Source organism: Janthinobacterium sp. 78 (assembly GCF_003096775.1).
GTDB lineage: Bacteria > Pseudomonadota > Gammaproteobacteria > Burkholderiales > Burkholderiaceae_D > Janthinobacterium > Janthinobacterium tructae.
In genome coordinates this window covers 2817003-2874673 of the sequence record NZ_QENT01000001.1, presented here as the reverse complement: position 1 = coordinate 2874673, position 57671 = coordinate 2817003, and the positions used below count along the sequence as shown (strand labels likewise).

Below are 57671 nucleotides of genomic sequence, written 5' to 3'. Positions count from 1 at the left end.
GTGATTACCCCCATGAAGTCCGCATTTGCGCGCTGGCGCCTTGGCGCCCAGCCCGCCATCCCGCCCGCCCTGCTGAAAAACCTGGTTCCCATCGTCGTGCTGGCCATCGGCATCACCGCCATGGTGACCATGTATGCCTGGCGCGACCAGGCCAACTACAAGCCGGTGTTTGGCGCACGCGAAAAAGTGGCCGTGACGGACATGATGGCCACGCTGGACGCCGAGCACATCCCCTACCGTTTGCATCCGGACAGCGGCCAGGTGCTGGTGCCCGATGCCATGCTGGGCAAGGTGCGCATGCTGCTGGCCTCGAAGGGCGTGACGGCGCAGCTGCCGGCCGGCCTGGAACTGATGGACAAGAATGACCCGCTGGGTGTATCGCAATTCGTGCAGGATGTGCGTTTCCGCCGCGGCCTGGAAGGTGAATTGGCGCAAAGCATCATGACGATGGACGCGATCGCTTCGGCGCGCGTCCATCTGTCGATTGCCAAGTCGACCTCGTTTGTCGCCAGCGACGGCGACAAATCGTCGGCCTCCGTGGTGGTGGCGCTGAAACCGGGCCGCACCCTGGCGCCGGAACAGATCGCCGCCGTCATCAACATGGTAGCCGGCAGCGTCGCCAGCCTGGCGCCTACGCGCGTGAGCCTGGTCGACCAGGGCGGCAACCTGCTGTCTTCGCACATCGACTTGACGGACGGCTTCGACGCCTCGGCTGCTGGCAATGAAGGCGCGAAACGCTTCCAGGATGAAATCCGCCGCAACGTCACGGGCCTGCTTGGCCCCGTTATCGGCGAAGACAACTTCAAGCTCAGCGTGACGGCCGCCGTGAACAACGACCGCGTGGACGAAACGCTGGAAAAATACGGCGAAGCCCCGAAAGTGACCAGCGAAGCGATGCGCGAAGAGCAGGAACGCAACCGCACCGTGGCCGGCGTCCCCGGCAGCCTGTCGAACCGCCCACCGGCGGCGGCCGTGCCGGCACCGGCCGACGCCGCGGGCGCCGCACCGGCCAATGGCGCGCCGAAAGCGGCCGACGACGGCACTGCGCGCAAGAACGCCACCACGCGCCAGTACGCGTATGACCGCAGCATCACGCAGATCAAGCGCAGCCGTGGCCGCCTGGAAAAACTCAGCGTGGCCGTCGTGCTCAACAGCGCCGCCGCGCCGAATCCGAAAACCGGCTGGACCCCTGCCGAACTGGGCAATATTGAAAAAATGCTCAACAGCGGCCTGGGCATCAGCGCCCAGCGCGGCGACAGCCTGAGCCTGACTGCGCTGGCCTTCCCTGCCAAGCCGCCCGTGGCGCAGTGGTGGGAAGAGCGCGATACCGTCGTCGATTTCAGCAGTTGGCTGCTGTACGCCCTGGGCGCCGTGCTCGGCTACTTCCTGATCCTGCGTCCGCTGATGCGTTTGCTGACCACGCGCATGACGCCGCCGGCACTGAAACAGCTCGATCCTGCCCTGGCACTGGGCGGCAGCAGCGCCGCCGGCACACCTGGCGTGGCCGCCGCTGGCGCGCCAGCCCTGAGCGTGAATGGCACCCCGCTGGCGCTCGAAGGTGAAGCGACCGGCACTGACAGCATGCCGGTCGTGCCGCTGCTGGAAAACTATAATTTGCCGCCACCTGGCTCGGCGGTCGACGTGATGGTCGATCACCTGAAAGTGCTGGCTGAAAAAGAACCCGAGCGTGTCGCCGAAGTCGTCAAACAATGGATGCAGAAAAATGGCCGAACTCAACAACAACAATAATCCCTCCGACGGCGCCGAGTACGAAAGCGCCAGCCTGAATCCCGTGGAGCAGGCCGCCATTGTGCTGCTGAGCATAGGCGAGGAACAGGCAGCCAACGTGCTGCGCTGCCTGTCGCGCGAAGAATTGCTGGAAGTCACGCAAGTGATGTCGCGCATGAGCGGCATCAAGGTCGAATCGGTCAAAACGGCCATGCAGACCTTCTTCGACGACTACCGCCAGCAGAGCGGCGTGCACGGCGCCTCGCGCAGCTACCTGAAGCGCTCGCTGGACCTGGCGCTGGGCAGCGATATCGCAAATAGCGTGCTGAACAACATTTATGGCGACGCCATCCGTCCAAAAATGGCGCGCCTGCAGTGGGCCTCGCCAAAATGGCTTGCCGAATACATCGTCAACGAGCACGTGCAGATGCAAGCCGTGTTCCTGGCCTTTTTGCCGCCCGCGCTGGCCGGCCAGATCCTTGACGCCCTGCCCGTCGAAGGCCGCGACCTGGTCTTGCTGAACCTGGCGCGCCTGGACGAGATCGACCGCGATCTGCTGGTCGAGCTCGACGAACTGGTGGGCCGCTGCCTGGGCACGCTCGACACGCAAAGCACCAGCGTCGAAGGCATACGCCAGGCCGCCGAAATCCTCAACCGCATGCCGGGCAACCGCGCCGCGCTGGTCGAATTGCTGCGCGCGCACGACCCGGACGTGGTCTCGGAAATCGAACTGAGCATGTACGACTTCCTGATCCTGTCCACGCAAAGCGATGTCACGCTCACGCGCATCCTGGAAGACGTGCCGATGGAACAGTGGGCCATCGCGCTGAAGGGCGCGGAACCGGCGATCCGCGACGCCGTGCTGAAAACCATGCCGCGTCGCCAGGCACAGAGCTTCGAAGACATGATGCGTCGCTCCGGCCCCGTGCCACTGTCGCGTATCGAACAGACGCGCCAGGAAATCATGGCCACCGTCAAGGGTCTCGCCGATGCGGGCGAGATCGAAGTGCAATTATTTGCCGAAGCGGTGATCGAATGAAACACTTCCGCTCGTATCGTTTCCCGCCCCTGTCGCAATTCATCGCCGCCGGCCAGCGTGCCTCCAACGAGGATACGGATGGCCAGTGGCAGGCGTCCGTCTCGGAAGGCTTCGAGCAGGGCCAGCGCGATGGCTACGAAGTGGGCCTGGTGCAAGGCCAGCAGGACGGCTACGACACCGGACGCAGCGATGGCATGGTGCAAGGCCGCGAAGAAGGCCGCAATGAAACCCTGGTGGCGCTGGACCGCTTGGCGCGCCCCGTCGACGCCATCTTGCGCGACCTGAAAAAAGTGCGCGCCGATTACCGCGAAGCACAGCGCAAGGAAGTGGTCGACCTGGTGGCCAAGGTGGCGCGCCAGGTGATCCGCGCGGAACTGGCGCTGCAGCCGGTGCAATTGCTGGCCCTGGTCGACGAGACCCTGGCCTCGATGCCGCCCACGCGCGAGGAAATCGACGTCTTCCTCAATCCGGAAGAACTCAAACGCATCAGCGAACTCGATCCGAAGCGCGCCAAGCGCTGGAACCTGATCGCCGACGCGCGCCTCGACGCGGGCGAATGCCGCATCAAAGCCGGCGACAATGAAGTCGACGCCGGCTGTCACCAGCGCCTGTCGGCCTGCATGGAACAGGTCAGCAGCCATCTGGCGCTGGCCGCCGAACATGCGGACCAGGGCGCGCCTGCATGATCGCCGACACGCTGCGCAGCTTCGAGATCGGCGATATTCCGGTCGCGACACCCACCGGCCGCCTGGTCGGCGCCTCCGGCCTGCTGCTGGAAAGCGCCGGCTGCCGCCTGCACACGGGCCAGCGTTGTCAAATTGAAACTGTGAGCGGCGAGTGGCTCGATGCGCAAGTCGTCGGTTTTCGCGAAAAACTGTCCTACCTGATGCCCTTCAAGAAGGCCACGGGCCTGACCACCGGCGCGCGCGTGCTGCCCCTGCCCGACAAGGCCAGCCTGCAGATCGGCCCCTCGTGGCTGGGCCGCATGGTGAACGGCCTGGGCGAACCGATCGACGACCTGGGCCGCCTCGGCGGCGAACACATCCTGGAAGTGACGCCGCCGAAAATCAACCCCCTGAAGAAACAGCCCGTGATCGAACCGCTGGACGTGGGCGTGCGGGCGATCAACAGCATGCTGACCCTGGGCAAGGGACAGCGCGTGGGCCTGATGGCCGGTTCCGGCGTCGGCAAGAGCGTGCTGCTGGGCCTGATCACGCGCCAGACGGTGGCCGATGTCGTCGTCGTCGGCCTGATCGGCGAACGGGGCCGCGAAGTGCGCGAATTCGTCGAAAAGTCGCTCGGTGCCGAAGGTTTGAAGAAAGCCGTGCTGGTGATCGCGCCGGCTGACGAATCGCCGTTGATGCGCATCATGGCCACTGAGCTGTGCCACTCGATTGCCGCGCATTACCGCGACCAGGGCAAGCACGTGCTGCTGCTGGTCGACTCGCTGACGCGCTATGCCATGGCCTTGCGCGAAGTGGCGCTGGCCCTGGGCGAGCCGCCCGCCACGCGCGGCTATCCGCCCTCCGTCTTTTCCAATTTGCCGCAACTGGTGGAGAGCGCCGGCAACGGCGCCCACCAGGATGGCAGCATGAGCGCCATCTACACGGTGCTGGCCGAAGGCGACGACCAGCAAGACCCGGTGGTCGACACGGCACGCGCGATTCTCGACGGCCACATCGTGCTCACGCGCGAACTGGCCGAGCGGGGCCACTACCCCGCCATCGACATCGCCGCCTCGATCAGCCGCTGCATGGCGCAGGTGATCACGCCCGAGCACATGCAGGCGGCGCGCGCGCTGAAAGCGTCGATGGCGCGCCATGCACGCGTGCGCGACCTGATCCCGCTGGGCGCCTACGTGCCCGGCGCCGACCCGATCACCGACCGCGCGGTGCAGTTGCACGCCCCCATCGAATCCTTCCTGTGCCAGGGCACCAAGGAAGAAGCGCCAATGGGGCCGTGCATCGCCCAACTTGAACAGATCATGGCCTAGGAGCATATGTGAGCGACGCGCATACCATCCGCAACCTGACCACCCTGGTCGGCCTGCGCAGCACGGAAGTGGAACGCCTGCAAGGCGAAATGGCGGCGCAGACGGCCGTGCGCGAACGCTACCAGAAAAACCTGGAGCGCCTGACGGGTCTGTACACGGATAGCGGCCCCAGCGGCGCCCTGCCCCTGGCCCTGTCGGTCAATTGCGGCAACTTCAAGCAAGCGGTCATGCAGATGGCCGACCAGCACCGTACCGATTTGCACCTGCACGAAGCCAACATGGCCGTCTCGCAGCGCGCCCTGAATACGGCCTGGGCCAAACGCGAGGTACTCGACCAGGTGTTGACGCAAAAACAAAAGCATGTTGCAAATGAGCAACAACGTGTCGATGCCAAGCGGCAAGATGAGCTGGCGACGCAGTTCTGGTTCCGCGGGCAGGTAAAATAATGTTTTACAGAAATAATTTCAGAAAAGTGAATATTTGGTCGCCTTGTCATTGGGTATATCCTGCATGCTAATTTTAGGAGTTTGACATGGCCTTTTCCACTTCCGCTTCGAATACCTACGACCCGACGGCGTCGGCCCAGGCATTGACCGACAAATACACGGCCGATCTGCAGGCGCGCATCACTGCCCAGACCAAGGCCGCCACTGCCACTTCGAGCGGCCTGGTGAACCTGAAAATGGCCTTGACCTCCTTCAGCTCCAGCTTGCTGAGCCTGACGAGCGGCAAGACCATGCTGGTGCAAGGTGCCACCTTCAGCAATACGGCACTGGGCAGCGCCACGGCGTCGGAATCGGCTGCCGCCGGCACGTATTCGCTATTCGTGGAAAAGGTTGCCACAAACAACCAGGTTTCGCTGGGAGGGCTGAGCAACATGGCCATGCCGGCTGCCGACAAAGGCACGCTGAAAATCAAGCTGGCCAACAATACCGATTTCACGGTGGACTTGAGCAAGGCCAATACGGATGCCGACGGTGCCACCCTGTCAGCCAAGGATATCGCCGCCGCCATCAATGCGGAACCCAAGAACAACTCGCGCGTGACGGCGTCCGTCATCACCATCGGCGGTATCGCCCAGCTGGTGCTGACGTCGAATGTCAGCGGCGAGGAAGGCGCGCTGTCGCTCGATACAAGCGCGATGGACCCGGGCGCGCTGAAAGATGCGCTCGCTGCCACGCCCAAGCAGCTGGTCGAAGCCCAGGATGCCGTCATCTGGGTCGGCGGCAAGCCTGCCGATCCGCTCGACACCAGCAACCGCGTCAAACAATCGTCGAATACCTTCAGCAATATCGATGGCGTGAAGATGACCTTCACCAAGGCGCAGGCGAGCGGCGACGCGCCGATGACCCTGACCGTGGCGCTCGATTCGTCCGCCACGACGACCAATGCGCAAAGCTTTGTGACTGCCTACAACAAGCTCAAGGCCGTGCTGGACGGTTTGACCGACCCGGGCGATCCGGCATCGGCCAAGGCTGCCGGCGTCTTTTCCACCGACAGCGGCGTGCGCGTGCTGCGTGACCAGCTGGTGCGTACCTTGCGCGAAACGGCGACGGGCGCCCTCGCCAATTTCGGCATCACCGCTCAGCGCAACGGCACGCTGGCCCTCGATGCCACCAAGCTGACGGCAGCGCTGAAGACGAATCCGGGCGGCCTGGACAAGGCAATCGGCAACAGTTCCGCCAGCGCGCCTAGCGGCATCGCCGGCAAGCTCGATAAATTCATCGAAACCTGGACCTCGACCAATGGCCAGTTGTCGCAGCGCGAGACATCGGTGGCCAAGCTGCAAAAATCGCTGGGCGAACGCCAGACCAAGTTCGAGGCCGACTACACGGCGATGTACAACCGCTACAAGGCGCAGTTCACCCAACTGCAAGCCTTGCAGGCACGCATGGCGCAAACGACCGATATGTTCGATGCCCTGTTCAGCAGCGACAAGACTAAATAGAGGCCGGCGCCGTCTGCATGACGGCGGCGCCGGCCTTCCAGCCGCACCAAGCTTTTACAGTGAGAAAAAATAATGAATCACGATGCATACAGTAACTACCACGCCGTCAACCTGGATGCGCAGACGTCGCGCGCCACCCCGGTCGAACTGGTCTTGCTGCTCACCGACGGCTTGCTGGAAGAACTGGCGCGCGCGCGCGGACATATCGTCGGCAAGCGCTATGAACAAAAGGCCATCAGCCTGAACAAATGTACGGAAATCATCAACGGACTGTCGAGCTCGCTCGATTTCGAGAATGGCGGCGAAGTCGTCGCCAATCTGGGCCGTCTGTACGAGTACTGCACCGGCCGCCTGTATTCGGCCGGCATCACGCTCGATCCTGCCCTGATCGACGAGGTGACCACGCTGTTGACGACGATCAAACAAGGCTGGCTCGGCGTCCAGGCCAAGAATGGATAGCACCCCCTTGTCGCTCCAGCTGACGCGCGAAGTGCTGGCAGCCAGTACCAGCCAGAACTGGGACGCGCTGGAGTTACTCGACAGAAAACTGGCGCAGCACCTTGCCAGCCTGGGCATATTGAGCGAACGTGAAAAAGCCGCCCTGCTCGCCTTGCGCAAGGCGCATGCGCAGGCATACCAGGCGTGTTCCGACGAAAAACATCGGCTGGGCATGCAGTTGGGCGAAATCCATTCGAAACAAGAAGGCTGGGTCGCGTATGCGATTGAAAATGCCATGTATCAAGATGAGAATCCAGCATGAAAATGAGCGTCAACACAACAACGAGCAGCGCGACCGCGCCACCGAGGAGCGCCCAGGCGGGCGTTAACGCGTCCGTGAGCAAGGGCGCGCCCGAGAGTGGCACCGCGCGCAACCTCCTGTTCTCACTGCCCACGCCAGCGCAGAGAACGGTCGCCAGCGATGCCGGCCAGGCGCAAGACCTTGCCGCGGACCTGACGGACGATGGCGCCCCCGCCACCGACGTAGCTGCCGACATCACTCAGGCTGCGACAACGCAGGACGCGGGCCTGCCCGCCATGACGCCACCGCTGATGGCGCCCATGCTGCCCGTCTCGCCGCAAGCCGACGCTACCGCTGCCAAGGGAAACGCTGGCGTAGCGGCTACGCAACAAGGCAATGCACAGCAGACCCTGGACCTGAATAGCCGCCTGCATCCCGATGGCCTGGCTTTCAATGTGCAGACCGCCAGGATGGCGCCTGCGCGCGATCTGGGCGAACCGGTGGCGGCAGCCCAGCCAACACCCGCCACTGCGGCCGGCAGCAAAAGCGCGCTGCCAGCCGCCGGCTTCGATGCGGCGCCGGCCATGACAGCCACGCCCGCGGCAACAGCGCCCGCCGCCACGCGCGATGGCGAGCGCGGTGCTGCCACGCCCATCAGCCCGGGTCCGGCAGGCGGCGTGCACAATGGCGCCGCTGCAACGCCGGGCGCAGAGACGATCAAACTCAACGGCCCTGCCCAGCAATGGCAGGAACCGTTGCGCGAAGCGCTGGGCGAGCGCCTGCAGACACAGATCGGCCGCAACAGCGAACACGCGACGATCCGCCTCGATCCGCCCATGCTGGGCCGCATTGAAATTTCCATCCGCCACACGGCCGGCGCGCTGCAAGTGAACGTCACGGCGTCGAACTCGGAAGTGTTGCGCCAGTTGCAAGGCATCGGCGAAAACATGCGCAGCGACCTGGCACAGCGCCAGTACACCGACGTGGCCGTGAATATCAGCGCCACCCCGCGCAGCCCTGCCGCCCAGGCGTTTGCCGAAGGCGATGCACGTGGCCAGCGTCAGCCCGGCCGCCAGAACGACGACGCCGAGCCGGGGCGCGCCCTGTCCGACGGCAGCACTGCCGCTACCACTTACGCCATGCATGAGCGAGATACTGCCTGATGAATACGAAAATGAAATTGATAGCCGGCTTCATCGCCGTGGCCGTGCTGGCTGCCGGCGCGGCCGGTGGCGCCATGTGGTACCTGTCCAAGCCGGTCGCCGGCCATGCCGAGGCTGCCGACGCCAAAGCCCCGCCACCGCCCGCCACCGGCAAGAAGGCGCGCAAGTTCATCACCCTGGACAAGGTCATCGTGATGCTGCGCCGCAGCCCCGGCGACAGTGATACGCATTACCTGTCGGCCGACCTGGTGATCGCCACCACCGAGGAAAAGGAAAAGCTGACCAAGGACCACTTGCCGCTGATGCGCTCGATCGCCGTGAGTACCTTGTCGAGCTTTCCGGTGGACAAGGCACAGTCCATGACGGTGGAGCAATTTGCCGAACAGATCAACAAGGCCTTCAATGTCAGCTATGAACGCGAACAGATGGAAAAGCCCTACACCGAAGTCATGGTCGGCAAGCTGATCATTGAATAAGCCAACACGCCAGCCGACCTAGTGGGAGACCCCGTGGCCTATGCAGAGCAATACCAGGAAGCGTATGGCGCCGGCGAATACGCCGCCGCCAGCGCTTGCGCGGCCGTGCTCAGCGTTACTGAAGAGCAACAACATCTGGTGGCGTACGCCCCTTTGGTGAAACGCATCGTGCGCCAGCTCAATTCGCAGGTGTCGGGCGCCATCGACCGCGACGACATGGAACAGATCGGCCTGATGGGTTTGCTCGAGGCGCTGCGCCGCTACGGCGTGCCGGACCAGTCTTTCGGCAGCTATGCCAGCCTGCGCATTCGCGGCGCCATCCTCGATGAGCTGCGGCGCCAGGACTGGCGCCCGCGCGCCGTGCGCCAGGAAAGCCATCGCTTGCGCGACAGCGTGCGCGCCCTGACCCGGCGCCTGGGGCGCGAACCGCTGGACGCGGAAATCATGGCCGCCCTGAAGCTGACGCCGGAAGCCTTCCAGGAATACCAACTGGCGGAAAACGCCGAGCTGATCGTCAGTTTCGACGAAGTGCTGCAAGAAAGCCTGGGACAGGCCGACAGCGCACCGAGTCCGGAAGAGCAATTGATGGTGCGGCGCAGCCTGGAACAGGCGCTGCGTACGCTCGACGAGCGCGAGCAGCGCGTGATCCAGATGTACTACGAATTCGAACTGAGCTATAAAGAAATTGCCGCCGTGCTGGACCTGAGCGACGCCCGCGTCTGCCAGCTGAACAAGACGGCACTGGGCAAGATGAAAGCCATGCTGCAAGATACATAAAAGTGAAGCAGTAGTTTCAGCAAGACCCATCAAATTGATGTAGCACAATGACGCAGAAAGGCAGTTGACATGGTAATTATCGGTATCTTAATCGTGATGGGGTGTGTATTCGGAGGCTTCGCCCTGATGGGCGGCACCGTCCACGCGATCTGGCAACCGGTCGAGTTGATCATCATCATCGGCGCCGCCGTCGGCGCCCTGGTGCTGGGCAACCCGAAGCATGTACTCGGGGAAATGCTGCACCAGATGCGCAAGATCGTCACGCACAAGAAGCAAGGCTCGGAATTCCAGCGCCAGTTGCTGCTGCTGATGTATGAACTGCTGCAAACGGCCGCCGGTGGCCTGAAGGCGCTCGACGCGCACGTCGAGGCGCCGCGCGAAAGCGCCCTGTTCCAGCGCTATCCGCTGGTGCTGGAAGAGCCGAAGCTGCTGGCCTTCATCGTCGACAACTTCCGTTTGATGGCGATGGGCAAGATCAACGCGCATGAGCTCGAAGGCGTGCTGGAACAGGAACTCGAAGCCATCCACGACGAGCTGCTGCAACCGTCGAAGTCCCTGCACAAGATCGCCGAAGCCATGCCGGGCTTCGGCATTCTGGCGGCCGTTCTGGGTATCGTGATGGCCATGAATTCCGTGGCCGACGGCGCCGATGCGGCGGAAATTTCGGAAAAAGTGGGCGCCGCCATGGTCGGTACCTTCATCGGCATCTTCTTTTGCTACGGCGTGCTCGATCCGATGTGCAACATGATGAAACAGCTGGTGGGTGAGGAAGGTTCGACCATGGAATGCGTGAAGGTCGTGCTGGTCACGCACGTGGCGGGCAAGCCGCCCCTGCTGGCCATCGATGCGGGACGCCGCCTGGTGCAACTGAACATCAAGCCGAGCTTTGCCCAACTGGAAAGCTGGATCACTGCGCTCGAAGGTGGCGGCGCCGAACAAGAGCAGGGCCAAGGCCGGGGAGGCCGCCGTGCTAAAGCCGCATGAGAAACATGAACAGGCCATCATCAAGCGTGCCGGTCGCAAGCATGACGACGATGGCCATGGCGGCGCCTGGAAAGTGGCGTTCGCCGACTTTTGCCTGGCCCTGCTGTCGCTCTTCCTCGTGCTGTGGCTGATGGCCGCGCGCGAGCAGCAGGCGATGAAGGAAATCATGATGGACGCGTCGGCCAGCAGCCGCCAGGGCGAAGGCCAGGGCGTCATGCCGGAACAGAGCGGCGGTCCGCGCGGCAGCCTGATCGAGCGCTTCCCCATGCCCCGCAAGGGCTCGGGCGACACGCGCACGGAAGGCAAGCAGACGCAGGAAGGCAAGGCCGGCGCGGCGCCGCAAAACCAGACCAAGGTCAGCTACCAGTCGCCGGAAGACCTGCTGTCGCTGTCGCGCGCGCTCGACAAGCTCAGCGACGAAGCGGGATTGAAGAGCAATCTGCAATCGGTGATCACGCCGTACGGCTTGCGCGTCATGCTGCACGATACGGACAAGCAAGGCATGTTCGTGCGTGGCAGCGCCGTGCCGACCGATCGTTTCCGCAAGCTGCTGCGCCAGATGGGCCCAGTCTTCGCGCAGATGGACAACCAGATGCTGATCGTCGGCCACACCGACTCGCTGCAATACGCCAATAACGGCTATGAAGGCTATTCGAACTGGACCCTGTCGGCCAACCGCGCCATGTCGGCGCGCGCCCAACTGTTGATCGGCAGCATGAATCCGGAAAGCGTGCTGCAAGTGGTGGGCATGGCCGACCGCGCGCCGCTGGACGTAAAAAATGCCAGCGCCGGCATCAACCGCCGCATCGAACTGTTAATATTGACGCGTGGCCAGGCCGACAGCATCGCCGCCATGTTCGGCATGGCCGGGCAAAAGGCGCAAGGCGAAGAGCTGCAAGTGGGTGAACCGGACTCGGGAACCTTGCAGCGCCTGCGCGACAAACTGGGCCTGCCCGCAAAGAAGGAGCGCGATGAGCATGCAAATTAAGGGCAAGGGACAACGTATGAAAATCTCCTCCGGCAATACCGGTGCTGCCGTACGCAGCAGCGCCATCGCGCCGGCCGAGGCGATCGCCGAGAACGCGGGCGCCGCCGGCGCCATGGGTGGCTCGTCGGCCGGGGCGGAACTGCAATCGGCCGTGCTGCAACCGGCCATGGCCGCCCTGCGCGCCATGCCCGAGATCGACCACGAGCGCGTGGCCATGCTGCGCGATGCGCTGGCCAAGGGCGAATTGCCATTCGATCCAGCAAAACTGGCAGGGCTGATCCAGCGTTTCCACGGCGGTGAATCGTGACCGCAGCGCGCAAGGGCATCACGCGCCAGGAAGCCGTGCGCCGCGTGCTGCAAGGCATGAAAGACGACAGCGTCGGCTACGCCGCCTTGCAAACCTTGCTGGAAGAGCAATTTCAGGCCACCTTGCAGCACCAGAGCACCCGGCTGACGGCACTGGCCGACCAGGTCATCGCCGCCGTCGAGCCCCTCGATGCGCGCCGCCGCCAGCGCGTCAGTCTGGTCACTGCCCTGCTGGGCCCGCAAGGCGATATGCCGCAATTGTTTGCATTGTTGCAAGAAGACGCGCGCGCCACCGCCGTACGCGACTGGGTCGCGCTGGAGCAGATGGTGCTGGAATGCAAGCGCCTGAATGCCCGCAACAGCGATTTATTAACAGAGCAGTACAGCATCATGCAGCGCGTGCTGCATGGCGAGGAAGATACGTATGCGCCAAGCTGATTTCGCCACACCCCGCGCCATGGCGGCGACGCCATCGACGGCGGCCACATCCGCCGTGCAGAGCAATATGCGCGCCACCGACGCCACCGGCGCCGGCGGCAACTTCAGCAGCGTATTCCGGCAAGTGCAGGGCGAAGTGGCCCGCTTCATCGAACAGGGCGGCGGCAACGCCACCAGCCTGAGCCCGCAAGGACGCGCCTACCTGGAGCAGAGCCAGCCCGTAAATGTGCTGGGCAGCATCAACCAGGGCGGCGAGATCGGCGAAGTGCAGCAGCAGTTCCTCGCCTCGATCAAGCCGTGGACGGAAGAAACGGGCGCGCGCCTGGGCGTGGCGCCGGAAATTGTCGCCGCCCACGCCGCGCTGGAATCGGGCTGGGGCCAGCGTCCGTTGCGCCAGAGCACGGGCGCGGACACGAATAATCTGTTCGGCATCAAGGCCGGAGGCAAATGGCAGGGTGACGTGGCCAGCAATGTCACCACCGAATACGCGGCCGGCAGCGGCACGGCGCTGAAGAAAACCGAGCGTTTCCGCAGCTATCCGGACCAGGCCAGCGCCTTCCGCGACTACGCGCAAGTGTTGCTCGACAATCCACGCTACCGCGCCGCCCTGAACACGGGCGCCAACGCGGGCGCCTTCGCACAAGGCCTGGCGCGCGGCGGCTATGCCACCGACCCCGACTACGCCACCAAGCTGACCCAACTGGCGACGCGCCTGCAGCGCACGGCCGCAGACTGACCTCCTTAACGGCCGGCAAGATCGGCCGGTTCCACCACGCCCGCATCGACCACCCTGGCACGTATCACCGTGCCGCTGGTGGCGTTGCGCACGCGGATCACCTCTCCCAGCGCGCCCGGATCCAGCGCTTCGCCGGCCATGCTCACTTCCACCTGCTCCTTGCGCGCCACGATATTCACCGCACTGCCCCGCTTGATCAGCATGGGTGCGGCCAGCTGCCCCTGGCGCAGCACTTCGCCGGCACGCAAGCTGCGCCGGCTCGACAGGCCGATGGCGCCGAGCAAGGAGGAAATACTGTCCGGCACCATCGTCACGTCGCGCCGCGCCAGCGCCACGTCGCCAGATTGCAACGGCGTATTGGCCGTGACGGGTGCGCTGGTGACGGCCACCTGGGCCGTGATGCTACCGCGCGCCAACATTTCATAACGCCAACCGTTGCTTCCAGGACACACTGCTACAAAGCGCATGCGCTGCGCCGAACGGCTGTCCGCCGTTTCCAGCGTGACAGGCGCCGCGCAAGCGGGCACGGGGCGCGTGCTTTTCACCACGGCCACCTGAAACTGCGGTTCCAGCAATCCTGCCGTGGCTGCCTGCTGCGCCAATTGCTCTCGCGCCAGCTGTTCCACACGCGAAAATATATTGTCGGCTGGCAATTCTGCGCGACCTGCACTACTATATAGGCTGGTCAGTAAAAATAGGCCAGGAACTAGTATATAAGGACGTGGCACCTTGTTTCGGAGCATCGTAATGCTGTTGAAATGAATCATTGCTAACCTTAATCAAAGATACTGAAGCGGCATGACCTTACCATGCGTCAACATGACCAGGCTGGGATTTTACCTCTGCACCACCTATTTTCTAGCCCGAACCGCAAAAAGCACGATCGAATTCAATACAAAGGATGACCATGGGGATTAATTTCAAGGATGCGCTGGGCGTGCATGCCGATGCACTCGCGCTGCGTGCCGACCGTACCCGCGTGCTGGCGGCCAATATTGCCAATGAAAATACGCCCGGCTTCCAGGCCATGGACATGGATTTCGGCAGCGCCCTGCAGCAGTTGCAGGACAACGAAGCGGGCCTGCTGTCGACCGATGACGATGCCAGCGCCCTGTACCGCGTGCCCTACCACCCTAGCCGCGACGGCAATACCGTCGAAATCGGCGTCGAGCAGGCGGCGTTCTCGCAAAATGCCACCGACTTCCAGACTAGCCTGACTTTCGTCAACATGAAACTGAAGGGTCTGTCCAAGGCCATTTCCGGACAATAAGGATCAGCATGAGCTTCCAGGATATTTCCAAGATCGCCGGTTCGGCGATGGCTGCGCAGACCGTGCGCCTCAATACCATCGCCAGCAATCTGGCCAATGCCGATTCCGTTGCCGGTTCCGAAGGCGAAGCCTACCGTGCACGCAAGCCCGTGTTTGCCGCCGTGATGGATGGTTCCGGTGCCAGCGGCGCCGGCGGACGCGTTCAAGTGCTCGACGTGGTGGAAAGCGATGAGCCGCTGCGCAAGGTGTATGAACCGGGCCACCCGATGGCCAATGCCGATGGCATGGTGTTCTACCCCAACGTCAATCAGGTCGCCGAGATGACCGACATGATGTCGGCTTCGCGCGCGTTTGAAACCAATGTCGAAGTTCTAGGCCGCATCAAGTCGATGCAGCAATCGCTCCTCAAATTAGGTGAAGCATAATCCATGGAAACCAATCTCTTTACAAACAACACCAGCGGCAACAATAGCAGCAGCAATGCCGTCAAGTCGCAGAGCAATGCCACCCAGGATATGTTCACCAAATTGCTGGTCGCGCAGATCAAGAACCAGGATCCGCTCGCGCCCACCGATCCGAGCCAGTTCGTCAATCAATTGACGCAGCAGGCGCAAACGGAAGCGATGCAGAACCTGTCCTCGCTGACCAGCGCCAATGCCAGCGTACTGCAATCGATGCAAGTGCTGGCCCTGGGCGCGCAAGTGGGCTCCGAAGTGATGGTCAACAGCGAAACGGTGCAGCTCGACAAAAGCAAAGTCAGCGGCAGCATCGCGCTGGCCGCCGGCACCACCAAGACCACCGTGACCCTGAAAGGCGCGGACGACAAGGAATACAAGATCGAACTGGGCGCCAAGGGGGCCGGTACCGTTCCCTTCACCATCGACCCCGTCGCGCTGGGCTTGCCTGCTGGCACGTATAGCATGGCAGTCACCACCAACGGTGCCGAAAAGCCATCGGTCGACATCGCAGGCAAGCTCAACAGCGTGCGCCTGTCGTCCGGCGGCAGCATGATTCTGAGCGTGTCGAACCTGGGCGAAGTCAACCCCGGCGCGATCACCGGCTTTAACGGTAAGACGGCCTGATCCGCTCGCGCCTTCGTTTCCTGAACACTAATCTCGTCCTTCACTAAAGGAAGTCAACATGAGTTTCGACATCGCCCTGTCCGGCATCCAGTCCATCAACCAACAGTTGAACAGCACCAGTAACAATATCGCCAACGCCGGCACCTACGGCTTCAAGAGCAGCCGCGCCAATTTTTCGGCCATGTACGCCGGTTCGCGCGCCACGGGCACGGAAATCGGCTCGCTGACGCAAAGCATGTCGCTCAACGGCGGCGTGCTGAACACGGGCCGCGCGCTCGACGCGGCCATCGATGGCCGTGGCTACTTCGTCTCGCGCGACGCGCAAAACACCATGAGCTACAGCCGCGTCGGCATCTTTTCGGCCAGCAATGAAGGCAAGCTGATCGATGCAAACGGCCGCCTGGTACAGGGCTATGCCGCCGTCAAGGACAGTACCGCTCTGGGCACCATGGGAGACATGCTGATTCCAACGGGCCAGATTCCCGCCGTGGCGTCGACCAAGCTGGCGTATGCCGCCAACATGTCGTCCGAATGGCCCATCAAGGCCGCGACCTTCGACAAGACCAACGAACTGAGCTACAACAGCGGCAAGTCCTCGATCCTCTACGATTCGCTGGGCGCCAAGCACTCGCTGGGCCAGTACTTCGTCAAGACGGCGGCGGGCGTGGACGTGCATTACACCTTCGACAACGCCGATGTATTGCCGGTGACGAAGATGACCTTCGACACGAACGGCAAACTGGTGACGGGCACGTCTGCCTCGCCGGTCCTGCCGACGCCGCCTGGCGCGGCACCGATGTCGGTTGCCATCGACTACACGGGCACGACCCAGTTCGCCGGCGAATCGACGACCTCGACCGACCGCGCCGACGGCTATGCCTCGGGCACCTACACGGGCGTGGAACTGGCCGCTGACGGCTCCGTCGTGGCGAAATACACAAATGGCCAAAAACAAAGCATCGGCGTGATCGCCCTGGCCACCTTCCCCGACGAAGGCGCCTTGACGGCCGTCAACGATACCAGCTGGATTGCCTCGACCACCTCCGGCACCGCCATGTATGACCGTCCGGGCGTCGGCATGGTCGGCAAACTGGTGACGAGCTCGCTGGAACAGTCGAACGTCGACATCACCTCCGAACTGGTGGGTCTGATGACGTCGCAGCGCAATTACCAGGCGAACTCGAAGGTCATCTCGACCGAGAACGCCATGCTGCAATCGCTGATGCAAGCGCTGTAATCCACGATACGCAAAGGTAAAGAGCAATGGATGCGCTGATTTATACCGCCATGAGCGGGGCCGACCGTGCCCTGCGGGCACAGCAGGTACACGCCAACAACCTGGCCAATATCGAGACGGGCGGCTTTCGCGCCAACCTGGAAGTGTCCACTGCCCAGCCGCTGCAAAACGGCTATGGCTACGACGACCGCCACATGACGCAGACGCAGTCGAGCGCCGTCGGCACGCGCACGGGCGCCATCAAGGAAACGGGACGCGAGCTCGACGTTGCCGTCACGGGACCCGGCTTTCTCGCGGTGCAATGGCAAAACGGCGAAGCCTACACGCGCGCCGGCGCCATGGACCTCGATGAAACGGGCGCGCTGACCATCAACGGCCGGCCCGTGCTGGGCGAAGGCGGCCCCATCACGATTCCCGAGCACACCAGCCTGTCGATCGGCGCCGATGGCACGATTTCCATCCAGGTGCCAGGCACCGCACAGATGCAGACCGTCGACAAGCTCAAGCTGGTCAACGCCGAGGGCGGAGAGCTGACCAAGAACGAGGCGGGCCTGATCGTGGCGCGCAGCGGCGAAGACTTGCAGGCTGATCCGACGGTGCGCCTGCGCGACCGCCACTTGGAAGGCAGCAACGTCTCGGCGGTCGAGGAAATGGTCGCCACCATGAGCCTGAACCGCAGTTTCGAGATGCAAATGAAAGTATTCAAGGCCAGCGATTCCATGACGGAATCAGGCAACCGCCTGCTGGGCGCCTAAGAATGCCGGACATAAGCTACTGCGCGTTGCGATTTGCGGCCTGCGATGCTCACTGTGCTCAAGCACAGTTGCGCTTCTCGACCACAACTCGCGGCCGCTCGCTACGCTTCTGTCAAGCATTCTTCACCCAACAAAAACAAACGAATTCAAGGAGCAAACCATGAATCCAGCAATGTGGATCAGCAAGACCGGCGTGCAGGCACAAGATGCCAAACTGCAAGCCATCGCAAATAACCTGGCCAACGTCAACACGGTAGGCTTCAAGCGCGACCGCGTCGTCTTCGAAGACCTGTTTTACCAGGTCGAGCAACAGCCGGGCACGCAGCGCGCCGACAATACCCTGTCGCCATCGGGCGTACAGCTGGGTAACGGCACCCACATGGTGGGCACGCAAAAGGTGTTTACCACCGGCAGCCTGCAAACGACCAGCCGCGAATTTGACGTCGCCATCACCGGCAACGGCTTTTTGCAAGTACTGCGCCCGAACGGCGAAGCGGCCTACACGCGCGCTGGCCAGCTGGGCATCAATGAAAACGGCGTGATGGTCAACGCCCAGGGCTTGCCGCTGGTGCCGCAGATCACCGTGCCGAACAATGCCACGGCGATCACCATCGGCGAAAACGGCATGGTCACGGCCAGCGTGCCAGGCAATGTCAACGGCACCCAGCTGGGCCAGCTGAACCTCTCCAGCTTCATCAACCCGACGGGCTTGCTGGCACTCGGTGAAAACCTGTTCCAGGAAACGGCATCGAGCGGCACACCGACGGAAGGCCGTCCCGGCGAAGGCGCACTGGGCAAGCTGAAGCAGTTTGCCCTGGAAGGCTCGAACGTGCAGGTGGTCGAAGAGATGGTCGACATGATCGCGGCCCAGCGCACCTATGAAATGAACACCAAGGTGCTGTCGGCCGCCGACAATATGCTGCAATACCTGGCGCAAGCGGCACGCTGATGACGGTCGCCATGAAAGCCACGGCGGCCCTGCTGCTGGTGTTGATGGCCGGTTGCGCCAGCCATCCAGCCGCGCCGGTGGCGCCCAGCTTTTCCGATACGCCGCTGCCCGTGGCGCCGCGCAGCGCAGCGCGCGGCGGCGTGGGCGGCGGCGTGTTCAATCCAGATGCGGGCCTGGACCTGATCTCCGACAGCCGCGCCTTCCGCGTCGGCGACGTCGTCACGGTAGCCCTGCAGGAAACCACGCAGGCCAGCAAGAAGGCCGGCACTTCGTTCAACAAGGGCTCGTCCGTCGGCGTGAATGCGGCCAACATCCTCGGCAAGACCTTCCCCAAGACGGGCATCGACCTGTCGGCCGACCGCAACTTCGCCGGCGACTCGACCAGCACGCAGCAAAATGCCTTGTCCGGCGCCATCACCGTAATCGTGCAGGAAGTGCTGCCGAACGGCTTGCTGCGCGTGCAGGGCGAGAAAACGCTGACCCTGAACCAGGGCGAGGAATTCGTGCGCCTGCGCGGCTACCTGCGCGCGGCCGACATCGATTCGAACAATCAGGTATCGTCCTTGCGCATCGCCAATGCACAGATCGCCTATTCCGGCCAGGGCACCCTGGCCGAAGCCAATACACCGGGCTGGCTGACGCGCTTCTTCGTCGGCCCGTGGATGCCGTTTTAAGGTGACCTCATGAAATTTCGTTCCGCCCTGCCCCTGGCAGCCATGCTGGCCGTGCTCTCCGGCCTTGCCCTGCCCGCCAGCGCTGCGCAAGTGCTGCGCAACCTGGTCAGCATCGAGGGTGTGCGTGACAACCCGCTGATCGGCTACGGCCTCGTCGTCGGCCTGAACGGCAGCGGCGACACCACCCAGGTGAAGTTCTCCAGCCAGTCCGTGGTCAACATGCTCAAGCAGTTCGGCGTGAAGATGCCGGACGGCGCCGAAGCGAAAAGCAAGAACGTCGCCACCGTCATGGTCAGCGCCGTGTTTCCACCAGGATACCGCCGTGGCCAGGCCATCGACGTCACCGTCTCCTCGCTGGGCGATGCGAAAAGCTTGCGCGGCGGCACCTTGCTGCTGACGCAACTGCGCGCGGCCGACAATGAAACATATGCGCTGGCGCAAGGCAACGTGGTCGTCGGCGGCTTGAACGCCACCGGCAAGAGCGGCTCGTCCGTCACCGTCAACACGCCCACCTCGGGCCGCATTCCCAACGGCGCCAACATCGAGCGCGAGATTCTCAGCGACTTTTCCACCAGGCCTTCCGTCACCCTGAACTTGCGCCACCCGCATTTCGAGACCGCCATCAATATCGTCGAAGCCGTGAACCGCCGCTTCGGCGCCGTCGCCACCACGCGCGACGGCACCAGCGTGGACGTGCTGGCGCCGGAAAACCCGACCCAGCGCGTGGCGTTCATGGCCAAGCTGGAAGCCTTGAGCGTCGATGTGGGCGTCGACACGCCGAAAGTGGTCTTCAATTCGCGCACCGGCACCGTGGTCATCGCCGAAGGCTTGCGCGTGAAGGCGGCCGCCGTCACGCACGGCTCGCTGAAAGTGGTCATTTCCGAAAGTTCCAACGTCAGCCAGCCGGCGCCGTTCGGCCGCGGCCAGACCACCGTCACGCCGCAGTCGAAGGTCTCCGTCGACCAGGGCAATGGCAATATGTTCAAATGGCCGGCCGGCGCCAAGCTGCAGTCCATCATCGACGTGGTCAACAGCCTGGGCGCTTCACCCGATGACATCATGGCAATTTTACAAGCCCTCGACCAGGCCGGGGCCATCGAAGGCGAACTGGTGGTAATTTGATGCTGAATATCAATGACAGCAGCAGCGCCCTGCCCTCGGCGCTCGACGACCGCTCTCCTGCCGCCGCCACGCCGGCCGATCCGCGCTATGCGGCCAAGGCCACCGAGGCGGCCGTCAAGTTCGAAGCCTTCTTCATCTCGCACATGCTGCGCCAGATGCGTTCGGGCACGCGCGAGATGGCGGGCGAGGACAGCGTCTTCAAGGACCCCGTCAACAGCGACATGCTGGAAATGGCCGACAACCTGGTGGCCGACAAAATGGCCGGCCAGCGTGCCTTCGGCATCGCCGACGCCATCCTGCGCCAGCTGCTGCCGGCGGCCAGCGCGCCCGTTGCGGCCAAAAGCACTGTCCAGACCGACAATATTGCGGCGCCGCTTAATAAACCTGTCTGAAACGTCGCCTGTACAAGGTAGTAACGATTCACTGCCTGCCCACCCGCACGCGCCACACTCTTCACGAAAGAAAATTGCCCAATGAGCATCATCAGCAATGCATTGTCAGGCAGCATCGCCGCCCAGGCCGCACTGAATGCGGCCAGCCAGAACATCGCCAACCTGCAAACGGCGGGCTATACGCGCCAGGGCGTGCTGTTGTCCTCGCTTGGCGCCGGCGCGGGCGTGCGCTCGGCCGGCAATGGCGTGGAAGTGTCGGCCCTGCTGCGCTTTGCCGATGCGTATAAAAGCCAGCAAATGTGGCGTGCCGCGTCCGACCAGGGCGCCCGTGCGCAGACCCAGCCTTACCTGACGCAGCTCGAGCGCGTGATGGGTGACAATGCATCGAGCATCAGTAATGGCATCGACGGCTTTTTCGCCTCCCTCAACGCGGCCGCCGTCGACCCGACGTCGACGCCGCTGCGCCAGCAGATCATCACCTCGGCCGACGCCTTGGCGCAGCGCTTCAACAGCATCAGCACCGTCATGGGCAACCAGTTGCTGTCGGTGCAGCAGCAACGCGCAGCGATCGTGCCGCAAGCTAACACCACCCTGGCCAACATCGCCGTGCTGAACCAGCGCATCAGCGCCTCCGCCGCCTCGGGCACGAATGTATCGTCGCTGATGGATGCGCGCGACCAGCTGATCGATGGCCTGGCCTCGCAGATGGGCATCGACGTGCTTGACCAGCCGGACGGCTCGCGCAATATCGCACTGAAATCGGGACAGCCGCTGGTCATCGGCAACCTGGCCGCTACCCTCAGCAGCAACATGACGAGCACGGGCGACCAAACCCTGACCCTCGATTTCGCCAAATCGTCGTACACCCTCGATCCGGTCGCCATCGGCGGCCAGATGGGTGGCCTGGGCGACTTCGAACAAAATACCCTGAAACCGCTGCAGCAGTCGCTGCAAGACATGGCCACCCAGTTAACCAGCAAGATCAACACGCAACTGGCCCTGGGCAAAACCATGGCAGGCGCCGCCGGTGGCCCCCTGCTGGCCTACGCAAATGGCAAGCTGGGCATTACTCCCGCTTTCAACGCGAAGGACCTGGCGCTGTCGCTGACGGGCGCCGCTGGCGACAGCGGCAACTTGCAGAAATTAATCGACATCAAGAATCAACCGATCAGCGTCAGCTGGGTGGGTGATGTCCTGATGAGCGATGCGGACACGCAGCTCGTCGGCAAACTGGGCATCTACAGCCAGCAGAACCAGGCCTTGCTGAAGACATCCAACACCGTGCGCGCGCAAGCCGTCGACGACTGGAAATCCACCAGCGGCGTGAACAAGGACGAGGAAGCGATGAACCTGGTTGAATTCCAGAATATGTACCAGGCAAACATGAAAGTCATTTCCGTGGCGAATACCTTGTTTGATGCCACTTTGCAAATGATGGGTTAAGGAGAAAAGCATGCGTGTCGCCAGCAGCCAGTACCAAACGCTGATTAATATTTCTCTTCAGGAAAATCAGGAACGCATCAATTACTTGACCCAGCAGATGTCCTCGGGTTTGCGCATCCAGCTGCCATCGGACGATCCGATCGGCAATGTGCGCGTCTCGCGCCTGACGCGCGAGCAAGCCATGGTGACCCAGTACCAGGACAATATCGCGACGGTGAAAGTGCGCCTGCTGAAAAACGAAAACTACCTGTCAAGCATGGTCACCGACATGGGCCAGGCGCGCGACCTGCTGGTATGGGCCGCGGACGGCAGCAATGCGCCGGACGACCTGAATGCGATGACGCAGTCGCTGCTCGCCATGCGCGACAGCGTACTGTACACGGCCAACCTGAAGGACCAGGAAGGCCGCTACATGTTTTCCGGCACCGCTACCGACCAACCCGCAATCAAATATGATCCGGCGGCAACGGCGGGTTCGCGCTACACCTACATCGGCAATACCGACACGCAGACCGTGGTGGTGGGCAATGGCGTGACGCAGGCGGCCAACGTCGATGTGGACAAGCTGCAAGCATGGCTGAACAAGATCGACCAGGCCATCGACACGCTGGGCAAGTCCGGCGTCAATCCTGCCGATCCGACCGTGCGCAGCGTGGTGGTCGCCGCGCTCGATGGCACCGATGATGGCATGGAATTGCTTTCGGGCAAGATTGCCATCTTCGGTGGCGCGCAAAACATCCTCACCACGCTGTCCGGCAACCTGGCCAACGTCTCGCTGTCGAACGACATGGCCTTGTCAGATCTGAAGAAAACCGACATGGGCGCGGCCGCCATTGACCTGAACGGCTACCAGACGGCGCTGCAGGCCACGTACAAGGCCTATGCCAAGGTGGGTAACATTTCCCTGTTTGATCTTCTCTGACCATCATGCAAATCGTTCAGACCTCCTCCTCTTCCGGCGTCAATGCCAAAGGCGCCGGCACAGCCCGCGTCGTCGATGACGCGTCCGCGACCATCAATGGCAACGCCAGCGCGCGCAGCGAGGCGCCGGCGGCGAAGAGTTCGACAGCGAGCCTGAAGCACAACCTGAGAAACTGGGATCACCAGTTGCAGGGAGAAATTTCCAACGCGCAGCAAACACTCGATTACCTGGAACGCAGCAGCAGCCAGCTGCAAGCGCTGAAAAGCGAGCTGGCGGCCAAGCTAGCCGCGCGCCAGGGCCGCGAGGGGCAAGTGGAAGCACGTGTGCGCCAGTTCAGCAATACCTGGCGCCAGCGCGCCAGCGCCTCGGCCGGCTCGCTCGACGCACAGCTCGGCTATACCAGCCCGCAGTCGGCACAGCAGCAGTTCAGCATCCGCGGCCTGACCATGGCCAGCCTGCAGGAAGGTCCGCAGGAAGTGCTGGCGTTCTCCGTCGGCGGCGCGAACCAGGCCTTGCGCTCGGTGAATATCGAACCTGGCCTGAGCGAGAGCGAAATCGTGTCCCGCTTCGACCGCGCACTCATGCCGTCAGGCATCGGCGTCAAGCTGGGCGAGAATGGCGAGCTGGTGTTCAGCACGTCAGAAGCGGCCTGGGCCAACGTGCGCGACAGCCTGTCCGTGCGCGGCAGCGGCATCCGCTATCCGACCGGCCAGATGAGCCGCGTGCGCACGGATGCGGAACCGGCCGCCATCGCCCCGGAAGAATGGCAGACCGGCGACGTGGAAGCCTTGCGCGCCACCTTGCAGCAAGTGGTGCAGGCGCTGGCGCAGTTGCAGGCGGCGCGCAGTTCCGTCAGCCTGGCCCTGGCGCAAGCGACGGGACGGGTGGCCAAGGCGCAGCCGGTGCAGGCCAGCGTCAGCATGGACACCCTGGCGGAAAACTTCACGCAAAAGGCCAGCCAGCCCGGCTATGAATCGCTGCTGGCCATCAGCTCGGCGCTGGTCGGCATCAGCCGCGAGCGCGTCGTCGCCCTGCTGGGCCTGAAGTAAGCCTGGTCCGGCAGCACAATTGCCAGGCGCATGCGGTATCAATAGTTGCGGCAAGAAATTTCATTTCACAAAAACAAGAAATTCAGTCAAGATAGCGCCACTTCCATTGCGCACCTATCCATGACCAACACCATCTCGCTGAGCCTCATTGTTCCCGCATACAATGTCCAAGACTACATTCGCGCCAGCATCCTGGCTATTGCCACGCAAATGCGGCCATGCCATGAGCTGATCGTGATTGATGATGGCTCCAGCGATAGCACGCTGACGGAACTGCGGCACTTGCAGCAAGAGTTTGAACACTTGCGCATCACTGTCTTGGAGCAAAGCAACCAGGGGGTCGCAGCGGCCCGCAATCAGGGCTTGGCCCTTGCACGCGGCGACTATATCGCCTTCGTCGACAGCGATGACATTCTGATGCCTGGTTCCCTTGATGCCCTCGATGAAGTAATACGCCAATCACGCCCCGATGTCATCGCCTGCGATCTGCAATTCTGGTATCCGCAACGCGAGTCGAAAAACAAGCGGATCACCACGGCCTTTGCGCCTCATGTCTTGACGACAAGCAAAGACGAGATACTCAATACCTATTTTGACGAATGTCATATGTTCGTCTGGTCAAAGATTTTCCGACGCGAAATCTACTTGCGGCAGACGACACCCGTCTTTCCGCTGGGAAGAGTCTATGAAGATGTGACCGCTTTGCCGCAACTGCTCGATAGCTGCGACAACCTGTATTACCTGCCGCATTGCATTATCAAGTACCGTCAGCGCGACGGCAGCATCAGCAAGAGCAGCAGCGCCAAGTCGTTCCGCGAGCTTTCCACCGCCCTGCTGCCAGCGCGCCGCCACTTTGCCGATAGCGGCCTGAATGCCGGCAGCCGCCTGTATTTCGACGTGGCGCTGTGCCATGTCTACATCGGGATCGTCAAGGATACCTACAATCTGCCATTGCTGCAGGGCCGCCGGCTGCGCAAGGAAATCCAGGCAACCTTGCTGGGGGCGCTCTTCCATCCGTGGCAGGACGTGTTGGCGGCCATGCCGCTCCCCCGTGACAGCCAGGGCGGGCGCGATGGCGCCGCGGCACAGGAACGCAGCGAGTTCCGCAGGAAGCAGGCAAGGCAATTGCGCCAGGTGCTGGGGGGCAGTATCGCCTTTGACGTCAAACAGACCATCAGCCGCACCGTGCGTGCCTGGCGCAACAAGCTGAGGATGGGCCTGGGCCGCGCCGCCGTGTCTTGACCACCAGCATCAGGCCACTATCAACGCTGCCAGTTGATGCGCCGGTAACGCGCGGGAAAAGAAATATCCCTGCGCATAGTCGCAGCCGGCGGCGCGCAGCAAATCGCGCTGCGACGCCGTTTCCACGCCTTCGGCCACGACTTTCAGCCCCAGCCGCTGTGCCAGCGCAATGATCGCCTCGCACAGGCCCAATCCGGCATCGTCGCGGCCCAACTCGCCGACCAGCGAACGGTCGATCTTGAGAATGTCGATATCGGCCGTTTTCAGGCATGCGAGCGATACCTGGCCGCTGCCGAAATCGCCGAGCGCCAGCGCCAGGCCCATGGCGCGAAACTGGCGCAGCCGGTCGACCACCTGGCACGCCTCGTCGAGCAGCACCGCTTCCGTTGTTTCGATGACGATGGCGCCCGGCGCCAGCCCCTGGCGCGCCAGGTGCCCGCCCCAGTCCTGGTACAGCGCGGCGTCGCAACGAAATTCCACGGCCGACTTGTTGATGCTGATCTGGAACGCGGCGCCATGCTCGTCTTGCCACTGCCGTGCCTGGCGCACCACCTGGCGAAACACCCACTCGCCGATATCGATGATCAGACCGTTCGCCTCGGCAAAGGCGATGAAATCGGCGGGCAGCAGCAGGCCGCGCAGCGGATGGCGCCAGCGCAGCAGCGCCTCGGCCCGCTCGACGACGCCATCGCACAGGCGGATGATGGGCTGGTAATGTACTTCGAACTGGTCCTGCGCCAGCGCCAGGCGCATCTCGCGCACCGTGTTGCGGCGCAATTCGGCCGCCTGCTGCACGGCCGGCGTGAAATAGCTGTAACCGTTGCGCCCCGCGCTCTTGGCCGCATACATGGCCTGGTCGGCATGCCGCAGCAAGCTGTCCGGCGCCTCGCCGTCAGCCGGATACAGCGCCACGCCCACGCTGGCCGACACGTGCGCGGTATCGCCATCGAGCAAGAAAGGCAGGGCCAGCGCGCCCGTCAACTCCTGCAGCACGCGCTCGATACCGCCCAATTGCCCCACGCCGGCCAGGATGACGGTGAATTCATCGCCGCCCAGGCGCGCTACCGTATCGGTGGCGCGCACGTGCTCGCTGATGCGCCGCGCCGCCTGGCGCAGCAGCATGTCGCCCTTCTCGTGGCCCAGGCGGTCATTCACCTGCTTGAAATGATCGAGGTCGATGAACAGCAGGGCCAGGCAAGCGCCTTCGCGCCTGGCGTGGTGCGCCTCGTGCTGCAGCCGCTCAAGAAACATATGGCGGTTCGGCAAGCCCGTCAACTGATCGAAATTGGCTTGCCGCCAGATGCGCTCGGACGCTGCACGCTGCAGCGTGATGTCACTGACCAGCGCCAGCGCACCCAGGTAGGTACCGCCGGAGTCGAAGATGGGATTGGTGGCCAGGGTGGCCCACAAAGTGCTGCCGTCACGCCGCAGGAACTTGAATTCATGGCGTTCGGCAATGCCATCCTGACGCCGCGCAATGTTGCGCTCCAGGATGGCGCGTCCCTCGTCATCCATGAAGGCCGCCAGCGGCTGGCCCAGCATCTCCTCGATCTGGCAGCCCAGCATATGCGCCATCTTCGGATTGACAAAGCTGGTCAGCGCCTGCGCATCGATTTCCCAGATGCCCTCCTCGGCACTGTGCACGATGCGCCGGAAGCGCTCTTCGCTGCGCTCAAGCGCGGCCAGCTTGCCCTCGGCCTGCTCCAGCACCAGGCGCAGCGCCTGGCCGTTAGGATCGGCGCTGCCCAGCAGGCTGACGGGCAAGCCGGCCGCGCGCGCCCCGGGACGGGAGCGCAACTGCAACTGGATGCGCTCGGGCTCGCTACTATTGAGCACGCGCTGCACGAACTGCTCGTAATCGTGACGGAACGCCTCGTGGATATAGGAACGGAACAGCACGTGGCCGGGCCGTTCCCGCGGCAGGCCGAGCAATTCGGCCGCCACCAGGTTCATCTGCACGATGACGCCATCGAGACCCAGCACGAAATAGGCGACGGGCGCCAGCAGGTATAAGTCGTTGAAATACGCTTGTTCGCGTTCAGCCTTCACCCGTTCCGGGCTGAAAACGCCATCGTCGAGCAGCGGCGCGGCATGCTGCGGCACGCCGTCGTGGCAGCGCGGGGAGGAATCCGGAGCAGGTACCGCTTGCGGTGGTGTGTCCATGGCTGTCCTTTGCACCGCCGCCCAGGCAAACAGGCAGGTGCAGTAGCGAGACTAGCACGCGCCATGCGCAGTGTCGAGCGATGCCTGCCGCAGATAACGTTTCTGCCACAAGGCCGATCAGCGGCCCTGCCGCATACTACGCCGGCGCAAGCCGAAATCATGGCCCACCACCAGCAAGGTGCTGGCCACCAGGCTCGATAGCCCCACGATCAGCTGGATCAGCTTATCGTCAGGCAAGATCCACAGGGACGAGTCCGGCGCCTCGCAGCCCGTCGCCGCGCTGATGAGGGGCGCAACCCAGGCCGCGTCCGGCGTCACGTCGAGCACGACGGCGCCGTCGGCGCTCGTCTGCATATAGATATCGCCCCCTTCGGCGAGGGTAAAGCAGATGCCCACGCCCGTTTCCGTGGCGCGGATATTGTCCTGCATGCTGCGGTTATGCTCCTCGATCCATACTTCCACATCGTACGGCGTTTCCAGGTGCTGCCACGGAACGGGGCGAAAACGGGGACGTTCATCCGGGCTGGCGGAGGTGTCGGGGGTATCGGGGATGTTGCTGTCTGCTGCGCCTTGCATGCTCGTTGACCTTTTCTGCGGTGATGTTCTGCGGTAATGCGCGGGACCGGTTGCCCGCCAGCCGCCATTATCCACCGTTCATGGCCAGCATGGTATTGCTGGCGCACATTCATCAGAAAAACTGACAGCTATCAACTTTTAACATCAGCATACCTGACTTAAAATACGCGCCATCTCTTCTTTACAGGCTTTACATGCAAGGCATCAAACGCAAAATCGTCTACGTCACCGCCTTTGAAATCATCGGCATGGCCATTTCCACGGCCTGGCTGACCCTGCTTTCGGGCGAGTCGCCCACCAGCACGGGCCCGCTGGCGCTCATGATCACGACCATCGCCGTGATCTGGAACCTGCTCTACAATACGGCCTTCGAATACTGGGAAATCCGCCAGGTGTCGCGCACGCGCACCGTCTGGCGCCGCATCCTGCACGCGATCGGCTTCCAGATCACGCTGGTGATTTACCTGATCCCGCTGATCGCCTGGTGGCTCGATATCAGCCTGTGGCAAGCCTTCGTGCTGGACTTCGCGCTGATGCTGATCATCCCATGCTACAGCTTCATCTTCAATTACTTCTTCGACGGCCTGTTCGGCGTGCCGCTGTCGGCGCAGCAGCCGAAGGAAGAGCCCGGCAACGTTCAGGCAGCGTCGTTGAGCAACTGAAGAAAGGACCGCGCCGCCATGCCCAGCGGCCGGTCCTTCATCCACACCAGGTGGATGGGCACGACCAGGCCATTGCCCGTATTCTTGAACGCCACGCGGCGCACGCGCCCCGCCGCCAGCGAATGGGCGATGGCCGAGGCGGCAAAATTGCCCCACCCCAGTCCCGCCTCCACCATCGCCAGCGCCATCGGCAAGCTGTCCGTGCGCCAGTAAGACAAGCCCACCACGGGACGCGCATCGGCCAGGTCGAGTTCGCGGCTGGCCACGATGATCTGGCGCAAATTCACCAATTCCTCGATATACAGGGGCCGGCCCGCCACGTCGGGCGGATGCTGGGTGGAAATAATCGCCAGCAAGGCATCGCTGCCCACCAGCTGGAACTGTTCCTCGTGATTGATGCGCCCGCCAGCGAAGGCCATGCAGGCACTGATGCGGCCCCGGTGCAGCATGTCGAGCACATCGTCCTGCGGCGCCGTCAGCACCTCGATGTCGAGCAGCGGATGGCGCTGCGACAGCGCGCGCACGGCGGCCAGGAAAGGCGTATGGTCGAGCTCGGCCGCGATGCCCAGCGAAATGCGGCTTTCCAGACCCTGCGACAATTCCTGCACGTGCAGGTGCAACTGCTTCAGCTGTTCGGCGATCAGGCGCGCATGCGGCAGCAGCGCCATCGCGGCCGGCGTGGGCACGGCTTCGCGCGCGCCGCGGTCGAACAGGGCGATGCCCAGTTCCGCCTCGATGTTGGCCATCGCCATGCTGACGGCAGACGGCGCCCGGCGCAAGGCGCGCGCAGCAGACGAAAACGAACCGCCGTCGACGACGGCCAGGAACAGTTCGATGTTATGGCTGGAGAGTTTCATGGAGTGGAAAAGGATGGCACTTTTTGACGCGCCGGCGGTCAAATCGGCACTGACCGAAGTCAACCTGCCTCATCCACTACCCTGCCGCGGCGGTGATATAGCGCCTGCCTGGCGTGGGCACTTAGCCCTTCCAGACGCGCTGCAATCCCGTATCGGCATGAATCCAGCCGCCACGCGGGCCGTTGCGGTAATAGAAACCCACGCCGCCCTGCTTGAAGCTGCGCACCAGTGAACCGAGCACTTCCGCATTCAGATTCGCCACGCGGATGTCGGCGGCGCGGCCCGAGATGTGCAGCGACTGGCGCGCGGCTGGCACACCCGCTTCGCGCAGCTTGCCGTTCGATTCGGCCGTGCGGTAGCCCGACAGGATCTCCAGCGGCTGCTCGATGCCGTAGCGGGCCACGAACGCTTGCGTGCCCCACAGGGTTTCCAGCAGTTTCGGGTCGATGGGCGCCGTCTTCTTGCCGTTCACGTCGCGCAGCAAATGGCACAGTTCCTGGTAAGCCGAATCGATGACTTCGCCATCTTTCCAGTACAGCAGCCTGGCCTTTTCATTGCTGGCCGGGCGCACCACTTCCAGGGTGCGCGGCTTGAGCCAGAATTCCAGGTCCAGCGCCTGCGCATCGAAGATGTCGGGAGGCGGTGCCATCTCGGTGATGGCCTGGCGCGACTGCGACGTGATCGAACGGTCGACGCTGGCCAGTTGCGTCGGCTGGGGCGGCACGCCCGTGCGCGGCGCGCGCGGCTTGGCGCTGGCCGAAGCCGAGGCGGGAGCGGCCGTGCGCGAGGCGCAGCCGATGAGCGGGGTGGCTACCAGGCCCAGCGCGGCCAGGCCCATACCGTGGTGTAGAAAATTTCTGCGCGATGCCATAGTCAGTCCAATTTAACGATGGGAATACTATAGCGTATTGTGCTGCGAAGAAAAACCCTCAATGCCTATCGTGCCGCCCTCATTTCAGCATTGGACGCCCTAAGCGGTGGCCGCGCTGGCCGCCACGTCGCGGTTTGCCTGCGCCAGCGCCGTCAACGGTTTATCCAATAAATAGCCCTGGGCGACGATGGGCAAGCCCGTGGCAGCGGCGACGCGCTGCAACGCGGCCAGCGCGGCCGGCGTGTCGAGGCGCTTGAAAATGACGCGGATTTTCGCCGCATGGCACACGGTGACGAAGCTGGCAACGGCTTGCTCGTCGCTGAGGTTGCCCGCGTCGAGCTTGAACGCATGCGGGTGCAGGCGCTCCAGCATGCCCGTGGCCTCTTGCACGCTGGCCACGTTGATGGCCAGGCGGAAACCGTTGCGCCGGTAATTGTCGGCCACGTAATTGAGCAGCCAGCCCTGGTTCGGCGTCACCGTCGGCAATTGCAGCACGATGCGCTCGATGGGCAAGCCCAGTGCGTCGAGGATGCGCTGGAACGCGTGGCCGTGATTGCTGCTGACGGCGCTCAGCAGGCGGTCATGCACGTTCAGGTACAGGTCGGACTGTTCCGCTTCGCCCTGGCGAAAGAAATTGATGGCGTGCAGCATGCGGCACAGCCGGTCCAGCTCGACCGATTCGTCGTCGCTGGCCGCGTGATCGAGCAAACGCCACAGCGACAAGCCCTCGTCCGCCTTCGACACGCTGCGCGCCAGGCCCTCGAACGCCACCAGCTTGCCGCTGTCCAGTTCGCGCAGCGGCTGGAAGGCGCTGGTCATGGTGCAATTGAAAAAGCGCCCCAGCGCCCTGCCCTCCCCGTCGAGCCAGACGCTGGTGCCGGCCTGGGTTTGATGCGACAAACGGGCCAGGTAATTTTTCAGGACGGGAAATGGCATACGTGCTCCTTCATCGGGCTGCACCGGCATCCCGCATGGGGAAGACGGCGCCAAAGTGTGCAGAGTAAGGCGGCGCCAGGCAAAGGAGAACGAATGGTTTCGCCATTTGATATGCGGCCAGCACATAAGGGAGGCGACAGCCAGCGCATATCGATAGTCGGAAACATTCCTTCCAGCACCCTGCCCCGGCCTTTACTGTGGGCGTGTACCGATACCATCAGGAAGGGCCGCCATGTGCCAGTTACTCGCAATGAACAGCAGCAAGCCGGCCGCGCTGGGATTTTCCTTTGCCGGCTTTGCCGAGCGGGGTGGACGCACGGACGAGCACCGCGACGGCTGGGGCATCGCCTATCATTCCAGTAGCGGCTGCACCTTGCTGACGGACCACCTGGCGGCCATCGATTCGCCGCTGGCGGCCACCGTGCAGCGGCATCCCGTGAAGGCGAAAAACATCGTCGCGCACATCCGCAAGGCCACGCAGGGCCGCATCGCGCCGGAAAACACCCACCCGTTCGCCCGCGAACTGTGGGGCAAGACCTGGTCCTTCGCCCACAATGGCGACCTCAAAACGTGGCGCCCTCCCGCCAATGCCTACTACCATGCCAGCGGCGACACGGACAGCGAACAGGCCTTCTGCCACCTGCTGGCCCGCTTGCGCACGCAGTTTCCCGCAGGTGAACCGGCGCGCGCCGCCTTGCGCGCCGCCATCGGCGAGGTGGCGCGCGAGCTTGCCGCGCACGGCAGCTTCAATTTCATCCTGTCGGACGGCGAACTGCTGTTTGCCCACTGTTCCACGCATTTGCACTACGTGATACGTGAATACCCGTTTTCCGTGGCGCAACTGATCGATTGCGAGCGCAGCATCGACTTTCGCCAGCACAACCACCTGGACGACCGCATCGCCGTCATCGCCACGCATCCGCTGACGCAAAACGAGGATTGGCTGGCGTTTGCACCCGGCGAACTGAAACTGTTTGCCGGCGGCACCTTGCTGCTGGCAGACGATGCCGCGCCGCAAGGCGTGTATATCCAGATCAGTTACTGAAGGGAAATATTCAAAGTGAGGGAAAAGCCCGCCGCCGGATGGGCGGGCTGAAGTGCAGGATAGCCGTCAGGCCGAATTGCAGTTGCAAAAGCGCTTGCGCTTGGGGTCGCCGGTGGCGATCCCTGCGGGGTCAATCTGTTTCCAGCAGAAAATCGTTTCCACGCCATACGGCGAGCGCACATTGCCCGCCTCAAGATAGCCCTGCCTGACGAAAAAGGCCTGGCTGCTGGCCGTGCTGTGCAATTGCAGAGCCTTGATGCCCCACTCGCGCGCCTGCGCTTCCAGCTGTTCCACCAGGGCCTTGCCGCCGCCCTGGCCTTGCGCCTCGGGCAGCAGGTAGCACAGGGCCAGCTTGCCGGCGCGCGTCAGCAAGCCGACGCCGACGACGGCGCCCTGCTCGACTGCGACCAGCGAAAAATTGGTAGGCGACGCAAACCAGCACGCCACCATCTGCGGTGTTTTATTGCCCAGCCAGGCTTCCAGGATGGCCGGATCGCCCCGATGATCGAGGCTGCAGCATTCGACGATGGAGCGTCGTAATACGTTGCACGCCTCGAAAGCGTCGGTCGATGTTGCAATACGAATTTCAAGACTCATGTACGCTCACAAAATATTCCAGTTGCCGATGCAGACGGTTTTACCCCTGTATCGCGCCATTCGACTATACACCAAGCAGCGCGATCGGGTTTTTTCGCGCCACGCCACAGGACCGATTTGCCTATGACGCGATGGCTGCAGACTAAGTGCTGATGCGCATCTTGCCCACGAATGTTTCCAGAAATCGATATCTGTTTTTTAGCGCAAACGGGAATCGGATCTAAGCATATTACGAAAAATTCGTTTCTTTTCCGGCCGGAATTTTAGACTATGACTGTCTATTCTCACAACAAGAGTTCAACATGCCCCATTCCAACGCCGTATCGACTGCCGCAGCGACATTCACCCAACGCTCGCGCCGCTGGTTCCTGGCCAGCGCCCTGGCCGCTTCCGCCGCCGCCATGAGCCTGCCCATGAGCGTGTCCGCCGCCGAACCCGTGGTCTTGCTGAACGCCTCGTACGATGTGATGCGCGAATTATTCAAGGATGTGAATCCCGCGTTTATTGCTGATTGGAAAGCCAAAACGGGCGAAACCATCACCATCAAGCAGTCGCACGGCGGCTCCAGCAAGCAGGCGCGCTCCGTCGCCGATGGCCTGGAAGCGTCCGTCGTGACCATGAACCAGGCGAATGACATCGATATCCTCGTCGACCGCGGCCTGGTGGTGGCCGACTGGGCCAAGAAATTCCCGAACAATGCGGCGCCGTTCTATTCCACCATGGTGTATCTGGTACGCAAAGGCAACCCGAAACACATCAAGGATTGGGACGACCTGGCCAAGCCCGGCATCAAGGTCATCGTGCCGAACCCGAAAACGTCGGGCAACGGCCGCTACACGTATCTGGCAGCCTGGGGCTATGCCGTGAAAAAAGGCGGCAGCGAAGCGCAGGCGCGCGACCTGGTGACCAAGCTGTTCAAGAACGTGCCCGTGCTCGACGGCGGCGGCCGCGGCGCCACCACCACTTTTACCCAGCGTGAAATCGGCGACGTGCTGGTGACGTTTGAAAATGAAGTGCAACTGGTGCGCGCCGAATTCGGCGACAACTTCGAAGTGGTGTATCCAAGCATCTCCATCCTGGCCGAGTCGCCGGTGGCCGTCGTCGACAAGGTGGTCGACCGCCGCGGCGTGCGCAAGGAAGCCACGGCCTACCTGCAATACCTGTACTCGGAAGCGGGACAGGAACTGGTCGCCAAGCACTACCTGCGTCCCCGTTCGGCGGCAGTCGCGAAGAAATACGCGGCCAGCTTCAAGCCGATCAGCCTGTTTACCATCGATGATGTGTTTGGCGGCTGGAAACAGGCGCAAAAGAAACATTTTGACGACGGTGGCGAGTTCGACAAGATTTATCAGAAGTAATCTGATCTGCATCAACCAACAACCGGGACTTGTCCCGGTTTTTTTATGGCGCTGCGCCAGCGTCCCACTCCAGTGCGCTGAACAGGCTGGCGATCTCGCTGCTGCGGCGCGTGCCCGTCTTGGCCAGGATCGCCTGTATCTGGCTACGAACGGTACTGATGCACACGCCCTTGCGCTGCGCGTACTCGGCAGGCTCCACGCCGTCCGCCAGCGCCAGCGCCAGCGTCCACTCGGCGCCCGTCAACCCGCAAGGACGCTCGGCCGTGCCCGGCCAGTGCTGCCGCCCCGCCCGGAACAACGGCCGCAGGGACAGCATGACCATCGTCGCCCCATCACCGGCACCGTCCGGTCCTATGCGCACGGGCAATGGCAGGACGCCAATTTCCAGCGCCGGCCGTCCATCCTCATCGCAGGCATACAAGGGAGCGGGACGGTGGCAGGCCAGCCCTGCGCACGCTTGCCGCACGCGTTGCGCCAGTTGCTGCTGCAGCAAACTGGCGCGCACGTCCACGCTGCCGCCGCGCAAGGCAATCAAGGTGTGCGTCTGAGGCGCGGCGGCCAGCAGCCGCTGCGCCGCCAGGTTCATGAAGACCAGCCGCAGGCAGGCGTCGACCAGCAAGATGGCGCGCGGCAAGGCATCAAGCGCTTCCCAGGCCAGCGCGCCATGCGCCTGGGCTTGCTGTGCCGTATCGCGCAGGCGAAACACATGCGGCAAATGATCGAGCACGCGCTGCAACTGGCCGCGCGTGTTCCGATCATAGGGACCTTGGCCGGCGGCGCGGTGCGCCGACAGGATGGTGAGCGCGCCGTTGTCGCGCACGACGCCGCTGCATGAATAGCGCACGCCCGCGCGCAAATAGAAATCCTGGAAATACTCGCTGCGCGCCACGGCCTGGTCGCTGAAGTAGTCTTGCATCAAGTGCATGTGCCCAGGCGGCCCCTGGGTGAGGACCGCATAGCCGGGATCGAGCGCGTGATAGTAGCGGCGGTAACCGTCCTCCCAGGCACTTTGGTCCAGCCCGGTCACATAGCCGCGCGACGGCACAGCACCCGTTTCCGCCTTCAGGAAACAGCAGGCGACTTCACCGCCCGCCAGCCGGGCGAACGCGCGCATCGCCACGCTCCACTGCAGCGGTTCCAATGCCGCCCGGTAAAAGGCGGCGATGACAGGATCGGCGCCTTCTGTATTCACGCCCCCCTCCCAATAGCACCACATCCTTCATATGAAGGATGTGTACGCGCACCAAGCCATGCACCATGTGGTCAATGGCGGCGGCCTGCGGCGCTGTCGCCAGCCGATCAATGTAACCATCAACGTTCAAGGAGTCAGATCATGCCCGCCATACACACCAGCGTTTCCGACAATACTGTGTCGGCTCACCTCACCCATACCTCTTGGCGCCTGGCAGTGAGCAGCGCGGTAATGCTGTCGCTCTCGGCCTGCGCCAATTTCAACACCATCGATCGCACTACGGCACTGCCCAGGCATGGCACTGCGATACATCTGGATGCGCCGCAACGCCTGGCATATGCCGATGCCGAAGGCGTGATCTGTGCCGAGCCTACCCCCGACGCCTTGCAAGCCTATATTTCATCGCTAGGCGCATCTGTCAGCACCGAAGGCAACGCAGCTTCGGTATCGAATGCGTTGCAGGCCAATTCGCAAAGTATCGGCCTGCATTCGCAATCGATCACCTTGATGCGCGAGCATCTATTCCGTATCTGCGCATACGCACAAAACAATTGGCTTTCCGACGGCGATGTAATGATGCTCATGGCGCGCTCGCAGGATCTCACATTAGGAGTATTGGCCATCGAGCAATTAACGGGCGTAATGACTCCGCGCAAGACAGCCAAATTGCCGCTTTCAGACATGGAGGCCACCAAGCAATTGCAAAACACACTCGAACAGGCAAAACTTGATCTCAACGACAAGAAAACAGCTCTGACACAATTGAACGACACGGCAGGCACGCAAAACGCGCGTACCGGCGATCACCCCGACAGAGCGGCGCTTCTTGAAGATCAGACCAAAGACGGCAAGAACAGTTCCGCGCCGACTGAGGTAGTAGCCGCGCGGCTGGCGGTGGTATCTGCCCTGGAAAAGGTATCGTTACTGGAACGACAAGTCGAAGCAAGCAAAGTACAAGCCGGGTTTATGACCTTGCCCGATGAGAGCGGTAATCAGCTTTCTCCAACAGCAGCAGAGCATATCGCTAAGGCCACGGCGCATATTGTTGAGCAGATTTTGCAGAAAAATCATCTGACTGACATGTGCATCAACATGCTCAACCGTTTCAGTCGCAACAAGCAACTGCCCGAAAAATATATGGACATGATGGCGCGATGTGACCTCGTCCTTAAGAACGCGGTCACGCACCTTGCTGCTACGCCCTGACGTACTTCCACATGAGCCTTTTCGCATATCGATATGCGCATCGATTCGTGGTCAAAACCGTGCGCGCGCCGTACTCTGGTCATGTCGCGCCGCACGGCGTTTTACGGGCACAAAGGAAATATCATGGCTATCTCGGAAGTGAATGTACGCAACCAGTTCAGCGGCAAGATCAAGGAAATCATCTTTGGCCCCGTGGTCTCGGAAGTGGACGTGGAAACGCCGCACGGCATCGTCACGTCGGTGATCACCTCGCGCTCGATCAAGGACCTGGACTTGAAAGTGGGCAGCGAAGTCATCGCCCTGGTGAAATCGACGGAAGTGTCGATCGCCAAGATCCAGTAAGCCTTGTCCACCCACTGACGCCGCGCCCCTTGCCATCCGGCAGCGGCGCGGCGTTTGCATTGCAGGCTAATCGCGAAACAGATACGTAAACGTGCGGCTGACGGGCAGCTTTTCCGTGCTGCCGCGCACCAGTACCTGCATACGCTCGGCGTCGATGCGCTCGGCCGCCTCGATGGCTTTCACGTTGACCATGGTGCCGCGGTGGATTTGCCAGAACTGTTCCGGATCGAGCCCGTCCAGCAAATCCTTCAGCGGCGTGCGCACCAGCGCTTCCGAGCCGGCCAGCACCACGCGCGTGTACTTGGTGTCGGCCTGAAAGAACAGCACGTCGTCGATGTCGATCAGGCGGATCTGCTTGCCCACGCTGGCCTTGATCCATTTCAACTTGTCGCGCGGCGGCGCCGGCAAGGCGGCGCGCAGCGACTGCAATAAATTGGCCATGTCGGCTGGCTGCGCACCGAGCTTGTCGCGCAGGCGGGCCAGCGCCCGCTGCAGTCGCTCGGCCTGCACGGGTTTCAACAGATAATCGACGGCGCCCGCGTCGAAGGCATCGACGGCGTACTGGTCGTAGGCCGTGACGAACACCACGTGGGCGCGCTTGCCGATGCGCTCGGCCACTTCCAGGCCCGACAGACCAGGCATGCGGATGTCGAGGAAGACCACGTCCGGCTCGTGCTCAAGGAAACCGTCCCAGGCGTCGTTGCCGTTTTCCGCCACCAGCACCACTTGCGCCTCGGGCCAGGCTTGCGCCAGCAGCATTTGCAGGCGCTCGCGCATCAAGGGTTCGTCTTCGGCGATCAGGATGGAGGTGTTCATGCGGCAGATTCTTTCAGGCTGGATGCAATGTTAATGGGCAACACTATTTCGGCGATCACGCCGCCCTCTTCGCCGTCGCGCTGGCTCAGGCTGGCAGACGGATCGGACAGCATCAGCCGGCTGCGCACGTTTTTCAGGCCCAGGCCACTTCCAGGCGCGCTGCCCGCGCCGCTGGCCGGCAAGCCCATGCCCGTGTCCTGCACGCGCAGGTGCAGCATGCCGTCCACCCGCAGCGCCGACAGGCGGATCTCGCCGCCGTGCAACGATGGTTCAATACCGTGCTTGATGGCATTTTCCGCCAGGGTCAGCAAGATCATGCTGGGTATCGTCGCGTGCGCACACTCGGCCGGCAAGTCCAGCGCATAGCGCAGGCGCGAGCCCATGCGCGCCTGCATCACGCGCAAATACGCGGCCACCATGTCGAACTCGCTTTGCAAGGGCACTTGCTCGCTGCGCATCTCGGCCAGGCTGGCGCGCAAGAACGCGATCAGGTCGGCCGTCAATGCCGCAGCCCTGCCCGCGCCTTGCGCGCCCTGCTCGGCCAGCTGCTGCACGGCGCCCAGGGTATTGAACAGGAAATGCGGCTCGATCTGCGCGCGCAGCAGGCGCAGCTGCGATTCGCTCAGTTCGCGCGCCAGCCGGTCGCGCTCGGCATCCTGCTGCAGCTGCACCGTCAGCGCTTCGTATTGGCGGTTGCGCCAGGTGGTGACGATCGCCAGCGGCACCATGTAAAACAAACCGGCCACCAGCAAGGCGATGCCGCCCACGCGCAGCAAGCGTTCGAAGGCCATGCCCATGGAACCGGTATCGCTCCAACCGGCCAGCAGCACGCCGACGGCTACCCCTGCCGCGCAGGTCGAGACGATCAGCAAGAGTCTCTTGAACTTGTTGCGCACGGAACTGCGGTAATTGAACCAGACGCCCACCAGACCCCACGCCAGCGCAAAACCCAGGCCATTGCTGAAGACCAGGGCCTTGAGCAATTCGAACCGGGCCGGCAGCAGCAGGTGCAGGGCGACGCCGATGGCGCTGAACAGCAGCATCAGCTTGAACGCGGCAATGTAAAAACCGGCGCCGCGGTACTTGAGCAGGAAAGCGTGCAACTGCTGGCGCTCGATCGGCGTCAGTTTCACCAGCTTCATGGCGACGTAGCGGCGCGCCCGTCCCTGGACCTGCTCCGCCAGCTCGGGATGTTGCAACACCCGCAGCGATTCTTCGTCGATGCTGCGATACCATTGCGTATATTTTCTTAACACGATGCGTTCTCCGTGGTCTGTGATTCAGGCATGAACGCAGTCTACGGCGCCCCTGTTGCGGGGCATAGCGCGGGGCGACGAAGCACGAAGTGGCAGGCATCAACGACGAAGCGCATGGCGCCTGCCTAACCCTCGCTGCCAATCTTGCTGAAATAATACGAAGTTTCCAGGATGAAATCAATAAATGCACAACAATTTTCACTACGGCAAGAATAGCCCCATTTATTTGCCAAATTGGCCGCAACGCCGCCTGTTGCGGGCTTGTACCGTAGACATCGCTTGATCTTTAATGGTATTGTTTAAGCTTGGCAAATATTGCCTCCGAGATACACGCCGCGTCCCCACGCGGCCCCGTTCCGGATTTGCGCGCAGCGCCCTTGATGGCGCCCCAAAACTGCTTTCCCACATACAAATCCCATGCTCAAAAAAATGTTCGCCGCGGTGCTGATGACGCTTTCGACAGCGGCCATCGCCGTGCCCTTCGGTTCCCAGTCGATCCTGGTAGTCGAAGACGGCACAGGCAAAATCTTGCTTGAAAAAAATTCCAACGTGGTAGTGCCCATCGCCTCGCTGACCAAGCTCATGACGGCCATGGTCGTGCTCGACTCCAAGGCGAATATGCAGGAAGAGATCAGCATCGACCGCGAGGATGTTGACACTTTGAAACACAGCACCTCGCGCGTGCCCGTGGGCGCCACCCTGAGCCGCCACGACGTGCTGCAACTGGCGCTGATGTCGTCCGACAACCGAGCCGCCGCCTCGCTGGCGCGTACCTTCCCCGGTGGTCCGACGGCGTTCGCCGTGGCCGTGAATGCCAAGATCAAGGCCCTGGGCATGCGCCAGACCGTCATCGAAGAGCCGACGGGCTTGTCGCCGAACAACCAGTCGACGGCAGCGGACCTGGTCAAGATGGCCGTGGCCGCCTCGCGCTACCCGGAAATCAGCCGCATCACCACCGATTCGAAGGACGTGATCCAGATCAAGGGCCGCGACGTGGAATACCACAACACGAACCGCCTGGTGGGCGCCAAGGGCTGGGATATCGGCCTGTCAAAGACCGGCTACACGAATGAAGCGGGGCGCTGCCTGATCATGCGCATCAAGTCGGCCGGCAAGTTTGCCACCATGATCCTGCTCAATGCGCGCGCCAATTCCGTGCGCGCCATGGACGCCGTCAACATCCGCCGCATGCTGGCGGCCGAGAACGGCATCGAAGAGCCGAAGGTGATGCGCGCCTCGGTCAGCCGGCACAAGAAGGCGCCGGCGAAACCATCGAAGCGCCGCCGCGCCAAATAATTATTTCGCTTGCCGGTTGGTCATGATGACGCCGGCAATCGTCACCGCGCCGCCCACCAGCATCGAGACGAGCACGGGCTCGCCCAGCAGCACCGCCGCCAGCACGATGCCGAACACGGGCACGAGGTTGTTGAACACGGCCGTGCGCGACGGTCCCAGCGCTTTGACGCCCTCGTAATACCAGACAAAGCCGATCACCGTGCCGAACACGCCCAGGTAGCCGATGGCAGCCCACACTTGCCAGCCAAAGCTGTGCCATGGCACCGTCGGGAATTCCACCACCGCCCCCACCAGCAAAAAGGCCAGGCCCCACATCGAGGCATACGTGGTGGCGGCGATCGGGCTCAGGCCCTTCAGCGCGACCCGGCCGATCAGGGTATAGGCGGCCCAGCTGGAGATGCCGCAAAACATGAACACCTCGCCCATGCCGATGCCGCCGCCCGTGCCGTGCAGCACGCCGCCGAGGTCACCGCGCGTGATGACGATGGCCGTGCCGCAAAACGCCAGCATGATGCCCAGCCACTTGAAGGAACCGAGCCGTTCGCGGAACAGCATGGCCGAGGCCAGCGCCGTGACGATGGGATTCAGGGCCACGAACAGGGCCGTGCGTCCGGCCGGCATGCGCGACAGGGCCGCCAGGAAGCACAGGTTGTACAGAAAGATGCCCGTCAGGCCCAGCGCGGCCGTCGTCATCAATTGCTTGCGGTCCAGGCGCGGCAAGCCGCCTTCGAGTTTCCATGCAAGTAGCACCAACAACAGCACGGCTACGCCGAAGCGCCCGCTGGCAGCCGTCATCGGTGGCATCTGCTGCGCCAGCACGCGGCCGGCGATAAAGGTGCCGCCCCAGAACAGGGCGACGAAAATCAGTTTCAGATAGACCAGCGGCGATTGCACGGCAGGCAAGGCGGCGGATGGTATGGCGGTAGTGCGCATGGAAAGTCCTATGATATCGCTTGTGCAGCGGACGCTGCAGATATATATTAATACTAATATCAATTCATGAAATAATGAGTAAATACTCATAGCGCAGGAAAGCCACAGCATGACCTTCACGCAACTGGAAATTTTTACCCTGGTGGCCGAACTGCATGGCTTTTCCGCCGCCGCCGCGCAGCTGGGCATCAGCCAGTCGGCCGTCTCGCATGCGTTAAAAGCGCTGGAAAAGGAAATGGGCGTGGACCTCATCGTGCGCCACCAGGCGTCGGCCGAGCTGACGGACGTGGGCCGCCAGCTGCTGCTGCGCGCGCGTGAAATCCTCGGCCTGTCGGAAGCCATGCGCCAGGAAGCGGCCGACGTGCTGGGCCAGCGCCAGGGCAGCCTGCGCATCGGCTCGTTCGGCCCCACCTCGTCGTTGAACCTGCTGCCGGCCATCACGGCGCAGTTCCGCCTGCGCTATCCGGGCATCACCCTGCGCATCGACGAGGGCGCCGACCATGAAGTGGTGCAGTGGATACACGAACGCCGCGTCGACGTCGGTTTCGTCGTGCTGCCCGACGAGCGCTTCGATACGGCGCCGCTGGTGGAAGACCAGATGATGGCGCTGGTGCCGCGCAGCCACCCGCTGGCCAGCGAAACGGCCATCACCCTGGCGCAGCTGTGCGAAGGACCGTTCATTATGTCCGAGGCGGGCTGCGCCTGCCTGATCGAACCGCTGTTCGCCAACGCGGGCTTGCAGCCCAATGTCCCCTACCGTATCAGCCAGGTGATCACCATCCTCGACATGGTCAGCCGCGGCGACGGCCTGTCCATCGTCGCCGAACTGGCCCTGCCGCAGCGCCTGCGCGAGCAGTATCCGGAACTGGTCGCCTTGCCGTTACATCCGCCCGTCAGCCGCAAGGTGGGCCTGGCCGTGCGCGACCGGCGCCAGAACACGCCGGCCACCAACGCTTTTTTTGCGGTGGCGAAGCAGATGGCGCCGACCCTGGCGCCCCGGCGCTCCTAGCAACTGCTAGAACGTTTCCCACTCGTCGCTGCGCTCGGGCTTGGCGACGGACGTTTTTGCGGGGCGGCTGGCGAGGCGCGGCGCGATGGCTGCCCGCGCCACGGGCCGGACTGGCTGCGGCTGCGGTTTCTGCTGCTGCTGCGCTGCTTGCCCCTCATCGAGCTTGAACACGCCCACCACCTGCGCCAGGGTGCCGGCCTGGTCTTGCAGGCTTTCCGCCGCAGCCGCAGCCTCTTCCACCAGGGCCGCGTTCTGCTGCGTCACCTGGTCCATTTGCGCAATCGCCTGGTTGACCTGCTCGATGCCGGAACTCTGCTCGACGCTGGCGGCCGTGATCTCGCCCATGATGTCGGTCACGCGGCGCACGCTGTCGACGATTTCCTGCATCGTCGTGCCGGCCTCGTCGACCAGGCGCGCGCCCGAATCGACCTTGCCCACCGAATCGTCGATCAGCAGCTTGATTTCCTTCGCTGCGCCAGCGGATCGTTGAGCCAGATTACGCACCTCAGTCGCCACCACGGCAAAGCCCCTTCCCTGTTCGCCCGCGCGCGCCGCTTCCACGGCCGCGTTCAAGGCCAGGATATTCGTCTGGAAGGCGATGCCATCGATGACGCTGATGATGTCGACGATCTTCTTCGACGAATCATTGATCGAGGCCATGGTCTCGACCACCTGCGCCACCACTTGCCCGCCCTTGCTGGCCACGCCGGACGCCGATTGCGCCATCTGGTTGGCCTGGCGCGCATTGTCGGCATTCTGTTTCACGGTGGAAGTCAGCTCCTCCATCGAAGCGGCCGTTTCTTCCAGCGAGCTCGCTTGCTGTTCCGTGCGCGACGACAGGTCCTGGTTGCCGGCAGCGATTTCCATTGATGACACCTTCACCGATTCGCTGGCCGTGCGGATTTTCACCAGCACGGCGGCGATCTTGTCGATGAAGCGGTTGAAGGCGTCCGCGATCTGCGCCAGTTCATCCACGCCGGAAGCGTCGAGGCGGAGAGTCAGGTCGCCTTCGCCCGAGGCGATATCGTCGAGCGCGTCGCGCACCAGTTCCAGGCGCTTGAGCATTTTAAAGACCAGCAGCGACAGCAGCACCGCCGCCGCGCCGGCCAGCAGCACGGCCGTGATGGTGGCCGTCGTCAGCATCGTCTGCAAGGCCTGCATGGCTTCCTGCTGGTCGAGCACCACGGCCAGCAGCCAGTCGGTACCGGCCACGCGCGTGACGTACAGCATGCCGTCGCGCTCGTTCAGGCGCACGGCCTCACTCGTGCGCGTGCTTTCCAGCCGGTTGACCTGCGCGGCCGACAGCGCCGCATCGATTTTGGACAGCGGCTGCAGGCTCAGTTCCTTGTCCGCGTGGGCGATGATGGTGCCGGCCTGGTCGACCAGGAAGGCAAAGCTGTGCGGCGTCGGCTTGATCGCCACCACATTGGCGATGACCGTATCGAGCAGCACGTCCGCCCCCGCCACGCCGACCAAGGCCTCTTTCGGCCCGACGGGCGCCGTAAACGACACCACCAGCTTATGGCTGGCCGCGTCCACGTACGGCGGCGTCAGCATCGGCACGCCCGCCTTGACGGTGTCCGTGTACCAGGCGCGCGCGGTGGGATCGAAATCGGCCGGGCGCCCGGGATGGGTAAATACGGAGCGCTTGTCCGCATAGCCGATGAACACTTCCGCAAAATCGCCGGCCTTTTCCGCGATCTGGAAGGCGCGCAGCGGATCGGGCGTCTCGGCCGACATGACGACGGACGCCATGACCTTTTTCTTGCCATCGACCCATTGCGCCAGCACGGCCGACTGGCTGTGCAGCAGTTGCTGCATCTGCTGGTCCGACGACGCCAGCATGCTGCTGCGCGTCGTCACGTAATTGGCAACCGACAAGGCCAGCATGGACAGTACGACAATGGCCACGCAAATGAGCACCAGCCGCGTGCGAAGGGAAGACAACATGATGGACTCCTCGTTTCGATTTTAATGGCGTGAAATAGTGGCAAAAAACAGTGCTTTTGCACCACTTTCTCTACGAAAGTATTTTCACACAAAAATCGGAACAATTATCATCAATATTCGGAATACAACACATATATTTCTATGTGGAAACCTGCAGAGCCCGGTCAAACCGTCAGCCGATCAGCCCCCTCAAGCCGCTGGCCCGCTGCGTGCGGCGCAGAATCGCGTCGAACAGCACGGCTTGCGTGGGCGAGACCAAGGTAAAGAAGTCGCGCGCGCGCGTGATGCCCGTGTAGACCAGTTCGCGCGCCAGCATGGCGCCGCCCTCCTGCGGCAGCACCAGCACCGTGTGGCGAAATTCCGAGCCCTGCGACTTGTGCACCGTCATGGCGAACGCCGTTTCCACGTGGCGCAGGCGCGTGGCCAGCACGCTGCGCACATGCTCGCCTTCCAAAAAATACACGCGCAATGACCCCGGCCGGGCAGGATCGCGCAAAGTCAGGCCGATGTCGCCATTGAACACGCCCGTGCCATAGTCGTTACGCGTGACCATCACGGGGCGCCCCACATACCATTCGCTGCGGCGTATCCAGCCTTCCTTTTCCAGCCGCAGTTCGATGGCCGTGTTCAGGCCCGCCACGCCCCACTCGCCTTCACGCACAGCGCACAGGATGCGGAACGCTTCAAATGCGTGCAGCACGGCGCGCACCCAGTCATCATGCTGCCCATACGCTGCTTCACCGGCATGCACCAGTGCCAGGTAAGGCTGATACCCGCCCGGTGCATCCGCACGTCCGCGCAAGGCCAGGCGCAGCACGTCTTCCTGCTGCGCCGGCACGCTCCACGCCAGCTGGCCGCCGCTGTCGCTGGCAAAACACGCCTTGGCCAGATCGGGCCTGCCGCCATTCACGGCCAGCGCCAGCTCGCCGATCGGGCCGCTGAAACGGTGGCTGTGGCGCAGCATCACCGTCTGCTGCGCCAGCGCGCCAGCCGCTCCCGCGAAGGCGGGCGGAATGGCCACGCCGCTGGCCGCCTGCGCATACGCGATGGTGGCCTCCGTGTAGCCGCCCGCCTGCGCATCGTGGCACAAGTCGCCCAGCACGGCGCCCGCTTCCACCGACGCCAGTTGATCCTTGTCGCCCAGCAGGATCAAGATGGCCGTCGGCGGCAAGGCGTCGAGCACCGAGGCCATCATCTCCAGGTGCACCATCGACGCTTCATCGACGATCAGCACATCGACGTCGAGCGGATTGCCCGCGTGGTGGGCAAAGGCGCGCGTGTCGGGCCGCGCGCCCAGCAAACTATGCAGCGTGCGCGCCGCGCCCATGCGCCGCGCCAGTTCCAGCAGCGGCAAGGCTTCCCCGACCTTTTCCGCCAGGCCGCTCAAGGCCTTGTCGATCGACTGCTTTAATCGCGCGGCCGCCTTGCCCGTCGGTGCGGCCAGCGCGATGCGCAACTGCTCCGGCTGCGGCGAGACGGCAAACAGCAGGGTCAACAGGCTCGCCACCGTGTAGGTCTTGCCCGTGCCGGGACCACCCGTGATGATGGCCACCTTGCCGCGCAGGGCGATGGCGCACGCCACTTTTTGCCAGTCCGGGCCAGCGTCTTTGGTCGGCTGGTCGAACAGGATGTCGAGCCATTGCCGCACCTGTGCCAGCGGCGGCGTGCCCAGATCCTGCGCGCGCACGGCGATCTTTTCACCGACCAGTGTCTCGTCACGCCAGTAGCGGCGCAGGTACAGACGATCGCCATCGAGCACCAGCGGCTGGCGCACATCGGCCGCACCCACCTGCCACACCTGCGGCGCGCCGGCCAGCAGCGCGCGCCAGCCAGCGACGCTGTCCGGTAGCGGCCCGGAAACGGCCAGCACGCCATGCCAAAGCTCCTCGCTCCAGCCCAGCAGCTGCGACGCTTCGCCAGCCAGGTCAGCCAGCATCAGACAGCTGTGCCCCCGCCCTTCCAGCTCGGACAGCACGACGCAGGCCACGGCCACGGCGGCGGCATCCGGCGCGTCCTCGTCCAGGCTGGCGATGAAGCGGGCAAAGGCGGCGCTCAGGCGGCGCAGATGGCCATCCCCGGCAACGCCGTCGACGTGGCTGAACAAGGCATTCATTTGCTCACTATGCTGCATGATGTTCCGCTTCTTCAGATAACAGTTGATCGAGTCCGTCCAGCAGTTCCAGCTGCGGCGCCAGCCAGTAGCAGCCGTGCGTATCCGCATTCGCGATGCCACGCAAGAACAGGAAGATGGCGCCGCCCAGGTGCTCGGCAGGATCGTACGCATCGCCGAGCCGGCTTTTCAGCAGCCGGTGCAGGGCCAGCATGTAGATGGCGCCCTGGATATCGTAGCGGTGCTGCGCCATGCCGGCCGCCAGCGCGGCCGTGTGGTAGGCGGCGTCGTTGGCGCCCAGCGCATTCGACTTGTAGTCGAGCACCCAATAGCGGCCATCGCGTTCGATAACCAGGTCGGCAAAGCCTTTCAGCATGCCGTGCAGCTGGCGCCGCGGCAGCACGGGACGCGGCGCGCCGTCGAGCAGCAAGCGCGTGCACAACTGGTCGAGCGCTGCGGTGGACAAATGCTCGCTGGGGAACCAGAACTCCATCTCGGACAGGGTGCTGTCCAACTGCGACAGCGACGCATCGAGCAGCGGCAGCGGCGTGATGGCGATTTCCCTGAGCCAGGCGATGGCGTCTTCCTGGCGGTGGCCCCAGCCCGCCCGCTCGCAGCGCGCCGCCAGGCGCGTGTCGAAATGGGCATCGTGGACGCTGTCAAAACCTTCGCCGCCCATCCACTCGAGCTGCTCGTGCAGGAAATTGCCGGGCACGGAACCGCGCGGGAAGCGGTGCCACGGCGCGTCGCCCATCTGCAGCGGCGAGACCACGGCCACCGCCGTGCCATCTTCCAGCAAGGTTTCTTCCAGCGCCCGCTGCGGCACGTGCGCGGCCGCCACGGCGCCGATCTGCCGCGTCAGTGAGGTAAAACTGCCCACCGACCAGTCGCGCTCGAACTCGCCCATGAACACGGGCGCGGGCCGCAAGGCGGGGCGCCGCTCGACCCGGTCCAGCACCGTGCAGGCATCGGGCTGCGCCAAAGAGCTCACGTAAATGGCCTCGCAATCGCCCGCCACCTGCTGCCAGCGCAGCAGCAGCTGCTCCGCCGGCAGCTTGTCGCCGCCCGTCAGCAGGTAACCGAGCGCCGATTCGTGCAAGGTATTCTCGCCCGCCTTGCGCGCCGCCTGGGCGGCCACGCCCAGCCACAAAAAGTGGCGCGCGCGCGTCAGGGCCACGTACAGCAGGCGCAAGTCTTCCTCGATGCGCGCCTCTTCGACCGCCGCCATGGCCTCGTCGGACAAGGACAGATCGAGGCGGCGTTCGCCTTTTTCATCCGCATAGTCGAAGAAGCTGCGGTTGCGTTTATCCACCTTGCGCGCCGTGACAGCAAACGGCAGGTACACGAGCGGGTATTCGAGGCCCTTGGATTTATGCACGGTGATGACCTTCACCAGTTCCGCATCGCTTTCCAGGCGCAGCACGCGCTCGTCGCCACCCTCGCCTTCGCCGGCAATCTGTTCTGCCAGCCAGCGTATCAGCGCTTGCTCGCCATCGAGCTGGCGGCTGGCCGATTGCAGCAGTTCGGCCAGGTGCAGCAGATTCGTCAGGCGCCGCTCGCCGCCCGTCTGCTGCAGCAGCATGGCCGGCAGCTGCAATTCGTGGATGAAGCGGCGCAGCATGGCCAGCACGCCCTGGCGCTGCCAGATCAAATGCAAGGTCTTCAGTTGCTCGACGCGGCGCTCCCATTCCAGCTCGTCGCTCGACAGACGCGCCAGCTCGCCCAGCGACAGGCCGATGGTGCGCGTGGCAAACGCGGCGCGCGCCAGCCCCCCGTCGAGCGGGTTGGCCAGCGCCGCCAGCCAGCGCAGCACGTCTTGCGCTTCCTCGCTGTCGACGACAGAATCCTTGTCGGACAGGTAGACGCTGGCGACCCGGCGGCGCGCCAGCGCGCGGCGGATGGCCGCCGCTTCCTTGCGGTCGCGCACGAGGATGGCGATATCGGCCGGTTCCAGGCGCGTAAAACCGTCGGGGCCAGTGAAACCGGCTTGCGCATCGCCCAGCATGGCGACGATGTGCTCCGCGCAATGCTGCGCGAAATACTCGCGGTAGCTGTCGCCGCGCAGCCCTTCATCGCTGGCGCAGGCGGCCAGCAGCGCCGGCAGCGGGCCGCCGGCGTTCACCAGCCATTCATCGCGGCCCTTGGCGTCGACCGCCTCGAACGGCAGCGGATTCTCGTCCCCTTTCCGGTAGCGGAAGGCCCCAAGCGGCACCTCATCGCGCTCGGCGTGCAGGAACAGCTGATTGACGGCCGCCACCAGCGGCGCCGTCGAGCGGTAATTGGTGCCCAGCTGATAATGGCGTCCCGTTGTCGCGCGGCGCGCCGCCAGGTAACTCTGGATGTCGGCGCCGCGAAAGCCGTAGATCGACTGCTTCGGGTCGCCGATCAGGAACAGGCCTTGCGCCGGATCGTTGTCGGCGATGCGGTACAGCAGGTTGAAAATCTGGTACTGGGCCGGTGCCGTATCCTGGAATTCATCGACCATCGCCAGCGGATACTGGTCGACGATGCGCTGGCGCAGGGCCGCGCCATTTTCGCCCGCCAGCGCGTCGTGCAATCGCTGCAGCATGTCGGCAAAGCCGAACTGGCGCGACTGGCGTTTTAACTGATCCATGCGCCGCGCGATGGCCGCCGCCGCATGCAGGTGCAGCGTGTGCCCCAGCGGTGTAATTCCCGCCAGGGCGCTCCCCAGCGCCTCGGTATGCTCGAAGCACTCGGGCACCTGGGCCGTGAAACTCTTGGCAAACGCATCCTCGATACCGAACGGCGTTAATCTCTCCCACGCCTTGGCCGTGATGGCTGGCTGCAGCAAGAGCGGATCCTGCGCCCAGCGGCGCAAGCCGTCGAACCACTTCGCCAAATTTTCCGGCTTCATCTTGACGCCGTTAAAACACTTGGGATTGGCGGCGCGATGGTCGTTGATCCACGCGGCCATCTGGTCGACGCGCTCGACCCAGCCCGCCTTCAGAGTGGCCAGCTGCGCGGCCAGCGCCCGCTGTTCGCGCGCGATCAGCATGGATAACGGTTCTTCGTGCGCCATGCCCATGATGTCCGCGCGGCGCGCCAGCTCGCGCGCGCCTTTCTTCAGGGCCCCCACGTCGGGCCAGCACGCCAGCAGCACCTCGAGCGCCTGCGGCGGCAAGGGATACACTTGCTGGCGCCAGTAATCGTGGGCCGCATCCTCGAACAGCGCTTGCTCGTCGCTGACCAGTTCTTCGTCGAACAGGCTGCCGCTGTCGAACGCGTGCTCGCGCAGCATGCGCTGGCACCACGCGTCGATGGTGAAAATCGCCGCTTCATCCATCGTCTCGGCGGCCAGCATCAGCCGGTGCGCGGCCTTTTGCCGTTCGCTCTCGTCGGGATAGGATACCAGCAAGGCGTCGAGAAACGGGTCGCTGCCACCGGATTCAATGCGGAACTCATTGCGAAAATACGCGGCCGCCTCGATCAGGCGCTCGCGCACGCGGTTCGACAATTCGCGCGTGGCGGCGCGCGTAAACGTCATCACCAAAATATCGGCCGGCAGCAGCGGACGCGTAAAGCGGCTGTCGTCGTCGCCGTGTCCCAGCACGAGCCGCACGTACAGCGCGGCGATGGTCCAGGTTTTACCCGTGCCGGCCGAGGCTTCGATCAGGCGCGAGCCGTGCAGCGGGAACGCCAGGGGGTTGAGCAGATGGCTCGTCATGGTTCTTCTCCCGCGCCATTATTGGGCGCGCTGATCGGGTCTATCGTGATGTGCTGCTGCAGCCAGTCGGCCAGCGGGCCATACAGCTCGCGCGTGCAGTCTTCCCAGGCTTCTTCCGCAGCCAGCGCGGAAAACTCGGGCCACAGGCGCGCCAGGCACAGTTCGTCGCGCTCGCCGGACAGTTCAAAACCGCCATCGTAGACGGCGCGCGGGTCGCCCTGCTGCACCAGCGCCAGGCCCGTCTTGCACGCCGTGGGCAGCGGATGGTTCATGCCTTCGCGCCACAGCGCCAGCAAGGTGGCCAGCGCATCGCGCGACGTGGCCGGGTCGAGCGGCGCCATGCTGACGATGGCGTCGCGCGCCACCAGATAGCCGGTGACGGGAAAGCCGAGGGCGGCGGCAGCCAGCTGGCGCAGCCACATCAGCATCAGCTTGTCGCCGCGCGCCAGGCCGCTCTTGTCCGTCACCTTCGAGGAAATCTGCATCAGCCAGGCCGTGTCCTGCCCGTTGCTGCACAATTTGTCGAGCCAGTCGTCGATCTGCAGTTCGCCGAACGGCAAGTTGATGGCGCGCTTGTCGGCCGCCAGCGGGAACGAGGCGCGCAGCGACAGCCACGCGCTGCGCACGGGCACCAGCGCCTCGACCAGCTGCGCCTGCACCTGCTGGCCGATCAGGCCGATGGGCAGCACGCCTTCGCGCGCCAGCTTCTGTGCGCGCGCTTGCAGGCTGGCGCGCACGTCGTCCAGCGCTTCGACGGCGCCGCCGTCGTCGAGCATCGTGTCTTCCAGCAGATAGCGTTCGAGCGCATTCAGGCCGAACGGCTCTTCATCCTCGCCCAGCATCGCCGCGTCGGCAAAATACACGCTCAGGCGGCGGCGGAAAAAGTACTTGACGGGCTGGCGCAAAAAGCTGGCCAGCTCGCCCAGTTTCAAGCGCGTGCCGGGATCGAGTTCGTAGGGACCCAGCGGCAGCACGGCAGCCTGCGCATCCGCATCGGCATGCGCGACGCGCCATTCGCGCGCGTAGGTCAGCAAGCCATCGGCCTCGAAATAGCGGCGGCTGAACGGCTGCAGCGCGTGCTCGGTCGTCAGGCTTGCCAAATGCCGGTCCAGCGACCAGCCGGCGGCCAGGTAATCGCGCAGCTGCGACACCAGCACGGACGGCGGCTGCTCGGAATTGTCGCGCACATTGCGCCCCACCCAGCTCACATACAGTTTGTCGCGCGCGGCCAGCAAGGCTTCGAGCATCAGGTAGCGGTCATCGTCGCGGCGCGAACGGTCGCCCGGACGCGCCATGCCGGGCAGCGCCAGCAAGTCGAAATCGGCCTTTTGCGCGCGGCGCGGGAAGTCGCCATCGTTCATGCCCAGCAGGCACACGACGCGGAACGGCACGGCGCGCATCGGCATCAAGGTGCAGAAGGTGACGCCGCCGGAGACGAATTGATGGTTCAGGGTCGGCTCGTCCAGCGCGCCCAGCCACGCCACGCGCAGCACGGACAGCGGCACCTGTTCGACAAAGCCCGCATGTTCGCAGGTTTCCAGCCAGCCCTGCAAGGCGCCTTCCAGCTGCGCCAGGGTCAGGCGGTCGCCTTCGTCGTCGGCATCAAAGAAGGCGGCCAGCAGCGCACGCGCCTGCACGCCCCATTCGGCTGGCGTGTGCGCGTTGGCCAGCACGCTGCGCCAGTGCAGCAGCGCCTCGACCAGCTGCGCCAGCGAGCCCGCCAGCGCCGCATCGAGGCCGCCCACTTCCGCATACGGTTCGATGCCGCCAAAGCTGGCGCCACTGCCGCTGGCATAGCCGAGCAGCATGCGCCGCACGCCGAAAATCCACGCATTCTGTTCCCCGGCCGCGCCCAGCCCCAGGCCGGCGCGGTGTGCCTGATCCAGGCCCCAGCGCACGCCCGCCCCTTCGATCCAGGCGCCCAGGGTGGCCAGATCGTCCGACTGCAGGCCGAAGCGCGCCGCCAGCGCCGGCACGTCGAGCAGGTCACGCACTTCGCTCTGGCGGCAGCGCTGCTGCGGCAGCTGCAGCAGCCACTCGAGCGCGACGAGCAGCGGATTGACGCTGCGGTCCTTCACGTCGCCGATTTCGAACGGGATGAAACGCTCGTCATTGCGCCGGTACTGGCCGAAGACGGCGTGGATGGCGGCCGTAAACGTGTCGATGTCGGGCACCATCACCACCACGTCGCGCGGACGCAGGCCCGTTTCGGCGCTGTGCGCGAACATGGCCAGCAGCTGGTCGTGCAGCACTTCCACTTCGCGCTGCACGCTGTGCGCCACGTGAAATTCGATCGAGCGGTCGCCGGCTTCGGGCGGCGTTTGTTCGTGCTCGGCCAGCGGGCGCAGTTCGCGGATGGCCACCTGCACCTGCTGCAGCAGGGTCTCGCCCGTTTCCTCGCCAAACAGGTCGATGCGCAGGCTGTCGTCGCGCCCTTCGGCTTGCGCGTGTTCGTCGAACTCGTCAAGCATGCGGATGAAGTCGCGCCCTTGCCTGCCCCAGCTGGCCAGCAGCGGATGGCTGTGCGCATGCAATGCTTCGAGCGGAATTTGCGCCAGGTCGGTGCCATTGCGCTGCCGCTGGCGCTTGTTTTGCGCGCGCAGCAAGTCGCGCCCGTCGATGATGTCGCCCCAGTAAAACTGGCACGGATTGGGCACGGCCAGCACCACCTGCGTGTGGCGCGCCAGCGCGGCCAGCGCCTGCAAGGTCTGGTATGGCAGGGCCGACACGCCAAACAGCACCACCCTGCGCGGCAGCTTGCCGGCAGGCGCATCGCCGGCGGCGATCGCCGCCAGGAAAGCGTCGTGGATGTCGGCGCGGCCCGTGTCGCGCTCGAAGGCTTCGACATCGGCCGCCACGGCGCGCCACAACTGCGCCTGCCAGCGCTGGTCTTCCTTCAAGACGATAGCTTCGCCGCGCGCCGTGCGCAACTGGTCGCGCCCGGCAGCCCAGTCAGCCAGCCAGTCGGCGCGGTAGACCTGGTACTGGTCGAACAAATCGGCCAGGCGCTCGGCCAGCTGCAGCCGGCGTTCGCTATCGCCATCGGCAAGGAAGTAGCGCAGCGGCGCAAACACCGGGTCGGCCAGCAGCGACGGCAACAGGCGCATCAAACGCCAGGTCAGCGGCGATTTATCAAATGGCGACACGCGCGGCACCCGTTCGCGCCCCAGCATGCCGCGGTAGCTTTCCCACAGCAGGCGCGCCGGCAGGGCGATGCGCGTGGCGGCGCACACGCCCATTTCCTCGGCCAGGGCGATCTTCAGCCATTCAGCCACGCCGTTCGACTGCACCAGGAAGATATCCGTTTCCAGCGGTGCCAGCGGATGCTGGCGCAGCCACTGGAAGACGGCGGCGCGCAGCTGTTCCAGCTGGTTGCCATGCAGGATGAGAAGGCCGGGCGTGACGGGAGTATGCATGCTGATCCGATGGGTTGCCGCGTCTCTGGCCGGGTGGCCAGAGACGTCAAAGGCATATTATCGCCGCTGCCTGCGTCAGGGGGCGTCGCTGACGGCAAATTCCAGTGAAATTTGTTCCGCCACCAGCGCCAGCGCCGGCCCCAGGGCCGTCAGCAAGGCGCGCGCCTGCTGCCGGTCGCCGCCCAGGCGCAAGCCTTCGATCGACACGCACAGGCTGGCGAAGGCATGCGCGCCCACGGCCAGCGCCGATGATTTGCTGCGGTGTCCCAGGTCGGCCAGGCGCCCCAGGTCTTCCAGCGCCATGGCCTGCTCCATTTCGGCGATGCCGTCACGCGCCGTATCGAGAAACAGCTGGGTGTATTTGCGCATCTTCACGGCGTCATTGCTGAACGTCAGCGCCAGGGTGGCCAGATCGAGGACGGCCATGTCGCGCAAGTCCGGTGCGGCGGCCGACGGCGGCGCTTTCGGCAGCGCCGCCAGCCTGTCGCCCACGCACGCATGAGCAAGGCTGCCGATGCCGCCAATACCGCCACGCTGGCGAAACCATTTCGCCAGCAGGTGAAACAGCAGATTCGGGGCGATCGGCTTGGTCACGAACTCATCCATGCCGGCCGCCAGGCAGCGGGCGCGGTCTTCGCTGCCCGCATTGGCCGTCATGGCGATCACCAGCAGACCGCTGAGCCTGGGGTCGGCGCGGATGCGGCGCGTCGCTTCGAAGCCGTCCATCTCCGGCATCTGCACGTCCATCAGCACGCAGTCATAGCGCTGGTGGGCCAGCAATTCCAGCGCTTCGCGGCCATTGCAGGCGACGCAGACGGTGGCGCCGGCGTCTTCCAGCAATTCGCAGCCCACCTGCTGGCTGAAGACGTTATCTTCCACCAGCAGGATGGAGGCACCACGGATCACGCCCAGGACTTCGGGCTCGACTTCGGCGATGCGCTCATCGCCCGCTTGCGCGCTTTTCTCCAGGCGCGCCGTGAACCAGAAGGTGCTGCCCTGGCCCGGCTGGCTGTACACGCCCACCTTGCCGCCCATGAGTTCAACCAGCTGCTTGCTGATCACCAGCCCCAGGCCGCTGCCGCCATACTTGCGCGTGGTCGAGGGGTCGGCCTGGTGGAAGGAGCGGAACAGCTGCGCCACCTCTTCCTGCTTCATGCCGATGCCCCGGTCCTGCACTTCGAAGCGCAGCATGGCGTGGCTGCCGCGTTCCTCCGACTGGCGCACGCGCACGTAGATGCTGCCATTGTCGGAAAACTTGATGGCGTTGCTGGTCAGGTTCAGCAAGACCTGCTCCAGGCGCAGCGGATCGCCGCGCCAGCGCTGCGGCAACTCGGGCGCGATATCGAACTGCAGCGCCAGGCCCTTGACGGCGGCCGCGTCGCCGAGCTGGCTGGCGATATTCGCCAGCAGGGTGTCGAGACGGAAGTCCAGCACTTCCAGTTCCAGCTTGCCCGCCTCGATCTTGGAAAAATCGAGGATGTCGTTGATCAGGCCCAGCAAATGCTGGCCCGAATGGAAGATCTTTTGCAGATAATCGCGCTGGCGCGCATCGGCCACCGATTTCAGCGCCAGGTGCGCCATGCCGATGATGCTGTTCATCGGCGTGCGGATTTCATGGCTCATGTTCGACAGGAAGTCGCTCTTGGCCTGGCTGGCCGCGTCGGCCTGCTCCTTCAGGCGGTGCAGTTCCGTCACGTCGGTGGACAGGCAGATCAGGCCCGTGACGGGACCGGGCAAGCCCAGCGGCACCTTCACACTCCACAGGTGATGCACCTGGCCCTGCGCATCGACGAAGCGCTCTTCGCCGACGAACTTGGCGCCGCTGTCGAACACCTGGCGTTCGGTCAGCTGCGCGGCGGCGGCCGCATCGCCGAGCGTCAACTCGCCATCCTGGCGGCCGATCAACTGCTCCGCCGAGCGGCCCAGTATCTTCGCCGTGCGCGCATTCACGTAGCGGTAGCGCAGGTCGGCATCCTTCATGTAGACGTAGGCATCGACGCTGTCGAGCACCGTATCGAGCAGGGTACGCTGCGCCACCGCGTTGCGGCGCGAACGGTACAGGGTAAAGATGTAGCCATAAATGAGCAGGGTGCCGGCCATGCCGACGCCCAGCGCCAGCCACGGGAAATAGCGGTCAAAGGGGCTGTACAGCTCCGCCTTGCGCACGCGGAAATGGGCTTTCCATACGCCCCCCTGATACACGATGGGCAGGACCTGGTCGAAATATGCGGCATCGCTGCCAGGTTGCGGCGGCACCGCCGCCAGGTCGCCGTCGTCGTTGAACAGCAGACGGTCCTGCGGCGCGATGCGCAGGACGCCTTGGGCCGGCAGAGGTTCGACCGCGCTGTACAGAGTCAGGTGCAGCGGCTCCAGGGCGCTGCGTTCGAGCGCGCTGTGCACCAGTTGCGCGACGCCAAAGCCGATGCCCACGGACCCCTGGTAGGCGGCGCGGCGCTCGGCCAAGCTGCCTTGCGGCATGCCATTGCGGTACACGGGCAGGCGCATGCCCAGGCCCACATGCGCGGGCGGTCCCTTGATCATGATCACCTGCCCCGACGCGCTGACTTCGCCGCTGTCGCGCGACTGCGCCAGGGCTTGCGCCACCAGCGGGTTGGCGCCGATATCGACGCCCATGCGTTCGGCCAACAGGGAATCGGGTTCCAGGTAGGTGAGCACCGTGTGTTCCGGCCGCTCCCCCGCAGGCCGGATGGTGAAGGCGGGATAGCCGCGCGGCGCCAGGCTGGTGTCTTTGCGCACGGTCTCGATGAAGGCGGCGCGCTGCGCCGACGGGACGGCCACCGCATAGTTGACCGATTCGATGGCGGGGAACTGGCGCGCGATATCGAGGCCGGCCACGTAATCATGGAACTGGCGACGCGTCAGGTGCTCGCTGGTGCGGAACAGGGCTTCGAGGCCACGCAGCAGGTCGGAATAGCTTTTTACGCGCGTGATCAGGCTGTGCTGGGCACTATGCGTGAGATTGTCGAAACGCTGTTCGGCGTCGTCATTGACCGTGCGCACTGCGCCCGCATACAAGGCGCCGCCCACCGCCAGGGCCAGCAGCAGACCGCCTGCCCAGATTCTGATGCCTGATCCCGCCCCGCCCTTGCTCAAAGTGTGCATTGTCGATCGCTTATTCCGGTTTCCTCGAATGTGCGGCGCCGCACCGCCCAGCAAGTACGAGGATACTATCAAAGCCCCTGCCCGACGCATCTGACCGCGAAAAAAAGCGCGCACGATGGTTGCACTGGAAAACACCCAGCGCCTATGCCGCCTGCAGCGCCCCGGCCAGGAAGTCGCAAAAGGCGCGCACCTTTTCCTGCACGTGGCGTCCATCGGGCGTCAACGCATACACGCCGCGCCTGGCCATGCCATGCAACGGCAGCACGCGCACCAGGGCGCCGCTGGCCAGCAGGGGTGTGGCGACGAACGACGGCAGCGCGCCCACGCCGATGCCCGCCACCAGCATATCGGCCAGCAGCAGGCTGCTGTCGGCGGAAAAGCGCACGGGCAGGACGATGCTGCTCGCCCCTTCCGGGCCGGCCAGCTGCCAGACGCCGGGGCTGTCGGCCAGGCGGTAGGCCAGGCAATCGTGGCCGTGCAAATCCTGCACCTGCCGGGGCGTGCCGCGCCGCGCCAGGTAGGCGGGCGCCGCGCAGATCATCTGCTCGACATCGCCCAGGCGGCGCGCCACCAGAGTCGAATCGGCCAGCGTGGCGCGAATGCGCAGCGACACGTCATAGCCCTCCCCCACCACGTCGCGCAGGCGGTCGTCCAGGGTCATCTCGATGCTGACTTCCGGATGGCGGGCCATGAAGACCGGCAGCAGGGGCGACAGCACTTTCAGGCCAAACGACAGCGGCGCATTCACGCGCAGCCGCCCCGCCACCTTGCCGGAGCAGCCGCGCGTGGCCAGTTCCAGCGCGTCGACCTCGTCGAGCAG

At 63.8% G+C, this 57671-nt stretch carries 53 protein-coding genes (1 of these 53 only partly in view); 36 read left to right on the top strand and 17 right to left on the bottom strand.

The annotated features are described in order from the left end of the window. Positions 1-12: 12 nt before the first annotated feature. The 16 genes from fliF (at position 13) to C8C92_RS12785 (ending at position 13315) form a co-directional block, all read left to right on the top strand. Positions 13-1749, top strand: coding sequence for a flagellar basal-body MS-ring/collar protein FliF (gene fliF / locus C8C92_RS12860; RefSeq protein ID WP_099759563.1), 1737 nt, complete (start codon positions 13-15; stop codon positions 1747-1749). Next, a complete protein-coding gene (locus C8C92_RS12855) occupies positions 1724-2767 on the top strand; it encodes a flagellar motor switch protein FliG (RefSeq protein WP_099759564.1) in 1044 nt (347 codons plus the stop codon). Before fliF ends, C8C92_RS12855 begins: the two co-directional genes overlap by 26 nt. Further along, complete coding sequence (fliH, locus tag C8C92_RS12850; RefSeq protein WP_099759565.1) at positions 2764-3453, top strand: flagellar assembly protein FliH; 690 nt, start codon at positions 2764-2766, stop codon at positions 3451-3453. Before C8C92_RS12855 ends, fliH begins: the two co-directional genes overlap by 4 nt. Next, complete coding sequence (gene fliI, locus C8C92_RS12845; RefSeq protein ID WP_099759566.1) at positions 3450-4760, top strand: flagellar protein export ATPase FliI; 1311 nt, start codon at positions 3450-3452, stop codon at positions 4758-4760. Before fliH ends, fliI begins: the two co-directional genes overlap by 4 nt. A gap of 8 nt (positions 4761-4768) precedes the next feature. Beyond that, the gene (locus C8C92_RS12840) at positions 4769-5206 is read left to right on the top strand and encodes a flagellar export protein FliJ (protein WP_070289072.1); all 438 of its coding nucleotides are present in this window, start codon (positions 4769-4771) and stop codon (positions 5204-5206) included. A gap of 86 nt (positions 5207-5292) precedes the next feature. Then, complete coding sequence (gene fliD / locus C8C92_RS12835; RefSeq protein WP_116744135.1) at positions 5293-6708, top strand: flagellar filament capping protein FliD; 1416 nt, start codon at positions 5293-5295, stop codon at positions 6706-6708. Positions 6709-6777: 69 nt separating this feature from the next. Further along, complete coding sequence (fliS, locus tag C8C92_RS12830) at positions 6778-7167, top strand: flagellar export chaperone FliS (protein WP_099759568.1); 390 nt, start codon at positions 6778-6780, stop codon at positions 7165-7167. Beyond that, the gene (locus tag C8C92_RS12825; protein ID WP_116744134.1) at positions 7160-7468 is read left to right on the top strand and encodes a hypothetical protein; all 309 of its coding nucleotides are present in this window, start codon (positions 7160-7162) and stop codon (positions 7466-7468) included. The genes fliS and C8C92_RS12825 overlap by 8 nt, the downstream gene beginning before the upstream one ends. Beyond that, the gene (locus C8C92_RS12820) at positions 7465-8610 is read left to right on the top strand and encodes a flagellar hook-length control protein FliK (protein WP_133250744.1); all 1146 of its coding nucleotides are present in this window, start codon (positions 7465-7467) and stop codon (positions 8608-8610) included. Before C8C92_RS12825 ends, C8C92_RS12820 begins: the two co-directional genes overlap by 4 nt. Positions 8611-8621: 11 nt before the next feature. After that, positions 8622-9086: a flagellar basal body-associated FliL family protein gene (locus C8C92_RS12815; RefSeq protein ID WP_243420191.1), complete on the top strand. Its 465-nt coding sequence runs from the start codon at positions 8622-8624 to the stop codon at positions 9084-9086. A gap of 33 nt (positions 9087-9119) precedes the next feature. Next, a complete protein-coding gene (locus C8C92_RS12810; protein ID WP_099759572.1) occupies positions 9120-9863 on the top strand; it encodes a FliA/WhiG family RNA polymerase sigma factor in 744 nt (247 codons plus the stop codon). A 69-nt stretch (positions 9864-9932) separates the two neighbouring features. Continuing rightward, entirely contained in the window at positions 9933-10847 is a 915-nt protein-coding gene (gene motA / locus C8C92_RS12805; RefSeq protein WP_099764161.1) for a flagellar motor stator protein MotA, read from the top strand. After that, positions 10831-11835: a flagellar motor protein MotB gene (locus C8C92_RS12800; RefSeq protein ID WP_243420190.1), complete on the top strand. Its 1005-nt coding sequence runs from the start codon at positions 10831-10833 to the stop codon at positions 11833-11835. The genes motA and C8C92_RS12800 overlap by 17 nt, the downstream gene beginning before the upstream one ends. A 16-nt stretch (positions 11836-11851) precedes the next feature. Then, on the top strand, positions 11852-12142 hold the full coding sequence (gene flgM, locus C8C92_RS12795; protein ID WP_071077837.1) for a flagellar biosynthesis anti-sigma factor FlgM: 291 nt from the start codon (positions 11852-11854) through the stop codon (positions 12140-12142). Next, entirely contained in the window at positions 12139-12579 is a 441-nt protein-coding gene (flgN, locus tag C8C92_RS12790; RefSeq protein ID WP_116744132.1) for a flagellar export chaperone FlgN, read from the top strand. The genes flgM and flgN overlap by 4 nt, the downstream gene beginning before the upstream one ends. Continuing rightward, a complete protein-coding gene (locus C8C92_RS12785; protein WP_099759574.1) occupies positions 12566-13315 on the top strand; it encodes a glucosaminidase domain-containing protein in 750 nt (249 codons plus the stop codon). The genes flgN and C8C92_RS12785 overlap by 14 nt, the downstream gene beginning before the upstream one ends. A 5-nt stretch (positions 13316-13320) precedes the next feature. Here the strand turns inward: C8C92_RS12785 and flgA are convergent, their stop codons facing one another. Continuing rightward, entirely contained in the window at positions 13321-13968 is a 648-nt protein-coding gene (flgA, locus tag C8C92_RS12780) for a flagellar basal body P-ring formation chaperone FlgA (protein WP_116744131.1), read from the bottom strand. Positions 13969-14222: 254 nt separating this feature from the next. Between flgA and flgB the strand changes: the two genes are divergently transcribed. The 13 genes from flgB (at position 14223) to C8C92_RS12715 (ending at position 25452) form a co-directional block, all read left to right on the top strand. Further along, a complete protein-coding gene (gene flgB, locus C8C92_RS12775; protein ID WP_034758109.1) occupies positions 14223-14585 on the top strand; it encodes a flagellar basal body rod protein FlgB in 363 nt (120 codons plus the stop codon). Positions 14586-14593: 8 nt separating this feature from the next. Next, the gene (gene flgC / locus C8C92_RS12770; protein WP_099759576.1) at positions 14594-15010 is read left to right on the top strand and encodes a flagellar basal body rod protein FlgC; all 417 of its coding nucleotides are present in this window, start codon (positions 14594-14596) and stop codon (positions 15008-15010) included. A gap of 3 nt (positions 15011-15013) precedes the next feature. Beyond that, the gene (locus C8C92_RS12765; RefSeq protein WP_116744130.1) at positions 15014-15667 is read left to right on the top strand and encodes a flagellar hook capping FlgD N-terminal domain-containing protein; all 654 of its coding nucleotides are present in this window, start codon (positions 15014-15016) and stop codon (positions 15665-15667) included. A 58-nt stretch (positions 15668-15725) separates the two neighbouring features. Next, on the top strand, positions 15726-16904 hold the full coding sequence (locus C8C92_RS12760) for a flagellar hook-basal body complex protein (protein ID WP_099759578.1): 1179 nt from the start codon (positions 15726-15728) through the stop codon (positions 16902-16904). A gap of 26 nt (positions 16905-16930) precedes the next feature. Then, positions 16931-17659, top strand: a complete 729-nt coding sequence (locus C8C92_RS12755; RefSeq protein ID WP_116744129.1) for a flagellar basal body rod protein FlgF — start codon at positions 16931-16933, stop codon at positions 17657-17659. 160 nt (positions 17660-17819) lie between these two features. After that, a complete protein-coding gene (gene flgG / locus C8C92_RS12750; protein WP_180287771.1) occupies positions 17820-18608 on the top strand; it encodes a flagellar basal-body rod protein FlgG in 789 nt (262 codons plus the stop codon). Beyond that, the gene (gene flgH, locus C8C92_RS12745) at positions 18608-19282 is read left to right on the top strand and encodes a flagellar basal body L-ring protein FlgH (RefSeq protein WP_243420189.1); all 675 of its coding nucleotides are present in this window, start codon (positions 18608-18610) and stop codon (positions 19280-19282) included. Before flgG ends, flgH begins: the two co-directional genes overlap by 1 nt. A 9-nt stretch (positions 19283-19291) precedes the next feature. Beyond that, complete coding sequence (locus tag C8C92_RS12740; protein ID WP_099759581.1) at positions 19292-20404, top strand: flagellar basal body P-ring protein FlgI; 1113 nt, start codon at positions 19292-19294, stop codon at positions 20402-20404. A 2-nt stretch (positions 20405-20406) separates the two neighbouring features. Next, a complete protein-coding gene (locus C8C92_RS12735; protein WP_243420410.1) occupies positions 20407-20796 on the top strand; it encodes a rod-binding protein in 390 nt (129 codons plus the stop codon). 81 nt (positions 20797-20877) lie between these two features. Continuing rightward, entirely contained in the window at positions 20878-22239 is a 1362-nt protein-coding gene (gene flgK / locus C8C92_RS12730) for a flagellar hook-associated protein FlgK (protein ID WP_099759582.1), read from the top strand. A 10-nt stretch (positions 22240-22249) separates the two neighbouring features. Continuing rightward, entirely contained in the window at positions 22250-23161 is a 912-nt protein-coding gene (gene flgL / locus C8C92_RS12725) for a flagellar hook-associated protein FlgL (protein WP_116744127.1), read from the top strand. 5 nt (positions 23162-23166) lie between these two features. Beyond that, complete coding sequence (locus C8C92_RS12720; protein ID WP_243420188.1) at positions 23167-24210, top strand: hypothetical protein; 1044 nt, start codon at positions 23167-23169, stop codon at positions 24208-24210. Positions 24211-24255: 45 nt separating this feature from the next. Continuing rightward, positions 24256-25452 (top strand): glycosyltransferase family 2 protein, encoded by a 1197-nt coding sequence (locus C8C92_RS12715; RefSeq protein ID WP_133250743.1) that lies wholly within the window; start codon positions 24256-24258, stop codon positions 25450-25452. Positions 25453-25461: 9 nt separating this feature from the next. On the opposite strand, the gene C8C92_RS12710 is transcribed toward C8C92_RS12715, so the two are convergent. Both C8C92_RS12710 and C8C92_RS12705 read right to left on the bottom strand, forming a co-directional pair. Beyond that, the gene (locus C8C92_RS12710; RefSeq protein ID WP_243420187.1) at positions 25462-27615 is read right to left on the bottom strand and encodes an EAL domain-containing protein; all 2154 of its coding nucleotides are present in this window, start codon (positions 27613-27615) and stop codon (positions 25462-25464) included. Between the two features lie 117 nt (positions 27616-27732). Next, positions 27733-28191, bottom strand: coding sequence for a hypothetical protein (locus C8C92_RS12705; RefSeq protein ID WP_116744125.1), 459 nt, complete (start codon positions 28189-28191; stop codon positions 27733-27735). 194 nt (positions 28192-28385) lie between these two features. Between C8C92_RS12705 and C8C92_RS12700 the strand changes: the two genes are divergently transcribed. Continuing rightward, positions 28386-28853, top strand: a complete 468-nt coding sequence (locus C8C92_RS12700) for a PACE efflux transporter (protein ID WP_099759586.1) — start codon at positions 28386-28388, stop codon at positions 28851-28853. On the opposite strand, the gene C8C92_RS12695 is transcribed toward C8C92_RS12700, so the two are convergent. The 3 genes from C8C92_RS12695 to C8C92_RS12685 form a co-directional block, all read right to left on the bottom strand. Continuing rightward, positions 28829-29710, bottom strand: coding sequence for a LysR family transcriptional regulator (locus C8C92_RS12695; RefSeq protein ID WP_099764167.1), 882 nt, complete (start codon positions 29708-29710; stop codon positions 28829-28831). The two genes, C8C92_RS12700 and C8C92_RS12695, sit on opposite strands and share 25 nt — an antisense overlap. Before the next feature lie 121 nt (positions 29711-29831). Beyond that, the gene (locus C8C92_RS12690; protein ID WP_099759587.1) at positions 29832-30548 is read right to left on the bottom strand and encodes a DUF882 domain-containing protein; all 717 of its coding nucleotides are present in this window, start codon (positions 30546-30548) and stop codon (positions 29832-29834) included. Positions 30549-30680: 132 nt separating this feature from the next. Then, the gene (locus tag C8C92_RS12685) at positions 30681-31517 is read right to left on the bottom strand and encodes an EAL domain-containing protein (protein WP_116744124.1); all 837 of its coding nucleotides are present in this window, start codon (positions 31515-31517) and stop codon (positions 30681-30683) included. 232 nt (positions 31518-31749) lie between these two features. Here C8C92_RS12685 and C8C92_RS12680 point away from each other — a divergent pair, with 232 nt between their 5' ends. After that, positions 31750-32562: a class II glutamine amidotransferase gene (locus C8C92_RS12680; RefSeq protein WP_116744123.1), complete on the top strand. Its 813-nt coding sequence runs from the start codon at positions 31750-31752 to the stop codon at positions 32560-32562. A 66-nt stretch (positions 32563-32628) separates the two neighbouring features. Here the strand turns inward: C8C92_RS12680 and C8C92_RS12675 are convergent, their stop codons facing one another. Next, positions 32629-33159, bottom strand: a complete 531-nt coding sequence (locus C8C92_RS12675; RefSeq protein WP_116744122.1) for a GNAT family N-acetyltransferase — start codon at positions 33157-33159, stop codon at positions 32629-32631. Between the two features lie 302 nt (positions 33160-33461). Here C8C92_RS12675 and C8C92_RS12670 point away from each other — a divergent pair, with 302 nt between their 5' ends. After that, positions 33462-34517, top strand: a complete 1056-nt coding sequence (locus tag C8C92_RS12670) for a sulfate ABC transporter substrate-binding protein (protein ID WP_099759591.1) — start codon at positions 33462-33464, stop codon at positions 34515-34517. Positions 34518-34560: 43 nt separating this feature from the next. Here C8C92_RS12670 and C8C92_RS12665 read toward each other — a convergent pair whose 3' ends face one another. Further along, the gene (locus C8C92_RS12665) at positions 34561-35709 is read right to left on the bottom strand and encodes a LuxR family transcriptional regulator (RefSeq protein ID WP_099759592.1); all 1149 of its coding nucleotides are present in this window, start codon (positions 35707-35709) and stop codon (positions 34561-34563) included. 141 nt (positions 35710-35850) lie between these two features. On the opposite strand from C8C92_RS12665, the gene C8C92_RS12660 reads away from it, so the two are divergent. Together C8C92_RS12660 and C8C92_RS12655 are read left to right on the top strand one after the other, a co-directional pair. After that, positions 35851-36915, top strand: coding sequence for a hypothetical protein (locus tag C8C92_RS12660; RefSeq protein ID WP_116744121.1), 1065 nt, complete (start codon positions 35851-35853; stop codon positions 36913-36915). A gap of 123 nt (positions 36916-37038) precedes the next feature. Continuing rightward, complete coding sequence (locus C8C92_RS12655; protein WP_099759594.1) at positions 37039-37257, top strand: TOBE domain-containing protein; 219 nt, start codon at positions 37039-37041, stop codon at positions 37255-37257. A gap of 66 nt (positions 37258-37323) precedes the next feature. On the opposite strand, the gene C8C92_RS12650 is transcribed toward C8C92_RS12655, so the two are convergent. Both C8C92_RS12650 and C8C92_RS12645 read right to left on the bottom strand, forming a co-directional pair. Beyond that, positions 37324-38073 carry a LytTR family DNA-binding domain-containing protein gene (locus tag C8C92_RS12650; protein ID WP_116744120.1) on the bottom strand — a complete coding sequence of 250 codons (750 nt, stop codon included), beginning with the start codon at positions 38071-38073 and terminating at the stop codon, positions 37324-37326. Continuing rightward, the gene (locus C8C92_RS12645) at positions 38070-39329 is read right to left on the bottom strand and encodes a histidine kinase (RefSeq protein WP_116744119.1); all 1260 of its coding nucleotides are present in this window, start codon (positions 39327-39329) and stop codon (positions 38070-38072) included. Before C8C92_RS12645 ends, C8C92_RS12650 begins: the two co-directional genes overlap by 4 nt. A 417-nt stretch (positions 39330-39746) precedes the next feature. Between C8C92_RS12645 and C8C92_RS12640 the strand changes: the two genes are divergently transcribed. Beyond that, a complete protein-coding gene (locus C8C92_RS12640) occupies positions 39747-40625 on the top strand; it encodes a serine hydrolase (RefSeq protein ID WP_071077862.1) in 879 nt (292 codons plus the stop codon). Here C8C92_RS12640 and C8C92_RS12635 read toward each other — a convergent pair whose 3' ends face one another. Beyond that, positions 40626-41558, bottom strand: coding sequence for a DMT family transporter (locus tag C8C92_RS12635; protein ID WP_116744118.1), 933 nt, complete (start codon positions 41556-41558; stop codon positions 40626-40628). A 109-nt stretch (positions 41559-41667) separates the two neighbouring features. Between C8C92_RS12635 and C8C92_RS12630 the strand changes: the two genes are divergently transcribed. After that, the gene (locus C8C92_RS12630) at positions 41668-42567 is read left to right on the top strand and encodes a LysR substrate-binding domain-containing protein (RefSeq protein WP_116744117.1); all 900 of its coding nucleotides are present in this window, start codon (positions 41668-41670) and stop codon (positions 42565-42567) included. A gap of 6 nt (positions 42568-42573) precedes the next feature. On the opposite strand, the gene C8C92_RS12625 is transcribed toward C8C92_RS12630, so the two are convergent. From C8C92_RS12625 to C8C92_RS12600, 6 genes are all read right to left on the bottom strand, one after another. Continuing rightward, positions 42574-44517, bottom strand: a complete 1944-nt coding sequence (locus tag C8C92_RS12625) for a methyl-accepting chemotaxis protein (protein WP_116744116.1) — start codon at positions 44515-44517, stop codon at positions 42574-42576. A gap of 172 nt (positions 44518-44689) precedes the next feature. Further along, the gene (gene recD / locus C8C92_RS12620; protein WP_116744115.1) at positions 44690-46648 is read right to left on the bottom strand and encodes an exodeoxyribonuclease V subunit alpha; all 1959 of its coding nucleotides are present in this window, start codon (positions 46646-46648) and stop codon (positions 44690-44692) included. Further along, complete coding sequence (gene recB / locus C8C92_RS12615) at positions 46638-50312, bottom strand: exodeoxyribonuclease V subunit beta (protein ID WP_116744114.1); 3675 nt, start codon at positions 50310-50312, stop codon at positions 46638-46640. The genes recD and recB overlap by 11 nt, the downstream gene beginning before the upstream one ends. Continuing rightward, complete coding sequence (recC, locus tag C8C92_RS12610; protein ID WP_116744113.1) at positions 50309-53728, bottom strand: exodeoxyribonuclease V subunit gamma; 3420 nt, start codon at positions 53726-53728, stop codon at positions 50309-50311. The genes recB and recC overlap by 4 nt, the downstream gene beginning before the upstream one ends. Before the next feature lie 75 nt (positions 53729-53803). After that, the gene (locus tag C8C92_RS12605) at positions 53804-56851 is read right to left on the bottom strand and encodes a CHASE domain-containing protein (RefSeq protein ID WP_116744112.1); all 3048 of its coding nucleotides are present in this window, start codon (positions 56849-56851) and stop codon (positions 53804-53806) included. A gap of 142 nt (positions 56852-56993) precedes the next feature. Continuing rightward, positions 56994-57671, bottom strand: partial view of a LysR family transcriptional regulator gene (locus C8C92_RS12600; RefSeq protein WP_116744111.1) — the 3' portion only. Its footprint extends 213 nt past the window's final position; 678 of the gene's 891 nt are visible here — the last part of the coding sequence; the start codon falls outside the window, past its right edge; the stop codon is at positions 56994-56996.

Coding starts and splice junctions, on each gene's coding strand:
- flgK (WP_099759582.1), top strand. CDS start 20,878: ATGAGCATCATCAGCAATGCATTGTCAGGCAGCATCGCCGCCCAGGCC.
- C8C92_RS12700 (WP_099759586.1), top strand. CDS start 28,386: ATGCAAGGCATCAAACGCAAAATCGTCTACGTCACCGCCTTTGAAATC.
- recB (WP_116744114.1), bottom strand. CDS start 50,312: ATGACGAGCCATCTGCTCAACCCCCTGGCGTTCCCGCTGCACGGCTCG.
- flgC (WP_099759576.1), top strand. CDS start 14,594: ATGAGCTTCCAGGATATTTCCAAGATCGCCGGTTCGGCGATGGCTGCG.
- fliF (WP_099759563.1), top strand. CDS start 13: ATGAAGTCCGCATTTGCGCGCTGGCGCCTTGGCGCCCAGCCCGCCATC.
- C8C92_RS12655 (WP_099759594.1), top strand. CDS start 37,039: ATGGCTATCTCGGAAGTGAATGTACGCAACCAGTTCAGCGGCAAGATC.
- C8C92_RS12630 (WP_116744117.1), top strand. CDS start 41,668: ATGACCTTCACGCAACTGGAAATTTTTACCCTGGTGGCCGAACTGCAT.
- C8C92_RS12825 (WP_116744134.1), top strand. CDS start 7,160: ATGGATAGCACCCCCTTGTCGCTCCAGCTGACGCGCGAAGTGCTGGCA.
- C8C92_RS12765 (WP_116744130.1), top strand. CDS start 15,014: ATGGAAACCAATCTCTTTACAAACAACACCAGCGGCAACAATAGCAGC.
- flgG (WP_180287771.1), top strand. CDS start 17,820: ATGAATCCAGCAATGTGGATCAGCAAGACCGGCGTGCAGGCACAAGAT.
- C8C92_RS12710 (WP_243420187.1), bottom strand. CDS start 27,615: ATGGACACACCACCGCAAGCGGTACCTGCTCCGGATTCCTCCCCGCGC.
- C8C92_RS12705 (WP_116744125.1), bottom strand. CDS start 28,191: ATGCAAGGCGCAGCAGACAGCAACATCCCCGATACCCCCGACACCTCC.
- C8C92_RS12675 (WP_116744122.1), bottom strand. CDS start 33,159: ATGAGTCTTGAAATTCGTATTGCAACATCGACCGACGCTTTCGAGGCG.
- C8C92_RS12660 (WP_116744121.1), top strand. CDS start 35,851: ATGCCCGCCATACACACCAGCGTTTCCGACAATACTGTGTCGGCTCAC.
- C8C92_RS12755 (WP_116744129.1), top strand. CDS start 16,931: ATGGATGCGCTGATTTATACCGCCATGAGCGGGGCCGACCGTGCCCTG.
- motA (WP_099764161.1), top strand. CDS start 9,933: ATGGTAATTATCGGTATCTTAATCGTGATGGGGTGTGTATTCGGAGGC.
- recC (WP_116744113.1), bottom strand. CDS start 53,728: ATGCATACTCCCGTCACGCCCGGCCTTCTCATCCTGCATGGCAACCAG.
- C8C92_RS12625 (WP_116744116.1), bottom strand. CDS start 44,517: ATGTTGTCTTCCCTTCGCACGCGGCTGGTGCTCATTTGCGTGGCCATT.
- C8C92_RS12785 (WP_099759574.1), top strand. CDS start 12,566: ATGCGCCAAGCTGATTTCGCCACACCCCGCGCCATGGCGGCGACGCCA.
- C8C92_RS12685 (WP_116744124.1), bottom strand. CDS start 31,517: ATGCCATTTCCCGTCCTGAAAAATTACCTGGCCCGTTTGTCGCATCAA.
- recD (WP_116744115.1), bottom strand. CDS start 46,648: ATGCAGCATAGTGAGCAAATGAATGCCTTGTTCAGCCACGTCGACGGC.
- fliD (WP_116744135.1), top strand. CDS start 5,293: ATGGCCTTTTCCACTTCCGCTTCGAATACCTACGACCCGACGGCGTCG.
- fliH (WP_099759565.1), top strand. CDS start 2,764: ATGAAACACTTCCGCTCGTATCGTTTCCCGCCCCTGTCGCAATTCATC.
- C8C92_RS12605 (WP_116744112.1), bottom strand. CDS start 56,851: ATGCACACTTTGAGCAAGGGCGGGGCGGGATCAGGCATCAGAATCTGG.
- flgL (WP_116744127.1), top strand. CDS start 22,250: ATGCGTGTCGCCAGCAGCCAGTACCAAACGCTGATTAATATTTCTCTT.
- C8C92_RS12760 (WP_099759578.1), top strand. CDS start 15,726: ATGAGTTTCGACATCGCCCTGTCCGGCATCCAGTCCATCAACCAACAG.
- flgB (WP_034758109.1), top strand. CDS start 14,223: ATGGGGATTAATTTCAAGGATGCGCTGGGCGTGCATGCCGATGCACTC.
- C8C92_RS12650 (WP_116744120.1), bottom strand. CDS start 38,073: ATGAACACCTCCATCCTGATCGCCGAAGACGAACCCTTGATGCGCGAG.
- flgH (WP_243420189.1), top strand. CDS start 18,608: ATGACGGTCGCCATGAAAGCCACGGCGGCCCTGCTGCTGGTGTTGATG.
- fliI (WP_099759566.1), top strand. CDS start 3,450: ATGATCGCCGACACGCTGCGCAGCTTCGAGATCGGCGATATTCCGGTC.
- C8C92_RS12720 (WP_243420188.1), top strand. CDS start 23,167: ATGCAAATCGTTCAGACCTCCTCCTCTTCCGGCGTCAATGCCAAAGGC.
- C8C92_RS12690 (WP_099759587.1), bottom strand. CDS start 30,548: ATGGGCCTGGCCGCGCTGGGCCTGGTAGCCACCCCGCTCATCGGCTGC.
- flgM (WP_071077837.1), top strand. CDS start 11,852: ATGAAAATCTCCTCCGGCAATACCGGTGCTGCCGTACGCAGCAGCGCC.
- C8C92_RS12670 (WP_099759591.1), top strand. CDS start 33,462: ATGCCCCATTCCAACGCCGTATCGACTGCCGCAGCGACATTCACCCAA.
- C8C92_RS12640 (WP_071077862.1), top strand. CDS start 39,747: ATGCTCAAAAAAATGTTCGCCGCGGTGCTGATGACGCTTTCGACAGCG.
- C8C92_RS12695 (WP_099764167.1), bottom strand. CDS start 29,710: ATGAAACTCTCCAGCCATAACATCGAACTGTTCCTGGCCGTCGTCGAC.
- C8C92_RS12740 (WP_099759581.1), top strand. CDS start 19,292: ATGAAATTTCGTTCCGCCCTGCCCCTGGCAGCCATGCTGGCCGTGCTC.
- C8C92_RS12680 (WP_116744123.1), top strand. CDS start 31,750: ATGTGCCAGTTACTCGCAATGAACAGCAGCAAGCCGGCCGCGCTGGGA.
- C8C92_RS12635 (WP_116744118.1), bottom strand. CDS start 41,558: ATGCGCACTACCGCCATACCATCCGCCGCCTTGCCTGCCGTGCAATCG.
- C8C92_RS12815 (WP_243420191.1), top strand. CDS start 8,622: ATGAAATTGATAGCCGGCTTCATCGCCGTGGCCGTGCTGGCTGCCGGC.
- C8C92_RS12820 (WP_133250744.1), top strand. CDS start 7,465: ATGAAAATGAGCGTCAACACAACAACGAGCAGCGCGACCGCGCCACCG.
- C8C92_RS12855 (WP_099759564.1), top strand. CDS start 1,724: ATGGCCGAACTCAACAACAACAATAATCCCTCCGACGGCGCCGAGTAC.